At 34.1% G+C, this 55,130-nt stretch carries 42 protein-coding genes and 1 pseudogene (2 of these 43 running past the window's edge); 12 read left to right on the forward strand and 31 right to left on the reverse strand.

Annotated elements, in window-relative coordinates:
• The 8 genes from BST92_RS14495 to BST92_RS14540 all read right to left on the reverse strand — a co-directional run.
• A protein-coding gene (locus BST92_RS14495; protein ID WP_105072107.1) for a glycosyltransferase family 4 protein crosses the window boundary here: on the reverse strand, window positions 1-185 show its start. Its footprint begins 976 nt before the window's first position; only the first 185 of its 1,161 coding nucleotides appear in the window; it begins with the start codon at window positions 183-185; its stop codon lies beyond the left edge, outside the window.
• 11 nt (window positions 186-196) lie between these two features.
• The gene (locus tag BST92_RS14500) at window positions 197-1,477 is read right to left on the reverse strand and encodes a hypothetical protein (protein ID WP_146105171.1); all 1,281 of its coding nucleotides are present in this window, start codon (window positions 1,475-1,477) and stop codon (window positions 197-199) included.
• A gap of 64 nt (window positions 1,478-1,541) precedes the next feature.
• Window positions 1,542-2,663: a polysaccharide pyruvyl transferase family protein gene (locus BST92_RS14505; RefSeq protein WP_105072109.1), complete on the reverse strand. Its 1,122-nt coding sequence runs from the start codon at window positions 2,661-2,663 to the stop codon at window positions 1,542-1,544.
• Window positions 2,664-4,081: 1,418 nt separating this feature from the next.
• Complete coding sequence (wecC, locus tag BST92_RS14520) at window positions 4,082-5,293, reverse strand: UDP-N-acetyl-D-mannosamine dehydrogenase (protein ID WP_105072112.1); 1,212 nt, start codon at window positions 5,291-5,293, stop codon at window positions 4,082-4,084.
• A 4-nt stretch (window positions 5,294-5,297) separates the two neighbouring features.
• A complete protein-coding gene (gene wecB / locus BST92_RS14525) occupies window positions 5,298-6,425 on the reverse strand; it encodes a non-hydrolyzing UDP-N-acetylglucosamine 2-epimerase (protein WP_105072113.1) in 1,128 nt (375 codons plus the stop codon).
• 124 nt (window positions 6,426-6,549) lie between these two features.
• Window positions 6,550-7,950, reverse strand: coding sequence for a UDP-glucose 6-dehydrogenase (locus tag BST92_RS14530; protein ID WP_105072114.1), 1,401 nt, complete (start codon window positions 7,948-7,950; stop codon window positions 6,550-6,552).
• A 17-nt stretch (window positions 7,951-7,967) separates the two neighbouring features.
• Entirely contained in the window at window positions 7,968-9,245 is a 1,278-nt protein-coding gene (locus BST92_RS14535; RefSeq protein WP_105072115.1) for a nucleotide sugar dehydrogenase, read from the reverse strand.
• 50 nt (window positions 9,246-9,295) lie between these two features.
• Window positions 9,296-10,264 (reverse strand): SDR family oxidoreductase, encoded by a 969-nt coding sequence (locus tag BST92_RS14540; protein WP_105072116.1) that lies wholly within the window; start codon window positions 10,262-10,264, stop codon window positions 9,296-9,298.
• Between the two features lie 143 nt (window positions 10,265-10,407).
• On the opposite strand from BST92_RS14540, the gene BST92_RS14545 reads away from it, so the two are divergent.
• Entirely contained in the window at window positions 10,408-11,712 is a 1,305-nt protein-coding gene (locus tag BST92_RS14545; RefSeq protein WP_245910962.1) for an OmpA family protein, read from the forward strand.
• 390 nt (window positions 11,713-12,102) lie between these two features.
• On the opposite strand, the gene BST92_RS14550 is transcribed toward BST92_RS14545, so the two are convergent.
• The 5 genes from BST92_RS14550 to lpdA form a co-directional block, all read right to left on the reverse strand.
• Window positions 12,103-14,148 (reverse strand): protein-disulfide reductase DsbD family protein, encoded by a 2,046-nt coding sequence (locus BST92_RS14550; RefSeq protein ID WP_105072117.1) that lies wholly within the window; start codon window positions 14,146-14,148, stop codon window positions 12,103-12,105.
• A complete protein-coding gene (tilS, locus tag BST92_RS14555) occupies window positions 14,145-15,476 on the reverse strand; it encodes a tRNA lysidine(34) synthetase TilS (protein ID WP_105072118.1) in 1,332 nt (443 codons plus the stop codon). Before tilS ends, BST92_RS14550 begins: the two co-directional genes overlap by 4 nt.
• Window positions 15,477-15,485: 9 nt before the next feature.
• Entirely contained in the window at window positions 15,486-16,805 is a 1,320-nt protein-coding gene (locus BST92_RS14560) for an anthranilate synthase component I family protein (protein WP_105072119.1), read from the reverse strand.
• A 54-nt stretch (window positions 16,806-16,859) separates the two neighbouring features.
• Window positions 16,860-19,097 (reverse strand): TonB-dependent receptor, encoded by a 2,238-nt coding sequence (locus tag BST92_RS14565; protein ID WP_105072120.1) that lies wholly within the window; start codon window positions 19,095-19,097, stop codon window positions 16,860-16,862.
• A 126-nt stretch (window positions 19,098-19,223) separates the two neighbouring features.
• The gene (gene lpdA / locus BST92_RS14570; RefSeq protein WP_105072121.1) at window positions 19,224-20,627 is read right to left on the reverse strand and encodes a dihydrolipoyl dehydrogenase; all 1,404 of its coding nucleotides are present in this window, start codon (window positions 20,625-20,627) and stop codon (window positions 19,224-19,226) included.
• A 194-nt stretch (window positions 20,628-20,821) separates the two neighbouring features.
• Here lpdA and BST92_RS14575 point away from each other — a divergent pair, with 194 nt between their 5' ends.
• Both BST92_RS14575 and BST92_RS14580 read left to right on the forward strand, forming a co-directional pair.
• Window positions 20,822-21,316, forward strand: a complete 495-nt coding sequence (locus tag BST92_RS14575) for an RNA polymerase sigma factor (protein ID WP_042289292.1) — start codon at window positions 20,822-20,824, stop codon at window positions 21,314-21,316.
• Window positions 21,317-21,319: 3 nt separating this feature from the next.
• Entirely contained in the window at window positions 21,320-21,964 is a 645-nt protein-coding gene (locus BST92_RS14580) for a hypothetical protein (RefSeq protein WP_105072122.1), read from the forward strand.
• A gap of 233 nt (window positions 21,965-22,197) precedes the next feature.
• Here BST92_RS14580 and BST92_RS14585 read toward each other — a convergent pair whose 3' ends face one another.
• Both BST92_RS14585 and recG read right to left on the reverse strand, forming a co-directional pair.
• Window positions 22,198-22,779, reverse strand: coding sequence for a porin family protein (locus tag BST92_RS14585; protein ID WP_105072123.1), 582 nt, complete (start codon window positions 22,777-22,779; stop codon window positions 22,198-22,200).
• A gap of 65 nt (window positions 22,780-22,844) precedes the next feature.
• Window positions 22,845-24,950: an ATP-dependent DNA helicase RecG gene (recG, locus tag BST92_RS14590; protein WP_105072124.1), complete on the reverse strand. Its 2,106-nt coding sequence runs from the start codon at window positions 24,948-24,950 to the stop codon at window positions 22,845-22,847.
• 149 nt (window positions 24,951-25,099) lie between these two features.
• On the opposite strand from recG, the gene BST92_RS14595 reads away from it, so the two are divergent.
• A complete protein-coding gene (locus BST92_RS14595; RefSeq protein WP_105072125.1) occupies window positions 25,100-27,205 on the forward strand; it encodes a M1 family metallopeptidase in 2,106 nt (701 codons plus the stop codon).
• Here BST92_RS14595 and BST92_RS14600 read toward each other — a convergent pair.
• Window positions 27,202-27,720 carry a DUF7935 family protein gene (locus tag BST92_RS14600; RefSeq protein ID WP_211292510.1) on the reverse strand — a complete coding sequence of 173 codons (519 nt, stop codon included), beginning with the start codon at window positions 27,718-27,720 and terminating at the stop codon, window positions 27,202-27,204. The genes BST92_RS14595 and BST92_RS14600 overlap by 4 nt on opposite strands.
• A 167-nt stretch (window positions 27,721-27,887) precedes the next feature.
• Window positions 27,888-29,429: an FMN-binding glutamate synthase family protein gene (locus tag BST92_RS14605; RefSeq protein WP_105072127.1), complete on the reverse strand. Its 1,542-nt coding sequence runs from the start codon at window positions 29,427-29,429 to the stop codon at window positions 27,888-27,890.
• A gap of 202 nt (window positions 29,430-29,631) precedes the next feature.
• On the opposite strand from BST92_RS14605, the gene BST92_RS14610 reads away from it, so the two are divergent.
• From BST92_RS14610 to BST92_RS14625, 4 genes are all read left to right on the forward strand, one after another.
• Window positions 29,632-31,956, forward strand: coding sequence for an ATP-dependent helicase (locus BST92_RS14610; protein ID WP_105072128.1), 2,325 nt, complete (start codon window positions 29,632-29,634; stop codon window positions 31,954-31,956).
• Between the two features lie 83 nt (window positions 31,957-32,039).
• Window positions 32,040-32,636, forward strand: coding sequence for an LURP-one-related family protein (locus BST92_RS14615; protein WP_105072129.1), 597 nt, complete (start codon window positions 32,040-32,042; stop codon window positions 32,634-32,636).
• Window positions 32,637-32,727: 91 nt separating this feature from the next.
• On the forward strand, window positions 32,728-33,255 hold the full coding sequence (locus BST92_RS14620) for a class I SAM-dependent methyltransferase (protein ID WP_105072130.1): 528 nt from the start codon (window positions 32,728-32,730) through the stop codon (window positions 33,253-33,255).
• A 5-nt stretch (window positions 33,256-33,260) separates the two neighbouring features.
• Window positions 33,261-34,115 carry a glycosyltransferase family 2 protein gene (locus BST92_RS14625; protein WP_105072131.1) on the forward strand — a complete coding sequence of 285 codons (855 nt, stop codon included), beginning with the start codon at window positions 33,261-33,263 and terminating at the stop codon, window positions 34,113-34,115.
• Here BST92_RS14625 and BST92_RS14630 read toward each other — a convergent pair.
• Both BST92_RS14630 and pafA read right to left on the reverse strand, forming a co-directional pair.
• Window positions 34,112-34,603: a DUF6646 family protein gene (locus BST92_RS14630; protein ID WP_105072132.1), complete on the reverse strand. Its 492-nt coding sequence runs from the start codon at window positions 34,601-34,603 to the stop codon at window positions 34,112-34,114. The two genes, BST92_RS14625 and BST92_RS14630, sit on opposite strands and share 4 nt — an antisense overlap.
• 63 nt (window positions 34,604-34,666) lie before the next feature.
• Window positions 34,667-36,352, reverse strand: a complete 1,686-nt coding sequence (gene pafA / locus BST92_RS14635; RefSeq protein WP_170061763.1) for an alkaline phosphatase PafA — start codon at window positions 36,350-36,352, stop codon at window positions 34,667-34,669.
• 96 nt (window positions 36,353-36,448) lie between these two features.
• Between pafA and BST92_RS14640 the strand changes: the two genes are divergently transcribed.
• The 3 genes from BST92_RS14640 (at window position 36,449) to BST92_RS14650 (ending at window position 38,635) form a co-directional block, all read left to right on the forward strand.
• Window positions 36,449-37,189 (forward strand): MlaE family ABC transporter permease, encoded by a 741-nt coding sequence (locus BST92_RS14640; RefSeq protein ID WP_105072134.1) that lies wholly within the window; start codon window positions 36,449-36,451, stop codon window positions 37,187-37,189.
• Entirely contained in the window at window positions 37,186-37,950 is a 765-nt protein-coding gene (locus BST92_RS14645; protein WP_105072135.1) for an ABC transporter ATP-binding protein, read from the forward strand. Before BST92_RS14640 ends, BST92_RS14645 begins: the two co-directional genes overlap by 4 nt.
• Before the next feature lie 85 nt (window positions 37,951-38,035).
• Window positions 38,036-38,635: an MCP four helix bundle domain-containing protein gene (locus tag BST92_RS14650; protein ID WP_105072136.1), complete on the forward strand. Its 600-nt coding sequence runs from the start codon at window positions 38,036-38,038 to the stop codon at window positions 38,633-38,635.
• A 23-nt stretch (window positions 38,636-38,658) separates the two neighbouring features.
• Here the strand turns inward: BST92_RS14650 and BST92_RS14655 are convergent, their stop codons facing one another.
• From BST92_RS14655 to fahA, 12 genes and pseudogenes are all read right to left on the reverse strand, one after another.
• Window positions 38,659-40,131, reverse strand: a complete 1,473-nt coding sequence (locus BST92_RS14655; protein WP_105072137.1) for a DUF389 domain-containing protein — start codon at window positions 40,129-40,131, stop codon at window positions 38,659-38,661.
• Window positions 40,131-41,206 (reverse strand): annotated as a pseudogene (locus tag BST92_RS14660) (mannose-1-phosphate guanylyltransferase). Before BST92_RS14660 ends, BST92_RS14655 begins: the two are co-directional and overlap by 1 nt.
• 2 nt (window positions 41,207-41,208) lie before the next feature.
• Window positions 41,209-41,766: a SprT-like domain-containing protein gene (locus BST92_RS14665; protein ID WP_170061764.1), complete on the reverse strand. Its 558-nt coding sequence runs from the start codon at window positions 41,764-41,766 to the stop codon at window positions 41,209-41,211.
• 231 nt (window positions 41,767-41,997) lie between these two features.
• Entirely contained in the window at window positions 41,998-43,830 is a 1,833-nt protein-coding gene (yidC, locus tag BST92_RS14670; RefSeq protein ID WP_105072139.1) for a membrane protein insertase YidC, read from the reverse strand.
• 93 nt (window positions 43,831-43,923) lie between these two features.
• Window positions 43,924-45,531, reverse strand: a complete 1,608-nt coding sequence (locus tag BST92_RS14675; RefSeq protein WP_105072140.1) for a CTP synthase — start codon at window positions 45,529-45,531, stop codon at window positions 43,924-43,926.
• A gap of 160 nt (window positions 45,532-45,691) precedes the next feature.
• Window positions 45,692-46,216 carry a DUF922 domain-containing protein gene (locus BST92_RS14680; protein ID WP_105072141.1) on the reverse strand — a complete coding sequence of 175 codons (525 nt, stop codon included), beginning with the start codon at window positions 46,214-46,216 and terminating at the stop codon, window positions 45,692-45,694.
• Between the two features lie 2 nt (window positions 46,217-46,218).
• Entirely contained in the window at window positions 46,219-46,620 is a 402-nt protein-coding gene (locus BST92_RS14685; RefSeq protein WP_105072142.1) for an OsmC family protein, read from the reverse strand.
• Window positions 46,620-48,554 (reverse strand): amino acid ABC transporter substrate-binding protein, encoded by a 1,935-nt coding sequence (locus tag BST92_RS14690; RefSeq protein ID WP_105072143.1) that lies wholly within the window; start codon window positions 48,552-48,554, stop codon window positions 46,620-46,622. The genes BST92_RS14685 and BST92_RS14690 overlap by 1 nt, the downstream gene beginning before the upstream one ends.
• Window positions 48,555-48,560: 6 nt before the next feature.
• On the reverse strand, window positions 48,561-50,096 hold the full coding sequence (guaA, locus tag BST92_RS14695; RefSeq protein WP_105072144.1) for a glutamine-hydrolyzing GMP synthase: 1,536 nt from the start codon (window positions 50,094-50,096) through the stop codon (window positions 48,561-48,563).
• Between the two features lie 72 nt (window positions 50,097-50,168).
• Window positions 50,169-51,773, reverse strand: coding sequence for a bacillithiol biosynthesis cysteine-adding enzyme BshC (gene bshC / locus BST92_RS14700; RefSeq protein ID WP_105072145.1), 1,605 nt, complete (start codon window positions 51,771-51,773; stop codon window positions 50,169-50,171).
• Window positions 51,774-51,846: 73 nt separating this feature from the next.
• Window positions 51,847-53,034 carry a hypothetical protein gene (locus tag BST92_RS14705; RefSeq protein ID WP_105072146.1) on the reverse strand — a complete coding sequence of 396 codons (1,188 nt, stop codon included), beginning with the start codon at window positions 53,032-53,034 and terminating at the stop codon, window positions 51,847-51,849.
• The gene (gene fahA, locus BST92_RS14710) at window positions 53,035-54,327 is read right to left on the reverse strand and encodes a fumarylacetoacetase (RefSeq protein ID WP_105072147.1); all 1,293 of its coding nucleotides are present in this window, start codon (window positions 54,325-54,327) and stop codon (window positions 53,035-53,037) included.
• Between the two features lie 105 nt (window positions 54,328-54,432).
• Between fahA and glyA the strand changes: the two genes are divergently transcribed.
• Window positions 54,433-55,130, forward strand: partial view of a serine hydroxymethyltransferase gene (glyA, locus tag BST92_RS14715; protein ID WP_105072148.1) — the 5' portion only. The gene runs 580 nt beyond the window's last position; 698 of the gene's 1,278 nt are visible here — the first part of the coding sequence; its start codon is at window positions 54,433-54,435; its stop codon lies beyond the right edge, outside the window.

The following is a 55,130-nucleotide window of genomic DNA, read 5'->3' on the forward strand; positions in this document are numbered from 1 at the left end:
TCAAATCCAATAAGGTTTAAAAATGTAGAAATAACCTTAGCAACAAATGACTCTTTTTTTGATAATCCAAGGATAAAAGTATGATTCTTATTGCTAAGACTTGACTTCATTGTCGCTAAATGAGTCCCCACACCTCCACTTTCAAAGGTCGAATGACTTGTTAAAATTATAAGTTTAGATTTCATAGATGTGTGAATTAAATAATTCCAGAATTCATTAAATTATAAAAGACTAAAATTATTAAAATTATAATATGGAATGGTTTTAATTTGTAATATGCATAATCTTTAAATCGCGTCGCTGCTATAGCAGATAGAGGTATTAAAAATAATATTCGATGCCTAGGCACAAAACTTATAAATGAAATTGATAGCATAAAAACTAATGATATTATGATTAATGCAAAACTCTCCGGTGAATAATTAAAATATTTCTTTACATTAATGACTAACAAGGGAAGAAAAATACTTAAAACAAATAAATGAGATATTTGAAAAAAATTAGAAAAATCAAAGTATTCATTTAAATATTGTATTTGATATTTAAAGCTAACCCTTTTATTATCTATTACTAAACCCGAATATTTAACCGGTGTGATTATATTGACAGTAGGTAAGGCAATAACTTTAACTATCCAGCTTTGTTGCATAATTTTATAAGTTACTTGATCCTGTATTTCTTCATTCGATTCTACAAAATTAGTTCGCTTATCAAGAAAAGAAACGATATCTGCATTTGAATCATTTCCTTCAATATTGCCAAATCGACTGATGTATGGAACAATATATACGAAAGCACCAGAAAGAATGATAGCTAAAAAAGTTAAAATTGATATTTTTACTGATTTAATAAAAAGTGTAGAACCATTTAGTAATAACTCTCTATATCTAAATAAAAAACACGCAAAAGTTACAGAAAAAAATGTTGCACCCCTAAGAAAAAAAACGGGTATCATAATAATAAAAACAATTAAATATTTTTTGTTTAACAAGTAATTAATACCTAAAAAAACTAGATAAAATAGGATTAAATCACGATAAACATGCACAAAAGACCATTGTATAAGATAAAGTCCAATTAAAAAAGTAGAATATAATGATAGATTTATTCGTAGTTTAACCACCCTTTCAAAAACCTTGTGACTCAAATTAATTAGTAATGCATATAGAATCCAAGATGATAAGTATGCAACATAGAGAAAATCTTGGTCATTAAAATCAAAGATATCAGTGATAAACCTCAAGGTCTTTAAAAACGTCGGGAAAATATTTAAATAACTCAAATCCTGATTTTTACTTTCTCTCAGAAAAAGAGCATCATCACCATATGGTGATAAAAAATTATCATAATTAAAACTATAAGTTAACAAGTAAACAAAACCAATTCCGCTAATCAAAAGCAAGTTTGTTAAATTTAACTTATCATTTTTATAGAAATAACCTGCAGATAGGCATAAAACTAATATAAATATGATCATAAGTGGATTTTGCCCACCTACAAATAAATAAGAAGAGCACCATATTAAACATAGTAAGAAAACTTTAATCATTTGATTCAATATAGGTAACCATAGAGTCTATCATAATCTTATATCTATTAACAAAAAAGTCAGCAACTTTGATATCTGATACATCTATATTCTTAGCCTTTAAAGTAGAATTAATAAGATTTAAAACTATTTCTTCATTTTCACCTATTTCAATAGTCTTTAAATAAGGAGAGTCAAATTCCTTTGTAAACTGTTCAATTTTTGGGTCAATATTTAAGCCTATTGATGGTATGTTTAAGATTGAAGCAAAAACTAATCCATGATATCTCATAGAAATAACCATATTCATATTTGATATTTGACGAACAAATTGAAAAAAATGATTTTTCCTACTATCATAAATAATCTCGTCATCATAATTAACAAGTACCGATCGATATTGAAAATCAAGAACACTACAGAAATTTATTATGGTTATTTTATAGAATGGATTTAAAATATTAATATATTTTTGAATAGAATCTAATATTTCCTTATTTCTTTCAAAATCATGATACCAGTCCCTAACAACTATTCCGATATTTGGTTTAACATTATCTTTTAAAACCTCCTTATCCTTAATAATTTTATCAATGAATAATGGATTAAAACAAGGATCACATCCCAATATAGCGTCCTTATGATAAGTTAAACTTAATTTTTCTCTAAGTATAACCAAGGCATCATCTAAATATGATAAGTCAGGCATAATCTTAAATGGACCTAATCCAATTCCTAGATAAATTGATTTCCTAAACTTTAAATTAGCCTTTCCAAATCTCTTTTTAAACGTAAAGAGAAATTCTCTAGAATTATTAAATTGAAATTTAATTTTTCTTAAAAGCTCGTCTTTTACAGCATTACTACTATTAATTGTAAAATGCTGATTACCACCTCCATAAATCCTAAAATTAGCTGTTATATCTATTTTATCTGAACGATCGAAGTAAGTTACATTTGGAAAACTTTCTTTTGCTTCTTGTGGAATATTATCTTTGTTGTAACAAAATACAATAATTGTACTTCCAGAAAATCTTTCTGTCAACTCCAACAAGATACTTATCAACATGGCGTCATCACCCAAATTAGACCCGTAACCTCCAGTTAAAAGAAAGTCTGTAGAAACTTTACGCATTATATTTAAAGAATTTTGTGATGAATAAAAAATTAAAAAATAAGTAAAAAAGTAGTAAACTTAATTGTAAATACCAGTAATCGAGTAAAAAATGATTAAGAAACAGAAAGAAAACTGTTAATAAAACAGGTTTTGAAAGTACAATTTTAAATGGTAGAATTTTATTAAGAAGCAATCTAATTATTAGATAAATAATATTTATAATGAATGACAATAATAAAGAATAACAGAGTCTTAAAATTTCAGGTTGCAAATTGAAAATATAGAAATATCCTAATAATAGACAAACAGTCCATATTAGATTACTTTCCAAACTTATCCAAGTTTTATTACTCAATGTAATTATTCTAAAAAAACTAGTTTTAAAAATCATCACGAAGGTTATAATCATAAGAACATAATAAACTATTTCACTATGGTTACTATTATAATACTCCTCTCCGAGAAAATAAAACAAAAAAGATTTCAAAATTAGGCTTAAAATAAAAATTGAAAAAGCAATAATTATTGACAAATTAAAGTCGCTCCATTTATTCTTTTCTGTAAATTTAGACCTATTCAGTGCTGATATGATTGGATTACTAACTGTGCTAATTATAAAAACAATATAAATCTGGATTATTCCTAAAAATTGAAATAGCGCAAATTCTTCATAACCTATTTTGCTAAGACAAAAAGTTTCAACAATAAACCTAGTAGGTAAAAATATTAACTGACTCAACAATAACGGAAACGAATAGAGAAACACTTTTTTGGTAACAACTGAAGAAAACGATTTGACTTTAAAAGAAAAAAAATTGCTCTTACGATTGACCCAAAGAAGCGAGAAATAATTAAAAGCGTAGTAGATAAATAAGGAAAGAATGCCTCCTATTACACCGTAATAGCTAACTAAGTAAATTTGAATGGGTATTGAAAGAACTCCAGCAATGAAAGCACTTTTCGCGATATTTTTGAACCTTTCTCGACCTGAAAAAAAACCTACACTAATAGTATAAAAACACAAAATATTAATGGTAAGAAAAGTAATTTGACAGAGAAAGAAGAAATCTCAACAATTTCAGAATCTATAAAGCTAAGTAAATACGGAATATTAAATAGGACAATTAAAGCAACTAAACTTAGTATAAAAGATAAAAAAATAAAGATGTGTGTATTTTAATCAATTCACTTTTTACATCTGTCTTGGAACTAAAATAAATAGCAGCAACACTTAATGAAGACCCAGCAATAACTAAACTTAAATTTAGAATATTTCTATAATAGGTTAATTCAGAAAAATCTTCTTTAGATAATAATTTTACCGTTATTAATGTAAAGGCTAATATAGCAAGTCTAGAAACTATCAGTCCGAAAGCATTCCAACTTATGTTCTTAAACAAGTTAGAGACCAAAATTGTTTTCAATTTTAACGCCATCTATCTATTAAATACTCCACAAAAATCCAATATCAACTTATCAGAATCCTTTGGCAATTGTTTAAACTCATCATGAGCAACTAAATAAACTACTATATCAGCTTTCGCGAAAGCGGTTTTATAATCGGTTATTTTGAATACCTTATGATCATTAATGTTAGGTTCTACAATATAGTATTCCTCATCATTTGCATCTTGAAGTACTTTTTGCGCAATATACTTCGCTGGTGACTCTCGTAAATCATCAATATTAGGTTTAAAAGCCAGTCCCATGATGGCAATACTAGGCTTACGACCGTGCTTGAGTTGAAATTGTAACTTTGCGGTTTTCACCTTCTCTGCACACCAGAATGATTTATAATTGTTAATCTCACGGGCCTTCCCTATTATTTGTGATTCCATAGGGAAATCTGCTGTGATAAAATAAGGATCTACCGCTATACAATGTCCTCCTACACCACAACCTGGTTGTAAAATAGTAACTCGTGGATGTTTATTAGCCAGCTCAATCAGTTCCCAAACATTTATTCCCGCTTTATCACAAATGAGAGATAACTCATTTGCAAATGCAATTTGTACATCTCTTGAAGAGTTCTCCACTAGCTTACACATCTCTGCCGTTCTAGCGTTTGTAGGGTGTAAAGCGCCTTTTACATAATTGGAATAAAAAGAAATTGCTTTTTCAGTACTTGCAGCATTGACACCACCTATTACTCTATCATTATGCACTAGTTCATGCATAACGTTACCTGGTAAGACTCTTTCTGGACAGTAGGCTATAAAAAGTTTATCTTTAAGTTCAGGACGGTTTTCATAAATGAAATCCATCATTTTTTCCGTCGTCCCTACTGGAGAAGTAGATTCTATGATATACAAATCACCTTCTTTTAATAACGGAAGCACTGCTCTTGTTGCTGCTTCTACGAACGAAATATCAGGTTCATTTTTATCCTTAAAAGGAGTAGGAACAACGATTAAATAATTATTAGCCTCTACTGGCGTTGTTGCCGCTTGAAGATAGCCTTTATCCACTGCTATAGCAACAGCTTCATCCAAGGAAGGTTCAACTATATGAATTTCACCTCTATTTATGGTATCCACTACTTGTTGATTAATATCAACTCCATGAACATTTACTTCGTTTGAAGCTATCAATGCTGCGGTAGGAAGACCTATATAGCCCAACCCTATCATTACTACTTCTGGTTGCATGTTGTTACTTATGATTTTTAATAAATTCTACAATACGATGACAAGCTTTACCATCACCATATGGATTGTGTAATTTACTCATTTCAGTAAATCGATCTGAATTATTAAGCAAATTTAGTGTTTCAGAAACAATTAAATCTTTGTCAGTACCCACAAGAATAACTGTTCCCGCTTCAACAGCTTCAGGGCGCTCAGTCGTATCCCTCATTACTAAAACTGGCTTTCCTAAACTAGGAGCCTCTTCTTGAACGCCTCCACTATCTGTAATAATTAGTTTAGATCGATTCATAAGCCAAATAAAATCTTCATAAGCAAGTGGATTGATAAGCATAATGTTACTAATACCTGCTAAAATCCGTTTCACTGGTTCTTGTACTTTAGGATTTAAATGAACTGGATAAATAATTAAATGCTCAGGCTTTTCTAATGCGATTTCTTTTAAAGCCTCGCAAATACGGATAAAACCATCACCATGATTCTCTCTACGATGACCGGTAACGAGAAGTACTTCCTTATCACCTATATCATGATTTAGCTTTTTTATGAGATCACTAGGATCATTATTCACCTTATTCACACTCTCAAGCAAGGCATCAATTACCGTATTACCTGTGATCACAATTTGATGGGATGGTATATTTTCTTTAAGTAAATTACTTTCAGATGTTATAGTAGGAGCAAAATGAAAATCTGCAATTCTACCGGTAACCTGTCGATTAATTTCTTCAGGAAAAGGAGACCATTTATTATCTGTTCGCAATCCTGCTTCTACATGACATACTTTGGATTGATTATAAAATGCCGCTATACTTGTTGCCATTGTTGTAGAAGTATCTCCATGTACAAACACGTAATCTGGATTGAAATCTTCTAAAACAGGCTTCATACCTGTTACTATATCTGCTGTCAGCGAATAAAGATTTTGGCCTGGCTTCATTAAGTCCAGATCAAAATCAGGAGTAATGTCAAAAAATTGCAATACCTGATCCAACATTTCCCTATGTTGTGCCGTAACACAAACTTTTGTTTCAAAAGATTCTTTATGTTTCAAAAACTCTTTAACAAGAGGAGCCATTTTTATAGCCTCGGGTCTTGTCCCGAATACAATTAGAACTTTTTTTAGTACTGCCATTTCTAAATCTTTAATTTTTTAAACAAAAGCTGCAAAGATAAATAGATTAAATCATTTTAATGACTGCATTCTCATTTATAATCACCAAATAGTCACCTAATTAAAAGTTCTAAATATGGATATATTACCCTTTTCCTATTTTATAAAACTCAAAGCCAATTTCTCTCATTAATTCATCACTCAATAATCGTCTCCCATCAAACAAGAAAGCTGGCTTTAACATTGAATTATAAATTTTACTCCAGTCATAAGTCACAAATTCATCCCACTCTGTTAATATAGCCACCGCATGTGCATTTTCTACAGCATCGTAAGGTGAATTTGAAACTTCAACCAAATCTCTATTTTCTTCTGTACTTCTTGAACCTAAATAATCCAAATCAGAAAAAATTTGATCTTTTGTCACTTTAGGATCATATATGACTAGCTCTGCCTGTTCACTTAATAAGTAATCAGCCACATAAATTGCAGCAGACTCTCTGGTATCATTGGTGTCCTTCTTAAACGCCCATCCTAATATTGCAATACGCTTACCCGAAACAGTATTAAATAAGGTTTCGACTATTTTCTTAGCAAAACGTCTTTTCTGATAATCATTCATGATAATGACTTGCTCCCAATAATCTGCAACTTCGTTTAAACCATAAGATTTAGATATATATACTAAGTTTAAAATATCCTTTTGAAAACAAGAACCACCAAAGCCTACAGAAGCTTTTAAAAATTTTGAACCAATTCGACTATCAGAGCCGATTGCTCTGGCTACCTCATCCACATCTGCCTCTGTTACCTCACATAATTCTGACAAAGAATTAATACTACTTACTCGCTGCGCTAAAAATGCATTTGCAGTTAGCTTAGATAATTCAGAAGACCAAACATTAGTGGTCAGTATACGATCTTTTGGCACCCAATTAGCATACACATCAACTAATGCTTGTTGTGCTAACCTTCCATTTTCAGTCTCTTCACCACCGATTAGGACCCGATCTGGGTTTAATAAATCAGAAACAGCAGTCCCTTCAGCAAGAAATTCAGGATTAGATAAAATATCAAAATGAACTCCATTACCCGTATTGTCTAATATACGTTTTAAGGCCTCGGCTGTACGAACAGGCAACGTCGATTTTTCAACAATAATTTTATCTGATGTGGCCACAGTAGCTATTTGTCTAGCGCATAATTCTATGTATTTTAAATCTGCTGCCATTCCTTTTCCTACACCATATGTTTTAGTCGGAGTATTAACAGAAATGAATATCATATCTGCATCTTGTATAGCTTGATTTACATTTGTAGAAAAAAACAAATTTCTTCCTCTCGCTTCATTCACTAAAGATGCTAATCCCGGTTCATATATAGGAATGTAATCCGTATCAGGATTATTCCAAGCTTTAATTCGGTTATCATTAATATCCACAACATTAACATTAATATGCGGACATTTTGCAGCAATCATTGTCATTGTAGGTCCTCCTACATATCCTGCACCTATACAACAGATATTCTTAATTTCTTTCAACATTATTTATTTTAAAGTCTTTATAAAGTTTGATCAGCTTTAGTTCCTAAGACACCTTTAACATCATAAACCACAGTATTTTCATGAGATATAACATTTAAATCCATTTCTAAGAACTCATTGTGTGCTACCGCTAAAACAATGGCATCATATTTATCTCCATTTAAATTAATTAAATTTCTAATCCCATATTCATATTCCACAATATCTGGATTAGCTAAAGGATCATAGACCGTAGCATTTATGCTAAAATCAATAAGATTATTGTAGATATCAATCACTTTAGTATTACGCACATCAGGACAATTTTCTTTAAAAGTAAATCCTAAGATCAAGACCTTAGAATCTTTTAATATAATATCTTCAGAAATCATCAATTTCACTACTTGTGAAGCAACATAACTTCCCATACTATCATTGACACGCCTTCCGGCAAGTATAATTTCTGGATGATACCCAACAGCTTGCGCCTTTTGAGCTAAATAATATGGATCAACACCTATACAATGACCTCCTACTAAACCAGGAGTGAACGGCAAAAAATTCCATTTAGTTCTTGCAGCCGCTAACACATCATTAGTACTAATATTAAGTCTATTAAATATTTTAGCTAGTTCATTTACAAATGCTATATTAATATCTCTTTGAGAATTCTCTATAACTTTTGCTGCTTCAGCAACCTTAATAGAGGGCGCCATATGTGTTCCAGCAGTGATTACGCTCTTATACAAATTATCTACGTAAAGAGCTGCTTGAGAATTACTGCCTGAGGTCACCTTGAGTATTTTTTCGATAGTGTGTAATTTATCTCCGGGATTAATACGCTCTGGTGAATAACCTAAATAAAAATCCTCATTAAAAACAAGATTACTGACCTCTTCTAATATTGGCGCACATTCTTCTTCGGTAACTCCTGGATAGACAGTTGATTCATAAATCACAAAATCTCCTTTTTTAAGATACTTCCCTATTGTTTTACTGGCTTTCAATAAAGGAGCTAACATAGGTTTATTATGTTCATCTATGGGTGTTGGAACAGTGACTATATAAATATTAGAATCTAAAATATCATTCTCTAAAGAGGTGCAATAAAGTCCTCTACTAGCATCATTCGAATCTTTAAGAACCCTAGTTAACTCATCATTTGTTAACTCTAATGTACTATCGATTCCATTATTAATTTCATTAACTCTTGATGAATTGATATCAAAACCTATAACATTATATTTTGTAGCAAATAATCTAGCTAATGGTAAGCCCACGTAACCCAGACCTATAATAGTTATTTTTTTTTTCATTAAATTGATGACACTGATTTATCATGCTTTTGCGAAAGCGAAATTAACAATTATAAATGAGACCAATACCATTGTACAGCTTCATCTAATCCATCTTTTAAATTGAATTCAGGCTGATAATTTAAAATCTGCTTTGCTTTCTCAATTGTGGCTAGAGAATGTGGTACATCGCCTTCTCGTACCGAACCATAGATCACGTCAACATCCAAAATAGATTTATCATATCTAGACAAAGACTTTTTCAATAATTCAACTAACGTTTTAAGATTTGTACGTTCACCATAGGCTACATTAAATACAGAATTTACTGCTAGAGGATGATTAGTAAGCATAGCTTTTTCATTTGCTTGAATGACATTATCTATATAAGTAAAATCCCTAGAATAAGATCCATCACCATTAATTGTAGGTGATTGTTTATTCATTAATTGTTTTGTGAACAATGGTATAACAGCTGCATAAGCTCCATTAGGGTCTTGTTTACGACCAAACACATTGAAATATCTTAAACCTATCGTATCTAAACCGTAAGTCTTATAAAAAACATCAGCATATAATTCATTCACATATTTTGTAATCGCATAAGGTGACAATGGCTTCCCTATATGTTCTTCAACTTTAGGTATTGCTTTTGAGTCACCGTAAGTAGAGGAGCTCGCAGCATAAACCATTTTTTTAACTCCTGCCTCCTTACAGGCAACTAACATATTTAAAAAACCACCTACATTGACTTCATTTGAGGTAATAGGATCATTAATAGATCTAGGCACACTTCCCAACGCAGCTTGATGTAAAACGTAATCTCTATCAAAAACAGCTTTATGACAAATATTAATTTCACGAATATCACCCTTTAAAAAACTGAAGTTGGGTCTCAGCAAAAGGTTATTAATATTATCAAGAGAACCTGTTGCTAAGTTATCAAGACCTAAAACATCATGCCCTTTACTAACAAAATATTCACAAAGATTACTACCGATAAATCCAGCAGCACCAGTAATTAAAATTTTTAAAGACATAATTAAATAATACAATTTGAGGTCAAAGAAGACAAATGTAATAAGAAACCATAGATACATATGTATTTATAATTTATACACACATTTAAAATAAAAGTAAAACTTTTCATAAAAAGGTTAGGTTTAGTGTAATAATTATATATTTGCAGGTTGAAAGCAAGAATAAATCTTATGAAAAAATTATTACATTATCATTTGCTTTGTGTGGCCTGATAGGTTTTGCACAAACTGATACGGAAGAAGTAAAATCTGATTACAACAAATGGTCTATCGACGTGGGCGCTGGTGTAACTAAACCAGTACGTCCGGTTAGCTCTGGAGCATTTACTAACACTCCATCTCTATTCCAGGCAGATCTCGGCGTTAGATATATGGTCAACGATAAATTTGGTTTTAATGCAGATTTTGGTTACAACAATTTTTCTAGTGATGAGAATAGTCGTGATTTTGACTCTAGATACTATAGAGTAACCCTAGAAGGAGTAGTGAATGCAGGTCACATAGTAGGTTTACATAAATTACATGACAGACTAGGTCTTCTTTTGCATGGTGGTATGGGTGTTTCTAATTTAAAAGGAACTGATCCTGTTGAAACTGGTGACGACTGGATGTTGAATTTCCAAGCTGGTATTACGCCTCAAATCAGATTAAGCAATAGTGTAGCTTTATTTGGAGATTTATCTGTTTTAGGTCATGTAAGACAAGACATCACATTTGATGGTTTAAGTAGAGGTACTACTAGAGGATTTGATGGTATGTTAGTTAATGCTTCTGTAGGTTTGAATATCTATTTAGGTAATGGTGACGTTCACTCTGACTGGTACACTTATGATGTACAAGAGAAAATTGACAATCTTACTGCTGATGTTGAAAAAATGGCTACAGATTATGCTGACGATGACAAAGATGGTGTGCCAAACTACATTGATAGAGACAATACAACTGAAAGCGGTGTACGTGTTGATAATAAAGGTAGAGCAATTGACTTAAACAACAACAGTATTCCAGATGATATGGAAAGTGCTCTTGATGGTCGCTATGCTTCTAAAGCTGATTTAGCTAACATGAAGCCAGGTACTAGCGGAATGTCTGATAAAGGTATTATCAAGAAATTGATCAATGAAGGTTATGTAAACGTATACTTCCAGTTCAATAGTACTAAGCCTGCTCTTTATTCTCTAAGTGCTATCAATACTTTAGTAACTTACATGAAAGATAATCCAAGTGCTACTGCAACTTTAACAGGTTATGCAGATGAGTTAGGAAGTCCTGCTTACAATAAAAACTTATCTGAGCGTCGTGCTAAGATGGTACATGATGTACTTGTAGCTTCTGGAATCGATGCTTCTAGATTATCTCACAACGGTAATGGTGAAGACGCTTCTGTTGATAAGAATTCTTCTGAAGCTAGACAATTAGTAAGAAGAGTTACTTTCAGAGTTAACTAATTCTAACCATATTATTATTAAAAGGGTCGCAATTTGCGACCCTTTTTTTATGCCTGCATTTTAGATCTTAATACTTTGAAATAAGTGCAACTTATAAACCTATTACTGATCGTAGAACCTAATTTGTATTGTCACCTTACAGAACAGAACTCCAGTAGTTATACTTCTGATCCTATCATCGTTTTGGTAAACTGAAAATTTCTATTGGGTCATTATAGTATGATAATAATGAAGTTGTATAGCCTAGAATATGTATGGAGATATTAAAATTATTGCCTTAAGATTGTTGGTTGTCGTATTCTCTATAATGGCTAATGGCTAGTCAAATACATAAAAAAAAGCGGCTTGCAGCCGCTTTTTTTAATTCATTATAGAAATAAGCAAATTTGTCTATTTATATTGCTCAACTCCTTCTTTTAACCATTTTTCATATTCATCTACATCTGGAGTGTAGCCTATTTGCTCTACTCCTTTAAGGTCATTACCGTTCTCATCTACCAGTGCATAGTAAGGCTGTGCATTCACTTGATATCTACTAATCTGCAAATCACTCCATTTGTTTCCTACACTACGTATACGTTTCTGAGTAAATTCAGAGGTATACTGCTCTTCTTTTGGTAGCGCCTTTTTTTCATCAACATATAATGACACCAAAACTACATCATTTTTAAGAATGTTTAAGATTTGAGGCTCTGCCCATACTCTTTCTTCCATTTTACGACAATTAACACAAGCCCATCCCGTAAAATCTATTAATACGGGCTTATTAACCTCTTTTGCATAAGCTAGTCCTTCTTCATAATCATCGAACGCGATGATATCATGTACGGCAAAATGTGCATGCTCTGGCAATTCTATCGCAGCAGTAACTCCACCAGATTTTTTATATCCTACTCCATATGGCGATTCACTATACGTTGATGGTGGCGGGAATCCACTAATCAATTTTAAAGGCGCGCCCCAGATTCCAGGTAATAGATATAACGAAAAAACTAAGGAGCATAATCCTAATAACATACGACCTACAGAAATGTTTTGATCAGGTCCGTCGTGAGGTAATTTAATTTTACCAAATAAATAAAGTGCTAGCGCTCCAAATACAGCTACCCAGATTGCAATGAAAATTTCTCTTTCTATCCAGTGCCATTGCATCACTAAGTCTGCATTAGATAGGAATTTAAAAGCAAATGCTAATTCTAAGAAGCCTAAAAACACTTTAACCGTATTTAACCATCCACCTGACTTAGGCAGCGAATTCATCCAACTAGGGAAAATAGCGAATAAGGCAAACGGTATTCCCAACCCAAAACCAAACCCAGCCATTCCAGCCGTTAATGCAGTCGCTCCACCATCAGTAGAGAGCACACTACCTAGCACCGCTCCTATTACTGGTCCCGTACAAGAAAAAGAAACTAAAACAAGTGTTAGTGCCATAAAAAAGACACCTATTAATCCACCTACGTTTGATGCCTTATCTACTTTATTTATTAATGAATTAGGCATGGTGATTTCAAACGCACCAAAAAAGCTTATCGCAAAAATGATAAATACCACAAAGAAGAAGATGTTCAACCATGGGTTTGTACTAAACTCATTGAAAATATCAGGCGATACGGATTCAAACAAGTGGAAAGGAAGACTGAATAATACGTAAATTAATAAGATAAAGACACCATAAAGTACACCTTGTAATCTACCACCAGCTTGTTTTGTAAAGAATGATACCGTCATAGGTATCATAGGAAAAACGCAAGGTGTTGCTAAGGTTAATATACCTGCGACAAGACATCCAAAGAAAATAGTCCATAGACTCTTATTTTCCTCTTCGTCATCTTCATCATCTTCATCACTATCTACATCCTTCTTCTCGTGCTTATCTCCTTTTTTTTTTATAGTACTAGCCTTTGGTCCATCTGCTTTTATAGGTTCTGCACCTGCATCATAATATGCATTAATAACATCATCAGGGACCACACTTACACTATTATCTAACTTAAAAATTAAAGACTCTGGTGATGGTGGTAGACATTGCGTATCATCACATACCATAAAGTAAGCTTCTACAGCGATATATTCTGTTTCAGGATTTGTTAATCTAATTTTTTGCTCAAAACGTGCATAATTAGCAAATTGATATACATCCATTCCCCATATCTCGACATACTCAGCATAAGTACCCGTTTCTTTATTAATACCTACTAATTCAAAATCTTCAGTGCCAAAAAAGTTAAACTCTGTAGCCACAGGACCTTCATCTTTTTCACCTTTGGCCTGAGAATATACATGCCATCCAGGCTCAATATTAGCTTCTGTGATTAGAAGGTATTCTGTATCTGAAATCTTTTCGACGCTTGTAGTCCAGTCCGTTGGGTCTTCAACTTGGGCTGTAAGCTGTAGACTGATTAGAGCTGTTAAAGCTATAAAGAGCTTTCTCATATAATATAAGTTAATTTTAATAATCTGTTAGTTGAAGAAGTTACTTTACCATGTCTACTAGAACGTATTCCTACAACCCATAGTATTTCATCTTCCCATGTCAATACTACTATTTTTTCTTTAGCTATGAAAGAAACTTTGCTATCAGTTAGCACATCACTTACTAATTTACTACCCTTCATGCCCAAGGGCTTAATGCGATCACCTTTTCCCCAATTGCGCAGTCTTAATGGATAATTTACCATGTCAGCATCTAGATATAGAATATTTTTATCGCTATTTTGAGTTACAATATCTAAGGCATCGTCGACTACAAATTCTTCTATTTCCATACTTGAACCATAAAAATGATAGGTTTCATTATTATGATCAATAGATTGATTAATAGATACTAAAGATGTCTTTTTTTCAATAAAAACGGCTTCTCTATCCTTAAATAAGACATACTCATCTGTCACCATTCTTTTACCTGACTGTCCATCAACAACATTCATAACATCAATCATGTTATGAAATCCATAAGCTTTTACTACTTCATATAAATACGCTTGAGGATTAGTAAAGTTTTTGATCTGACTTACATTGATCTTTATTCCTGTAGGCGTGTTTTTAATCACGCTTTCGCGAAAGCGTAAAACAGCATCATCTACCATATCTTGAGATCCTTTTAAGTATTCTAAAGATTGTGCAAAATGTGTTTTTAATTGTGGTAGAACGTCATGCAATAATGGCAAAATTTGATTCCGTAATTGATTACGTTGATATTTATTACTACTGTTACTAGAATCTTCTCGCCATGCGAGCTGAGTATCAATAGCATAATTCTTAATCTGTTCTCTAGAGAAAGGTAATAAAGGTCTTATCACGCGGCCGTTCATTTGTGGAATGCCTTGCAAACCTTTTAAACCGGCACCACGATTGAGATTAATAAAAAAAGTTTCCATCTGGTCATCTAAATGATGTGCGGTGAGTAAGTAATGATAGTTATGATCTTTACATAAAACATCAAAAAAATCGTATCTCAATTCTCGAGCTGCCATTTGAGTAGAAATACCTCGTTTACTAGCATAATCTAGTGTATCAAATTGAGCCACATGACAATCAATTTTTAAACTGTCTGCTAGTTGTCTGACAAATTGTTCATCTTGATCACTTTCTGAGCTTCTAAGATTAAAGTTGCAGTGTGCTAATGCAATGCTATATCCTGTATCAAATAATAATTGTGTCAGCACCACACTGTCCAGACCACCACTTATAGCTATAAGTATACGTTTTTCTTTAAGCTTAGAAAAATGACGTTGTAGATGTTCTTGAAAAGCTGTGAGCATATCACAAATTTAATCAAAAGTAATTCCTTGATGGCTTAAAACCTCAATCATTGCCTTTGCTTTTAAAAGGCATTCTTGATATTCTTTTTCTGGCTGGGCAGCTGCTGTAATGGCACTACCTACACTAAAAGAAAGATACTTATTTTCAGTATTATATAATATACTGCGTATGACTACATTAAAGTCAAAATCTCCATCGGGTTTAATGTATCCTATAGCACCGCTATAAAGGCCTCTTTTAAATGATTCATTGTTCTCAATAATTTTCATGGCGCTTATCTTAGGCGCGCCAGTCATACTTCCCATAGGAAATGTAGCTTTTAAAATATCTATGAAGCTAAGGTCAGGTTTCACAGTAGCAGTGATCGTACTAATCATTTGATGAACCTGTTTAAAACTATAGATACCATATAGCTCATTAACTATCACACTGCCTTTTTGAGCGATTCTAGATAAATCATTACGTACTAAATCGACTATCATCACATTCTCAGATCTTTCTTTGGGATCATTAAAGAGTTTGCTTTTTAAAGTCTCATCTTCTATGAGGTGTAAAGAACGTTTTGCCGTTCCCTTAATGGGTTGAGAAATCAGTTGTGAGCCTTGCTTTTTCAAATAACGTTCTGGACTCGCACTCATTACGTGAAATGAATTTAAACGAGCATAGACCGCAAATGGTGGTTCACTTATTTCATTCAATTCTTTAAATGCTTTCAAACTATCTAGAGAAACATTTTCGGCATAGAACTCTGTACAAAAATTTGCCTCATATATATCTCCACGATGTATATGATCTAGAAATTTTTGAGCTTTATTTAAATAAACCGATTTAGAATCTTGGGCCAGTAATTTACCAGATCGCACTACTGTATTAGGTACCTGAATCTGATGAGCTATAATTTCATTCAATAATTTTTTAACATCTAATTCACTAGCGTGATAACTATGAATTAACAAACAATCTATTGCTATTTCAAAAATGACTTCAGGCACATAAAAATACAAATCTGGAAACTGTGCCCCATCTGTATTTTCACTTTTTAGATCTTCTAAATCATTTTTTAAATCATAACCTAGATAGCCAAATATCCAATCTTGGTATTCATTATGAAATTCTTCTAGTTTAGAGAATGCACCATTATATGTAGTAGACAAAGAGTCTATACAACCTACCGCTAATAAGGATTTATAGGTATCGTGCCCGGTACCACCATGATTACTTTCTAGGAACGTGAGGTATTTATCTTTACGATAAAAACTCAACAATTGATTTTTTATCGTTGTTACCTCGTCTAACTTATAGCGATATGTTGCCCGCGTTTTTCTCACGCGGTAAAAATAACTGGAAGTTATCTATGATACCACAATATTGACATCAATCTGTTAAAAAGAATAAACTAGTCTACCTTTGATGAAAAACGGTGTTCCTGGTGTAAAATGAATTTCTTCAACAGATGCTGTTTCGTTTTGTAATCTAGTTTCAGTTGCAAATTGCGTTTCATTCCATTCCACATCAAAAAGATTTTCTATTGTAAAACCTACATTTAAACGCTCGCTAAAATCGTAGTTTAAATTAAGCTCATTTACAAAATAACCTTGAGCAATGATGCTGTTATCCTCATTTGCAGCACGATCTGCGATGTAACGGTATCTTAATGAAGCATTCCAGCCTTTATAGTTTTTAAGACTTAAACCACCTGTACTGGTCCATTCTGGAGCTAATGGGATATAATCTTCACCTGAAGGTTCTTCAATGGCTCTAGCATGCGCATAATTAAGGTTTGAGTCTAGAAATAGGTAGTCTGTAAGTTGATAATTTAAACCTAAATCAAAGCCGTAACGTTCAGTCTTCCCACTGGGCTCTATAATCCCGGCGTCTCCTACATAAACAAATTCTTGTTCTAAATACAGGTACCATAACGCCGTATTAATAACTAGGCGATCAGAAGGTTTAAATACAGTCCCTAAATCAGATCCGTATGACTTAGGTAAAATTTCATCAGCTTCGTCTTGCAATACCACTCTTGTATCATTACTATGCAAGCCTATACCATTTTTAAGATAAAACTGCCAATTACTGTTAACCTGATAAGCAAAATTTAATTTAGGTAATAATGCCGTTGCATTTTGCGATAGTGTATCAAAGTTGTCGTCTAACCCATCGCGATATATAAACTTAAAATGCTCTAATCTTAATCCGGCATCTATATTTAAATTACCAGTCGTAAATTCTAAACCAGTCCATAAAGAAGAATTAGTCTCATTAATATCACCTAATTGTATTTGCTCTAAAGTTCTTCTTCTATTTAATGTTCTTGCTAGTGAACTTCCATCCGTTCTATCATTACGTAAACTAATACCACTATACCAGTTAAGCTTTTGATTTCCTATAAGGTACTCTTTATTATAGATCGCATTAATCCCTATCATATCTCTACTTTCTTGCTGTTTAATTTGATCTCCATTGATAGGATCTTCTAAGAAAAATGTAAAATTAGAAAACAATTCAAAGTCATAATGTGTATAATATGCCTGCGCTTTAAGTTGCTCTCTATCACTTAAATTAAAATTATAAGTGATATTTAAATTAGTCCTTGAAGTACTTCCTCCTTCTGTATCGTCTATAGCACCAAATCGTCCTATCGATCCATTATCCACTGCACGTTGTGGAATCTGGCCACTAGCATCCCATTCACTTGTGAAGTGAGATGCTGTTAGACTTAATTCATTTCCAGTTTCTGTTCTATGATTAAGTTTTGAAAAAATATTAAATCGATCAAAGTTTTGCGGACTATCAAATGGTCCGTCAAAGGTGATATACTCACTAGCCACATAAGCACTTGTGTTTGCATTATCTACTACATTGAACATCGTCAATAGTCTTTGATAGTTAAAATCTCCTATTTCAGTTTGTACGATGTTACGTTGTAAGAACTCTTTAGTATTTAAGTTTACATGACCAGCAGTTGCAAAATTACCTTTACTTGCATCATAACTTCCTTTACCATAATCTACAGAATTAATTGTTTCTGGAATTACAAAATGTAAATCTGCATATCCTTGTCCATGGGCATGTGATACCATGTTAACGGGCATACCATCCACTCCTATAGCGACATCAGTACCGTGATCGATATCAAAACCTCTTAGAAATAATTGTTCTGCTTTTCCTCCACCGGCATGTTGGCCTATAAATAAACCTGGTACCGTTTGTAAAATCTCTTGTGAAGAGTTTACTGGGTTGACTTGTAGATCTAGTAATGCCAGTGAATTAAATACATCCACATCATTACTAATTACAATAGCATCTAAATCAACTGAAGTGCTTTCCATAACAATTTGTAGTACTAGGTCTAGATCTTTGATGACTACTTCCTTAGACTCATAACCTACATGAGTTAATAACAGGATTTGATTAACATCAACATTTTCAATGCTGAAAAACCCTTGACTATTAGTGTGTGTATGATTTTCTGTTCCTTTTTGAAGAATATATAAATCTTTAATAGGACGTCCATTCTCGTCTGTCACATAACCTGTAATGGTGTGAGCAAAAGTGGTCAAACTGGTTAAAAATAATAAAACAACTAGAAGTGAATGAGTTAAAGAATTAATTTGCATGTATAAAGAATGGTTATTAGTTCATCCAATTACGAAAAAACCTTTCACGACAGTTTTAAAAATTATGTTAAAAAAAAGGCCGATTCAATTTATGAATCGGCCTTCTACAATATTTTTTATAATTAATTATACATGTAATGCTCTATCTGCCGTTGCGGCTAGTGCCGCTTCTTTTACAGCTTCGGCATATGTAGGATGCGCATGAGACATACGTGCAATATCTTCAGCACTTGCACGGAACTCCATCGCCGTTACAGCTTCTGCAATTAAGTCTGCTACACGGGCACCTATCATATGTACACCTAGTACCTCATCTGTCTTCTCGTCTGCTATAATTTTAATCATTCCATCAATATCTCCACTAGCTCTTGCTCTACCTAAAGCCCTGATAGGGAACTGACCTACTTTAATAGCTGTACCTGCTTCTTTTAATTCTTCTTCTGTTTTCCCTACACTAGCGACTTCTGGCCAGGTATAAATAACATTAGGAATTAAATTATAGTCTATATGCGGTTTCTGTCCTGCGATCGTTTCTGCAACAAAGACACCTTCTTCTTCTGCCTTGTGTGCTAGCATTGCTCCTTTAACCACATCTCCTATTGCATAAATATTAGATACGTTAGTCTGCAAGTGCTCATTAGTTTCCACCTGTCCACGCTCGTTAATTTTAACACCAGCGGCAGTGGCATTTAACTTATCAGTATAAGGTCTTCTACCTACAGATACAAGACAATAATCGCCAGTAAATGTAACTTCTTCGCCTTTTTTATTTTTTGCAGTAACGGTAACCTCATCTCCATTGCGCTCTACTTTATTAACGGCATGTGATAAATGGAATTTGATTTTCTGCTTTTTTAGAACTTTCATCAACTCTTTGGATAACATTTTATCCATTCCTGGTGTGATACGATCCATGTACTCGATAACAGTTACCTCTGCACCTAGTCTGCGATATACCTGTCCTAACTCTAGCCCTATAACTCCACCACCTATAACGATCATGTGCTTAGGGATTTCTTTAAGAGTGAGCGCTTCTGTAGAGGTAATTACTCTTTCCTTATCTATGGTTATAAACGGTAAGCTACCTGGTTTAGAACCTGTGGCGATAATTGTGTTTTTTGCTTCTATGGTTTGACTACCATCTGCACCGTCAATATTAATATGAGTCGCATCTTTAAAAGATCCCATCCCAGTATATACGTCTATGTTATTTTTCTTCATTAGAAAAGCAACACCATCACAAGTTTGATCCACTACTTGCTTTTTACGAGCAATCATTTTCTCAAAGTTGATTTTAATCTCTCCTGGAATTTCAATTCCATGATCTTCAAAATGCTTCATCGCATCATCATAGTGATGAGATGAATCAAGTAAAGCTTTTGAAGGAATACAACCTACGTTAAGACAGGTTCCTCCTAGTGTATTATATTTTTCAATAATTGCAGTTTTCATACCTAGTTGCGCGCAACGTATTGCTGCCACATATCCTCCAGGTCCTGATCCTATTATTGCTACATCGTATGTACTCATAATGAGAATTTAATGGTTTCAATTAAGATTCAAAGATAAGAAAGGCTGGATGGATAGTGTTTAATTTTGAGTATTAATTAGGGTACTTATTTGTACGCTTTCGCGAAAGCGTATATACAAAATCATTTATTTTACCTTCAATTTGTAACAATACACATCGATCAGTTACTTATACTATAACCTAATCAATAAACGTGAGTCAACAACTCGAATCAGAATTTATAAAACAGCTGGAAGAAAACCAGAATATAGTCCATAAGATTTGTAGACTGTATACCAATGATCAAGATGCACATAATGATCTTTTTCAAGAGGTAACCATACAGTTATGGAAGGCTTATCCAAAATTTAGAGGAGATGCAAAATTCTCTACATGGATGTATCGTGTAGCTCTTAATACAGCTATAACACTTTATCGTAAGTCTACTAGACGTGTCAAAACTACAGACTATGACAATGTACAGTTTAAAATAACTGATTTACAAGAAGATGATGAAACAGCAGAGCAGTTGACTCTTTTATATGGAGCTGTTAAACAGCTTAACGATATTGAAAAGGCACTCGTTTTTCTATACCTCGAGGATAAAAATTATAAAGAAATATCAGAGACACTTGGAATTAGTGAAGTGAATGCAAGAGTGAAAATGAACCGAGTGAAAACAAAATTAACTAACATTATAAATCCATAAACGATGGATCAATTAGATATACTTAAACAAAAATGGAATGCTCAAAATAAAGAGTACCCACAGGTCAGTGCTGATAATATCAAAAAAATGCTGGCTCAAAAATCTACCAGTATTGTAAAATGGTTATTAATAATTGCCATTATCGAGTTTGCGGTAATGTCTAGTATTAATTTCTTTTATTCATTTTTAGGCAGTCCAGATGAATTTACCAGAGAACTGATGAATTCTAATTTTATGTTGATATCGTGGATTGTCCATATTATAGCAATCATTTACTTTATCTATTTATTCTATAAGAATTATAAGAACATATCTGCCACACAACCTACACGTAGTTTGATGAAAAATATTATCAAAACTAGAAAAACCATGAAATGGTATATCTGGTATAATATTATAGGAGGATTTATTTCGGGAATGATTACAACGGTATACATGCTTAATAATCACCCATTAATTAATGAATTGATGGAAAGCGGTAAAATGGACGGACATGAAACCATGTTCTATGTTGTAACCTTCTTAATACTTACTGTTATATATATTATATTTTTAGGATTTATATACCTGATCTACATGCTTATCTATGGGATTTTACTCAAGCGTTTAAAGAATAACTATGAAGAGTTAAAACGTATGGAAGTATAAAATTGAATAGAATAAATAGATAGCCTATATCTTTCTTAAAATTATATTAGCATTACTATAGAATTGAAGTACAGTACTCATATCATTAATATTAGAGTACCTATGGTTGTACAACATCCTATTAAAAGCGATGAACAATATATCTGGCATAGAATTAACACCAGTTTGATATCCATAAAAAAAAGCCTGTTTCTTAAAAGAAACAGGCTTTTTTATTAGGATATTTTAATCTATTAGAACTTGTATCCTACTGAAAAGTGAGCTACACGAGTACGCTCATCATTTGAAAAGTCTACGTTATCAAATAAGTCTGTAACACCATGTGCATAAGTCGCTTTTATAAAAAGACCATTTTCAAAATCATATCCTAAACCTGCAGTTGCAGCAAATGAACTGTTTACCTTTCCTTCTATATCAACTCGATCTCCATCTTCTACAAAAGATTGTTTTGCATTCATCAAAAATCCTACTTGAGGACCTATGTGTAAACTGAAGTTATCAAATACATAGTACTTAAAATGTACTGGAACATTTATAAATCTTAAGTATACGGTACTGGTCGTATTGTTATTTTCAAAGTTCTCACCTTCTTCTGAAAAATAAGCCGCAGCCTCAAAAGACCATTTATCACTTTGTGGAAACTCTGCAATCGCACCTATGTGATATCCTGATCTATAATCATCCCATCCACCACCGGGATTGTTACCGACAGTAGATGCATTATATCCACCTATAATACCATATGAAAAATCTTGTGCTTGTGCTGCTGTGGTCACGAGAAAAAGTGCGACTAAAGAAATGTAAAATGACTTCATTGTTAAGTTTTTGGTTTGTTCAAAGATATAATAAATATGTAAAAACAATAATAGACAAATAAAACTTAGCTTATATACTTCCACAAACCTTTTTTGGACTGTAAAAATTGAAGTACTTTTTTAATACTTTCATGTTCTGGCAAAGCTAGTGTTGCGTCTTTTTGCAGTAATTCAATGGCTGTATTTCTGGCAACGGCTAGAATGTCATTATCCTTTACAATGTCGGCAACTCTTAAAGCTAAAACACCACTTTGCCTAGTCCCCATCATATCTCCAGGACCACGTAGTTTTAAATCTACCTCAGCAATTTCAAAACCATCTGTAGTAGCGACCATAGTTTCTATACGGGTTTTAGCTTCTGTACTGAGTTTATAACTAGTTATAAGTATACAGAAACTTTGGTCTGCACCACGTCCTACTCTACCGCGCAATTGATGCAATTGTGACAGTCCAAAACGCTCTGCACTTTCGATGACCATAACACTAGCATTGGGCACATTAACGCCTACTTCTATTACTGTAGTAGCTACCATGATTTGAGTCTCGCCCTTGACAAAACGTTCCATTTCATAATCCTTATCTTCTGGCTTCATACGGCCGTGGACAATACTGACTTGATATTGTGGTGCTGGAAATTCCCTGACCACACTTTCATATCCATCCATTAAATCTTTATAATCCAATGTTTCAGATTCTTCTATTAAAGGATAAACCATATAGACCTGACGACCTTTAGAAATCTCTTCTTTTAAAAACGAAAAGACACCTAGTCTATTCTTATCATATCTATGAACCGTTTTAATCTCTTTTCTACCTGGTGGTAATTCATCAATAACAGATATATCTAGATCACCATAAAGGCTCATTGCGAGTGTCCTAGGAATAGGTGTTGCAGTCATCACTAATACATGCGGTGGCAAATCATTTTTCTTCCACAACTTTGCTCTTTGAGCAACACCAAACCTGTGTTGTTCATCTACTATGGCAACTCCTAGATTTTTAAACCTTACTTTATCTTCAATTAAAGCATGTGTACCTATTAAAATGTTTAAAGTTCCATCTTCTAGATCTGAATGGATTATACGACGTGCTTTAGTTTTAACTGAACCTGTAAGTAAGGAAACTTTAAGACCTGTATTTTCTAATAATTCAGAAACCCCTTGATAATGTTGTTGTGCAAGTATCTCAGTAGGCGCCATAATACATGCTTGATATCCATTATCTATAGCGAGTAAACAAGTTAAAACCGCAACAATTGTTTTACCAGACCCTACATCTCCTTGCAACAATCGATTCATATGGGCACCAGTTCCCATATCTGCCCGTATTTCTTTGACAACTCTTTTTTGAGCACCTGTTAACTCAAATGGTAAATGATTGGAGTAAAAGTCGTTAAAATATTTCCCTACCTTTTCAAATGAGTATCCTTTTATGCGAGTTTTTCTAATCCTATTTTGCAAGAGCAACTCCATTTGTATAAAAAACAACTCTTCAAACTTCAATCTATAAATAGACTGTTGCAATAACGCAGCACTTTTGGGGAAATGTGCATTATACATGGCGGTATTTTTATCTACTAATTGATGTTGAGACCTGATCTGGTCTGAGAGTGTTTCGGTAAACGAATGTTGAACTTCACTAAAAAGTTGCTGCATCATGCGCACCATCATCTTATTAGTCACATTACGTTTAGTTAGTTGTTCTGTAGATGGATATATGGGCGTCATCGCACTTTGCTGGCGTGATCGATGATCTTTTAATAATTCAACATCGGGATGAGCGACATTATATTTTGATCCATATTTAGATACCTTACCATAAATCACATAGGGCACATTTAATTTCAAATTGTCTTTAAAATACTTTTGACCTTTAAACCAGACCAGCTCCATACTGCCAGTTCCATCTATAAAGGTAGCCACTAACCTACTGCTACGTCCATCACCCATCGTTTTAATATGAGTGACCTTGCCTATTATTTGGACATGGGCACTATCTGGGACCAGTTCATTAATTTTATAATATTTAGTCTTGTCTATATAACGATTAGGAAACAGATTTGCTAAATCGCCATATGTAGATATGCCCAACTCTGCTTTCAACAATTTAGCACGAGCAGGTCCTACTCCATTTAGATAATCTATAGGTGTATGTAGAAAATTAGTAGGCAAGCAATAATGGTTTTATACAAAAGTAACCTTCCTAAAGTAATGCTAAAAACCTTTTACCATTCAATAAGCTATATTAAGTACCGTTCTTAACTAGAATTTATCAATTTGCGTCTTTCAGCTTGGCGCGACTTTTGTATTTTGCTTTCCCTATGAGAACATTTATTTACTGGTCTATAGCCAGCCTTTTTTCTATATTTTCCATTGCTCAAAACAGTCCGTCACAGATAGACATTGTTGATTTTAAAAATGCCGCGGTAGATATTTACGTTAATGAAAATTCAGAGTTGATATCTGGTACAGTGACTTATCAAGTATCTATACTTAAAGACATTCCTTCCCTATTTATAGACGCAAAAAACATCACACGTTACGATGTTAAAATAGATGGCAAGCCTGTAAAGGCAGATTATAATAAGAAGCAAATAGTTGTGGAATCACGCTTTCGCGAAAGCGCAACACACGACATCTCAATAGAATTCTCAACCCAACCTAATACGGCATTATACCATATCGATAAAGATAACGACGGTAAATGGGATCAAATATGGACACAAGGTCAAGGGAAATATACGAGTAACTGGTTGCCTAGTATAGATGACATGAACGATAAAATGGTCTGGGATATCAGTATTACTGCTCCATCTCAATACCGAGCTATATCTAATGGAGTACTTCTAGAAACTACTGAGATAGATAAGAATATAAAGTGGCAATTCAACATGGATTTCCCAATGAGTAGTTACCTAGTAGCTATGGTGGTAGGCGACTATAAGGTAGAAAAGAAGATGACGGCTTCACAAAAGCAAATAGAATTGTATTATTACCCAGAAGATGCTCAAAAAGTAGAACCTACATATAGACATACCGTCAAAATGTTTGATTTTCTTGAACAAGAGATAGGTATTGAATATCCATGGAAAGTATATAAACAAATACCTGTCAAGGATTTTCTATATTCTGGTATGGAAAATACAACAGCCACCATTTACAGCGATCAATTTGTTGTTGATGATATAGCCTATAATGATGGCAGTTATATAACTGTTAATGCACATGAGATGGCACATCAGTGGTTTGGTGATTTAGTGACTGAAACCAGTGGTAAGCATCACTGGCTTCAAGAAGGTTTTGCTACTTACTACTCTATGCTGGCAGAGCGTGAGATATATGGAGAAGATCATTATTACATGACCTTATTTGAAAATGCCGAATCATTAATCGCTCAAACAAAAGCTGGTAAAGGAACTGCATTACTAGATGCACATGCTAGTAGTCTTACATTCTATCAACACGGTGCATGGGCGCTACATGCCTTAAGAGAAGAAATAGGTAATGCTGATTTTAAATTGAGTGTACGTACTTATTTAAAGCAATATGCTGGTGGTAATGTGACGACTGACGATTTTTTAAATGTTGTGAATTCAATTAGTGGTAAGAACATGACCGCTTTTAAAAATAGATGGCTTACTAATACCCAATTCCCAAGTGCTGAAGCGCTGCAATTATTACGTAAGAGTAATTTTATGGAACAATATTTTCAACTTGCAGCTCGTAGCATCTCTAGTTTTGATGAGGCATTTAATTCTTATAAAGAAACATTAAGTTCACCTCTAAATGAGTTACTGGTAGAAGAAATGATAAGTCAATTAATTCTACATAAAAAAAATGACAAAATCATTGAACTGTATAAGGAAGCCGCAGCATCAGGAAGTGTTAAAGTAAGACAGGCTATTGCATTAAGTTTACAAGAATACGATCCTGCACTAGATAAATTACTGAGTACAATGCTCAATGATCAGTCTTACTTAACTAGAGAAAGTGCTTTATTTCTATTATGGCAAGGTAACCCTATGGATCGACCACAAATTTTAAGAGATGCAAGAGAAAAATGGGATAGCATGAGCCCTTCTTTAGAAATGGCGTGGAATGCTCTAGCTCTTAATTCTAGTGATTTTAAGAATAATGAAAAATATGAATTTTTACAGGATATTTCTAAATATACAAGTCCTGAATATAATCCACAGACGCGCACAGCAGCATTTGATTACCTCATCAATCTTAATGCTATGGGTACTCAAAATTATCGAGATTTAATGAACGCATGTTTTCATCACAACTGGAGATTTTATAAAAACAGTCGCGATATTTTTGAAGCGCTTTATAAAAAAGATGAATCTAGGGTTTTGATAGACAGGATACTGTCTACAATGCCTGATGATGAACAGAAAAGAATAAGGGATTTATTTACAGTCTAGAAAAGGTCCTTTACCTCAGATCTTAAATAGCTTAATGCGGCAGCACTAGGTGCACGCTTATCCATTAACTCATTAACGATAGCTTGCCTCAAGTCTTCACCTGTATTGATTTTACTACTCATAGCAACCTGACGTATTTGTTGAATGGTCGTGTTTTTTGCCGCTCGTATAATATTCCAACACTCTTCACTCACATATATCTGTTGTGCGATATTGTGTTCAAACTCTTGATCAATAGCAGAAATTAAAGTTTGCTCATATTGCAATTTTGTCATAGAGCCTGCTAGTGTTCTAACAACTAGATTATTAGGCTTAATACGTTCTAGAAATAGTGTCATACGTTCATAAGAAGCCATTCTAGTAGGTAAGGTTTTACCTTGTGATTCTCTAACAGTAAGGAATCGACGACGACGTTCCTCATTTTTCATAAACGATGTTAAAAAATAAAAAGCTACAAAACCTACTACTAGCGCAGGTAAAACAGCTATAAAACCTAAAAGAATTTTATCATCCATAGTCATGTGTTTTTCTTATAACGTTATTAAATCAAAAGTAATGTATCAGATTAAAATAAACTGGTGATTTAATGAATTGTTAGGATTAGTAATTGCTAGTTACCTCACCTAATTTTATTGGTTATCATCTACTTAATATAAGACCAACGATTTATAAAATATCGATACTACTTACCGCCTAGATGTGGACAATTTTTTAATGATTGCATACTCTCAAATGGCACAGGTGTTTTTTGATATTTATAAGTATACTCTAATGTTTGTGTCATATTAGTATCACCTATACTTACATCTACATCGCGCATATCAAACTGACATGGATGTTCATATCCAGCAGCATGAGTAATCTCTAGCAATTCTTTATTAAACTTTTTAAAATAACTGGCTAGTCTTCCTGCTTTTTCAGGAACTACAATACCACGCTGCAACCATTTATTTTGTGTAGCAATTCCTGTCGGACAGGTGTTATTGTGACAGGCTTGTGCCTGAATACATCCTATAGATATCATTGCTTCTCGAGCTACATTGATAACATCTGCTCCCATAGAAAAAGCCATGGCAGCCTTTGCAGGAAAACCTAATTTACCCGATGCAATAAAGACTATATCTTCAGTCATGTTACGTTTTTGAAAAACCTGATAAAGGTCCTTAAAGCCATAAACCCAAGGTAGAGAAACGTGATCTGCAAAACTAGGTGGAGCAGCACCGGTACCACCTTCACCACCATCCACAGTTATAAAATCAGGTCCTTTACCGGTAGTCTTCATAATATCTGCCAGTTCTTCCCACTGTTCTAACTTACCTATAGCCGCTTTAATACCAGTAGGTAAACCAGTCTCTTGGGCAATTTGCTCCACAAAATCTACTAGACCTTGTATCCCTTCAAAAGCGCTATGTGTCGGTGGTGATAAAACATCTTCTCCCATCGGGACATTGCGTATCTCACTAATTTCTTTAGTAATTTTTGAACCTGGTAGCACACCTCCTTTTCCCGGTTTTGCACCTTGAGATAATTTCAACTCGATTGCTCTCACTTGAGGATGATCTTTCACCAGTTTCTTCAACATCTCCATAGAGAAGTTTCCCTCTTTATCTCTTACACCAAAGTATCCCGTACCGATATGGAAAACCACATCTGCACCACGTTTATGATATGGAGATAATCCACCTTCACCGGTATTGTGATAAGCATGGACTTGTTTTGCTCCATTATTCATCGCGTCTACCGCTTTTGCTGATAAGCTACCATAACTCATCGCACTAATGTTAATCACGCTTGCTGGACGGAAAGGCCTTTTTCTACCCTTTGCAGCACCTATCACTTTTGCACAAGGTAAAAATGTAGGCTCGTTATGAGAGATATGCTCTTTCTCTACCTTATAAGGCATCATCGCATTATTGATAAATATATATTGATGCGCATATATGTCTCTATCCGTACCAAATCCTTCATAATTATTTTCATTCTTTGCACTGGCATAAATCCAACCGCGCTCTATCCTATTGAATGGAAGTTCTTCACGATTATTTGCGACGATGTACTGACGTAGTTCTGGACCTACACTTTCTAACCAATAACGGAAATGTCCAACTACTGGAAAATTTCTAAGAATGATATGCTTCTTATTAAAAATATCATATAATGCTACTATTAAAACTACTATTAATAACCACCAGTACCACGCCAGGTTTAGAATAAAATCAATCATTTAAAAAATTTGAATGGTAAAAATACATAAATGTGATTTAGAATTTCGCTTTCGCGAAAGCGAAATAATTACAACACAATAACCTATTAAAAGCAATTTATATGAGCCCAGTTGATTTTAAAAATCGTTTATAAAAAATATGAATAATGGACAAAAAAACGACCTTCAACTCGTATCTTGTCTTCCCTAGAAAAAGAAAAAAGTGCAAGATTATATATCTCAATTAAATGACGCGCAACGTGAACCTGTGTTGCAAAAAGATGGTGCCATGATCGTTATAGCAGGTGCTGGATCAGGTAAAACTCGAGTGCTTACTCTACGTATTGCATACTTAATGCAACAAGGTGTAGATGCCTTTAATATTTTGGCATTAACCTTTACCAACAAAGCTGCGAGAGAGATGAAAAAACGTATCGCAGACATCGTAGGTCAAAGTGAAGCAAAAAATCTATGGATGGGTACCTTCCACTCTGTTTTTGCACGCTTACTGCGTATGGAGGCTGATAAATTAGGCTACCCATCAAATTTTACTATTTATGATTCTCAAGACTCGCAAAGATTAGTAAGTGCTATCATTAAAGAAATGGGACTGGATAAAGACGTCTATAAATACAAGCAAATCTCTTCTCGTATCTCATCCATGAAAAATAGTCTTATTACCGTAAGAGCCTATTTTAATGATCCAGACTTACAAGAGGCAGATGCAATGGCACGCAGACCACGTTTTGGAGATATTTATAAAGAATATGTAGAGCGTTGTTTCAAGGCAGGCGCAATGGATTTTGATGATTTGTTATTAAAGACAAATGAACTGTTAAACCGTTTTCCAGAAGTACTGGCAAAATATCAAAATCGTTTTCAATACATTCTAGTAGATGAGTATCAAGATACTAATCACTCGCAATATCTTATTGTAAAAGCACTGTCTGATAAATTTCAAAATATATGTGTGGTAGGCGATGATGCACAATCAATCTATGCATTCCGTGGTGCAAATATTAATAACATTCTGAATTTTCAGCGAGATTATGAAGGTGTAAAGGCCTATCGACTAGAACAGAATTATAGATCTACAAAAAACATTGTAGAGGCTGCAAACTCTATTATTGATAAAAACAAAACTAAGCTAGACAAAGTAGTTTGGACAGCAAATAATGATGGGCCTAAAATTATCGTACACCGTTTGATGAGTGATGCCGAAGAAGGTCGATATGTTGCTGGTTCTATTTTTGAAAATAAAATGCAAAAGCAACTGGGTAATGATCAGTTTGCTATTCTTTACAGGACTAATGCGCAATCTAGAGCGATGGAAGATGCGCTACGTAAAAGAGATATACCCTATAGAATTTATGGAGGATTGAGTTTTTACCAACGTAAAGAGGTTAAAGATGTACTAGCCTATTTAAGAGTTATTGTTAATCCTAAAGATGAAGAATCTCTAAAACGTATTATTAATTATCCAGCACGTGGTATAGGTGCTACAACAATGGATAAATTGATTGTCGCAGCAAAGCATTATGATCGTAGTATTTTTGAGGTTATAGAGCATATCGATCGCATTGATATAGGTATCGCTAGTAGTACAAAAACAAAGCTTAAAAACTTTGTAACCATGATTAAGAGCTTTCAGGCGCTTGAAGAGACGCAATCTGTATTTGAACTTACAGAATATGTGATTAAGAAAAGTGCTTTAATCAATGAGCTAAAAAAAGATGGTAGTCAAGAAGGTATCTCTAAAGTCGAGAATATTGAAGAGTTACTAAATGGAATGCGAGACTTTGTTGAAGGGCAAAAAGAGGTTGATGAAGCTAGAGGTTCTCTTGCAGAATTTCTAGAAGATGTAGCGCTGGCAACAGACTTAGATAATGACAAGGACACTGATGATCGTGTTTCACTAATGACCATTCACCTTGCAAAAGGACTGGAATTTCCATATGTATATATTGTAGGAATGGAAGAAGACTTGTTCCCTAGTGGAATGAGTATGAACACTCGAGAGGAACTTGAAGAAGAAAGACGCCTTTTTTATGTAGCACTTACTAGAGCAGAGCATCAAGCATATCTTACTTATACCTTAAGTAGATATCGATGGGGAAAGCTAGTCGATGCAGAACCTAGCCGATTTATTACTGAGATAGATGATCAGTATCTTGAGTACACTACTCCTATGGATGATTATAGGTATAAAAGTGCCTTGACAGACCACTTATGGGATGAACCAGATAAGTCCAAATTAAGACAACGTAAACCTGTATCTGGTAAGCCACCTAGTGTCAGTAGACCTAGTGAAGACCAGATTAGAAAACTGCGCAAGATAAGACCTAGCTCTAGCAGTAATAGTAAACTATCTGGTTTTGAAGGAAACTTAGAACCTGGAATGATGGTATCACATGGACGATTTGGTCGTGGAACCGTAGTAAATATAGAAGGTGCTGGCGGCGAGAAAAAAGCCGAAATTAATTTTCAAGTCGGTGGATTAAAAAAGTTGCTACTTCGATTTGCCAAATTGGACATTATTGACGAATAACCGATCTATATGAATTAACACAAATAGGTATTTTTAATAAGCTCTTACATATTAAACTTAACGACCAATTAAACCAACCCATAATGAATAACCTAGACTACCCTATAAAATTTAGCTTTAAGGTAACCACGCTTTCAAATGATTTTACAGCTCGCAATGCCCAAGGACAAACCATAGCCTATGTAAAGCAAAAAATGTTCAAGCTTAAAGAAGCTGTAAACGTTTATAGTGATGAAAGTAAAACAAGAGTTTTATTCACGATCGCTGCAAATAAATGGTTGGACTGGAGTGCCGCGTACAGCATGATTGATGCAAATAATAATGAAATAGGTAAAATCGCTCGCAAAGGATGGCGCAGCATGTGGAAAGCTGAATATAACATCATCGATCAAAACCAGCAATTGCAATATAACGTAAAGGAAGAAAGTGCTTTTACTCGATTTCTAGATAATTTGTTAGGTGAGATTCCAGTTTTAGGATTTTTCACAGGATACCTTTTTAATCCTACTTATAACGTGACCAATAGTAAAGGTGAAGTTGTTGTAAAGCTTAAAAAAATGCCTTCATTTTTAGGTAAAGAGTTTGAACTCACTAAACATGCAGATATAGATGAGGATGATAAAGAAAGAGTAATGTTAGGTCTAATGATGATGATTTTATTAGAACGTCGTAGAGGATAAGATTCCAGCAAATGATTTAATAACGCATCAATTACTCTTAAAAGTTCTTGATGCGTTACTTTTGAAATTAACATAAAGTTCTATCAGCCCAGTGTACGAAAAAAATTTTCCTCATAAACGATTTAATTTAACCTTAGAATTTTTAGAAAAATATGTTTCTAAAGATGCTTCTATTCTAGATCTAGGTGTAGTAAATCCCTTTTCTAAGATTATGAAAAAAGCTGGTTATACTGTACAGAATACTAGTGGTAAAGATCTTGACGATGATGTAAGTGAGATTGAAAATTTCAATGGTGATGTGGTAACCGCATTTGAAATATTTGAACATTTGGTGAGTCCTTATAGTTCATTGAAAGCAATTCCATGTAATAAAGCGGTGATAAGCGTTCCATTAAAATTATGGTTTGCCAGTGCTTATCGTAATAAAAATGACATTAGAGATCAACATTATCATGAGTTTGAACCATGGCAACTGGACTATGTGCTAGAAAAAGCTGGCTGGAAAGTTGTGGATAGTATTAAGTTTACTAATCCAGTAAAGAAACTAGGTATTAGACCATTACTGCGATATTTCACAAATCGTTATTATCTCGTTTACTGTGAAAAAATATCATCTTAGACATAATGAAAATTGCTGTCATCATTCCTACTTACAATGAAGAACGTTTTATAGCCAAAACGCTCGACAGCTTATTATCTCAAAATTTCAAAATTTCCAAAATTCTTATTGTCAACGATAATTCAACAGATAATACTTTAGAAATAGTAAATTCTTATTTGAAAGACAACGAGGTCATTAAAATGGTTACACATCAATCTAGTGATCAAAATATTCCTGGTTCTAAAGTCATTAATGCTTTTAACTTTGGACTTTCTCATATCAATCTTTCAGATTTTGACATCATCTGTAAGTTTGATGCTGATCTTATTTTTCCAATAGACTATATAGATAATATTGCAACACGCTTTCGCGAAAGCGATACCAACGGTATGGTTGCCGGTCACTGCTCTATAGAAAAAAATGCGAGCTGGGAACTCGAGAAAGGAACTAATAAAGACCATATACGTGGCGCCTTAAAGGCATATCGTACGGCATGTTTTCAAGAAATCGGCGGACTCAAATCGTCTATAGGTTGGGATACGATTGACGAGATGCTGGCGCGATATTACGGCTGGCAAGTTATTACTATTCCCGATTTACATGTCAAGCATCTTAAACCAACTGGAGCCTCCTATAATTCAAAGGCAAAATACCTGCAAGGTGAAGCTTTTTATAAAATGCGCTATGGATGGTGGCTTACTTTTATAACTGCTGCAAAAATGGCATGGAACAAGAAGCAATTCCAGCTCATTCCTGATTATTTAAACGGCTACAAAATAGCCCAAAAAAAGAACCTTGAACCTCTAGTAACAGAAGATCAAGGTCGATTTATAAGATCATACCGTTGGAAAGGTATTAAATCTAAAATAGGTTTCTAGAAGTTGAAAGACATTCCAAAGCTGATTGTAAACTGATTGTACAAATCTTCAGCTGGTGTTAAGTCTTCAGTTTTATAAGATGCAAACGGTACTGCAGCCTCAGTATATAAACCAAAACCATCAGTAAAGAAATAACGCGCACCTAAGTGACCACCAAAATTCTTAGTACTGAAACCTAATCCTGGATATATATCTAAATTAGGATCGACGTTTATTACATTTCCAATGTTTGCGTTAAATCGTAAACGTAGCATTGCTCTCTCATCAAAATCTACACTTACATCATCATCTATACCTAAAGCATATGCTGCTGTGATACCAAAAGAAATGTTCTCTCCTACTCCATAATCATAGGTGGCTTGCACACCTGTTGATCCAGATTGAAAGTCAGCTCCTACCTGGAATTTTTGATCTCCTTTACCTGTATAAACTTGGGCAGTTGCTGCTGTGGTAGCTATAAGAGCCAGTATAAGTAATATTTTTTTCATTTGTTATAGTTTAATAATTAGGATACAAATATAATTATAATGCCATCCTATTATTCACCAAAGTTATTTTAATACAGATAGTATTGGATTCCCTGTAGTTCCATTGGGAAAACTGATGCCCAAAAGATTAGAAATGGTAGGTGCTATGTCTATAATATGTGTACGCTGTGCACTAGTGCCTTTATTAATTCCTGCTCCATAAAATAGCAATGGCACATGAGTATCATAGCTTTGCGAGCTACCGTGTGTACTACCGGTTCGTGAATAGCTTATCACACCAGGTTCAAGTACATAAACGACATCACCACTGCGTTTGTGATGAAATCCGTTTTGTATTAATGCTCCTACTCCATCTGTAAAGTTTGAATTAGTTAAGGCTTCTCTTGTAAAAACTTTATCAACAGAAGGATAATTAGTTAATAATATACTTAAGTATCGCTGTACTTCTTCAGATTTTAATTGAGCTTTTTCTAATTCTTGATAATCTAAGAAGACCTGACTGTTTGATATTTTTTTTATAAGTAACTCATTCCCGTATGTAGACGTCAGTTTTTCTTTTAAAAACTTTTCTAAATCATCATTTTCAAAATATCCTGCAGCGATACCTTGTGATTGTAAGTAAGCTGGGTTGTTGACTGCACCATGGTCTGCGGTTAAAAAAATGGTGTAATTACCATCACCTACTTGATTATCTAAAGCATTAAGAAGTCGCTCTATTTCAAGATCTAATCTTAGATAGGTGTCTTCTAATTCTACAGCATTAACTCCATATTGATGACCTACATAATCTGTGCTAGAAAAACTGATCGCTAAAAAATCAGGTATATGATCTTTCCCCATTTGCTCGTTATGCAAGGCTGCGATGGCAAAATCTGCTACAAGACTATTCCCATATGGTGTAGCCTTCAATAGACTATAACCTCCATTTTTATCCTGTAATGCTGGCAAATCATAAGGAAAGGTCGCTGTTTCTTTACCTCGCGGCGCCTTTTCAAATTCGTTTAAATCGGTACCACTTGCAAGATATGAATCTAATGGGTATAACGTATTCCATTCTTTCATATAGGATTGCGACGGATTGCTAGAATTGTACTCCTTTACCCATTGTGGTAATTCATTCATATAAAAAGTAGATGAAATAAATGTACCTTCATCGCCACCACGATACCAATAAGCAGCATCTGCAGCATGACCTGCTGGTAGAATTGCTCCACGATCTTTTATAGAAATACCTATCACTTTAGATCGTCCTTGTGTATGTAATTCTAATTCATCTGTAACAGTTGTGGTTAATAATCTTCTAGGAGACATCTTACCTTCTGCATTTGTAGTTCCTACAGGCTCGACACTATCATCACTAGCATTATAAATAGATTTATTTTCAAATTTATCAAACCAGTTGTTTCCAATGATTCCATTATTCATAGGTGAAGTACCAGTGTAGATGGATGCATGACCTGGTGCAGTATATGTAGGAACATAGTTATAATGATTATTAGTCAGGTTAAAACCATGGTTCATTAATCTCTTAAAACCACCGTCACCGTATCTATTGTAAAAACGGGTAAGGTAATCGTAGCGCATTTGATCAACTACAATTCCAACTACTAGTTTAGGTTTTACTGTATTTGTGGTAGAAAACGGTTGGGTATTTTTACTATTATTAGTTAAGGTTTCCTGCTTTTGCGGAAGCGTACCACAACTAATCAATAAAAATGTAAAAAGTAATGCTGTCCAAAAAGATTTCATGTCAAAAATTTTGTGCAAAAATAAGGATAATGAAAAGCAGAAAGTTTAAGATTGCATTAAATCCCTTCATAGATTTTTTATCTACTTTTACCATTCATGAGATTTCTAAGACACATAGGTAAATATATGTTGATGTTAATAGGTGTATTTAAAAGACCTACAAAAACATCTGTACTAAGAGAGCTGATACTTAAAGAGATCGATGACCTAGTCATAGGCTCCATAGGTATTACAGCATTTATTTCTTTATTCATGGGCGCAGTAGTAGCACTGCAGACCGCCTTGAATTTAGATAATCCATTGATTCCTAAAAGTTTGATAGGATTTGCTACCAGACAATCTATCATTTTAGAGTTTGCTCCTACCTTTATTTCTGTTATTATGGCAGGTAAAGTAGGTTCTTATATTACCTCTAGTATAGGTACTATGAGAGTGACTGAACAGATTGATGCATTAGAGGTAATGGGTATCAATCCTCTTAACTATTTAATTTACCCTAAGATTATAGCATTACTTTTCTATCCTTTCTTGATCGCTATCATCATGTTTGTTGGAATCTTTGGTGGATTTCTTGCCAGCGTTTATGGTAATTTAGTGAGTTTAGAAGAATTTGTAATAGGATTGCAGGACACTTTTATACCATGGCATATAGCATATGCTTTTATCAAAACAATGGTTTTTGGTATTCTACTAGCCACTATTCCTAGTTATCATGGTTATTATATGGAAGGCGGTGCACTTGAAGTAGGTAAAGCTTCTACAACATCTTTTGTATGGACCTGTGTTGCAATTATTGTAGCTAATTATATACTTACACAAATACTTCTGACCACATGATAGAAATTAAAAACTTACATAAAGGATTTAATGGAGAAGCGGTCCTAAAAGGTATTGATGCTAGATTTGAGCAAGGTAAAACGAACATGATCATAGGTGCCAGTGGATCTGGTAAATCTGTATTCCTTAAAAATATGCTAGGGCTATTTGAACCTGATGAAGGAGAAATTATATACTCTGGTGAGTCACTATTAGATATGGATATAGATCGTAAAAGTGACTTGCGTAAAGAAATGGGTATGCTATTTCAACACAGTGCGCTCTTTGACTCTATGACAGTTGAAGAAAACATCATGTTTCCACTTAGAATGTTTTCTAGAATGAAACTTGCTGAACGTAGAGAACGAGCAAACGAAATTTTAGAACGTGTTAACCTAGTCAATCTAAATAAAAAAATGCCTAGTGAGATCTCTGGTGGACAACAAAAACGTGTTGCCCTAGGTAGAGCAATTGCAAACAATCCACAATACTTATTTTGTGATGAGCCCAATAGTGGATTAGATCCTAAAACGGCAACCGTAATCGATCAATTGATTCAAGAAATCACACACGAGCGTAACATTACGACCGTAATTATATCTCACGATATGAATTCAGTAATGGAAATAGGTGAAACTATTGTTTTCCTTAAAGACGGATTGATAGCTTGGGAAGGAAGTAACAAAGAGATTTTTAAAACAGATAATGAAGCGGTAACCGACTTTGTTTATAGTTCAGACTTATTTAAGAAAGTACGTATTGCGCAAAATGAAGGGTTTTAAGCTGTCAAATATTCGTTAATAATTACATAACATTATTATTTCAATACGGCTATTTTCATATTTTTAAGAAACTTAAAAGTATATTATGGTCAGTAACAAGATAAAGTGGTCGGTAGGTTTATTTCTAGTCATTGCGCTTATACTCGCGACTAATTTCATAGATCGCAATAACTTTAAGCGAGTACAAGATTCGGTTTCTACTATTTATGAAGATCGTCTGGTTGCTAAGGATTTGATTTATGACATTCAGTTAGAGATTCACGAGAAAGAATTGCTTATTGCTTTAAATAATACTACGGCTTATTTATCTCAAAAGAACAAGGCTCAAAATGAATTAAATGATTCTATGACGCAGTTTTCTACCACTAAACTAACTCTCGAAGAAGAAAAAGTTTTTAATAATCTAGAAACAGAGCTGGCTGCTCTATTCACATTAGAAAACGCTACTAATTTTACAGCTGTAAACGGTCAAGACAACAGTCGCTTACAACAGCAACTAGACTTGATCAATGAGACACTTCTCAAACTGTCAGATATTCAAATAAAAGAAGGCAATCGCCAGATGCACATCGGTAAAAAGGCGATGGCGTCCATGGAGCTTTTAACTCAAATGGAAGTATGGATTATGATTGTTCTCGCCATTATCATTCAAGTTATAATTCTTTATAATCCTAAAAAGAATTAAAATAATACAACTCTCATTGCCATTTAAGGATTAGAAACTTCAACGGTATCTGTAGTACTAACCACACTACGTTCCAACTCATTAATTTTAATCTTGTCGGTTTTAAGGCGGTATTGCAACCAGTTTGCCATGCGTGTTTTTATCGCACCGCGATCTTGCTGGGTTAAAGTCGTATCGTTAAAACGGATATTATACTCTGCAATCGTGTCTGTAAGTTGTGTGATAAAATCCTTATTCACAGATTCAGCATAGCTTATACTAGAGATTTGAGGATAGTTCAATCGTACCTCTTCACTAATGATGTCAAAGTTCTTACCTTGTTCATTCACACGCCTCAATTCATCCTCAAGGGCAGCAATTCGCACATCTTTATCTTGTATAAGTCTTAATTTATCAATTAATTCTTCCTGAACTATTTCAACGCCTTCATTATTAACATCAGGCATCGTACTACCTTGATAAAATCTAACATTGGCTTCTTCTAGATGTTCTTGTGAATTAAATTTTTTCTTCCATTCATCAACGATAGGTTGTGGAACTGGCGCACCTAACATGACTATATCTAGGGTTTGAGTATCCTTATTCCAGTCGTCGTTAGGTCTCATACCATCGTATTGAACAATTTCATTCATAAATTGATTCACGGCATTTTGTCTTAATTGGTCCTGTAATAACTGATAAAACAATACAATAGAAGGTAATAATACTAAAAACCCAATAAGTGAAGCTAATCTGGACACGCGTTTACGTTTGGCCTGATTGGCATATTTTACCATAGGAAACGCAAGAAGTTTACACACTAAATAAGTGGATAAAGCGATGAAAACTGCATTAATACAAAACAAGTATATCGCACCTCCAAAAACCTTTAATTGCCACGTCGCAATACCATAACCTGCCGTACATAATGGTGGCATCAACGCTGTAGCAATCGCTACACCAGCAATAGCATTAGATATTGTCCCTTTTTTAGCTTTGGCAACAATTAATGCTAATCCTCCAAAAATTGCAATAAGAACATCGAGTATTGTAGGATACGTACGAGCATCTAATTCGCTGGTAATCTCCTTCATTGGTGTGATTAAAAAGTACAATGAAGCTGTTAAAAGTGATAACCCCATCATTACACCTAGGTTAATCAACGACCTGCGCAACATGGTATCATCGTTAATCGCTGTACCTAATCCCATACCTACAATAGGTCCCATAAGTGGAGAGATTAACATGGCTCCTATTACAACTGCAGTTGAGTCTGCATTAAGTCCTATAGAAGCAATAAAAATAGAGAAGATTAGAATCCATGCATTATGACCTTGAAAAGAAATATCTTTTCTAACAGACTCAATGGTTTCATCTCTATCTGAGTCTTTTCTAATATCTAATAGCTCATGTAAAAATGCCATGATATTGTCCCAAATACCACTAATTTTTTGCTGATTAACTTCAAGACTGTTATCAATTTCAGTCTGTGAATTTTGTGATTCTTGTGATTCCATTACCCAATTTCTTTACCGTACTTATCTATAGCCGTATTACGGATTTCTTTAATTTCTTGCTCAGCATTTTTAGGGATAATCATTAATACATCATCTTGATCAACCACTATATAATCTTCTAGACCTTGTAAAATCACTTTTTTACCAGGCGCTGTTCTCACCATATTGCCATGTGATTCAATCGCTGTGACACTAGCATTGACAATGGCATTAGACGCTTCATTCTTATCAAGTTTATCATATAAGGAACCCAAGTACCTAAATCGTTCCAAGAGAATCTAGCCGGTAGGACATAAACCTCTTCAGAATTTTCCATAATGGCATAATCTACTGATATGTTCTCTGCCTTTGGATATTCACTCTCTAAAAACGACACTTCTTCTTCCGTATTTAGAACTTGCATGCCGTTGGTGAATAGTTGGGTCATGGTAGGTTGCGCTTTCGCGAAAGCGTTAACCACAGCATCTACACTCCATATAAATATTCCAGCATTCCATAAAAAATTTCCAGCATCTATAAATTGCTGTGCTGTTTCTAAATTAGGTTTCTCACGGAATTGATTTACTTTTTTTACATCTGTTGTCTCTTGATTATACTCAATATATCCATAACCAGTATTAGGTGATGTAGGTTGAATCCCTAGAGTCATCAATGCCTGTGGATGTTGCTTACAAAAGGCAAATGTGGTCGCTAGATCTTCATTAAAAAGATCTTCCTCGGCAATATAATGGTCGCTGGGCGCAACGATCATACTAGCGGCTGGATTCATTTTTTGAATTTTTAATGCCGCAAGTAAAATACATGGTGCTGTATTGCGCATGGCAGGCTCTGCAACGATATTCTCTGGTAACACCTCAGGTAATTGTTCTTTAACAAGATCTACATAAGCCTCATTAGTTAAAATAAGAATGTTATCTGCTGGTATTTGAGCTTGCAATCTGGTAAAGGTCATTTGTAATAATGACTTACCTAATCCTAGCATATCATGGAATTGCTTAGGAAATGACTGTTTACTTACTGGCCAGAATCGGGAACCGACTCCACCGGCCATTATAACTGCATATTTATTACTCATTCTTAACTTTTTAAAACTTCTACCTGAACATTGGGCTGGAAAAGATATACTTTACCACTCTCAATTTCTAAGCATTCATATCGCTTGCGCAGCTTTTTACCTTTCTGGAATTTGCGTCCATTATCAGTGGCAAAAATAGCGCCTTGCATTAACTCAAATATATAATTTTTATCAGTGGCAGCATCATACTTTTTAAGAGCTACACTTAAATGTGCATCAGTATCACTACTGGCTGTTGGATTTTTAAAATGTCTGGCCAGTAAAGGCAAAACGTCATTGGGAAAAATATCTGGTCTTAAAAATGGTAGCATTAAATGTTGAAAGGTATGCTTCCACTCTACTCCATGTGGTTTAATAGCTCTACCATACTTTTTGAAAGCAATTAAATGAGCTATCTCGTGAACTAATGTTACTAAAAAACGATACTGATTTAAGTTTGCGTTAATGGTAATGCGGTGAGATCCATCTGGTAGTGGTCTATAATCACCATGCCTAGTCTTACGTTCATTTACAATTTTAAGATGAACAGCATTCATCTCTAGCAATTGTGTTAAAGGCATTACAGCAAGTCGTGGTATGTACTTTTCTAAAACCGACACTAATAATTGAATACTTAAATGAATTACAATTTAGGCATGAAAAACAGGATAATAAAAAGAAATTGAGCTTAGTTATTAAGAAACTTTGTAAAAACATATAAAAGCAAAAATCCCATCTAGATTACTAGATGGGATTTTAAATATTTAATAATAGGTCATCAGTAATTATAACCGTAGATCTTATCTACCTAATTACTTCTTACCTTTCTTTTGCTCTTCTTGTTGTGCTTGCGCCTGCTCCATAATCTCGCTCATTTTAGAAGCAAAACGTCCTTTCTTTTTCTTAGGTGCTGCTTTTGCTTTTTCAATTTTAGCAAGTACTTTATCTTCTTTGATTACAAAGTTTTTAATTACTAGCATAATACCTATGGTAATTAAGTTAGAAACAAAGTAGTACAATGATAATCCACTGGCATAGTTATTAAAGAATACTAGCATGAACAATGGTGATAGATACATTATAAATTTCATGTTAGGCATACCAGGCTGCTGTGTGTTTTGCATGGTCTGACCGGTAGTCATTTGCATGTAAAAGAAAATTGCAATCGAAGCCAGAATAGGGAATAAACTAACATGGTCACCATAGAATGGTATGTTAAATGGTAGTTTAAAAATCTCATCATAACTTGATAAATCGTCTGCCCATAGAAAACTCTTTTGCCTTAAATCAAAGGCTGTTGGGAAAAACTCAAAGAGTGCAAAGAAAACAGGCATTTGTAATAGCCCTGGTAAACAACCCGATAGTGGACTGGCACCAGCCTCACTCTGAATACGCATCGTTTCTTGCTGCTTCTTCATCGCGTTGTCCTTGTACTTCTCGGCAATACGATTTAATTCTGGACGTAGAATTTTCATTTTTGCCTGAGTCATGTAGCTCTTATATAATACAGGAGATAAAATGATACGTACACATATCGTTAAAAGAATAATAGCTATTCCATAAGGTATACCGGCATTTTTAGTTAATAACGAGAATAATGGACGTATTACAAATTCATTGATCCATCCAAAAATTCCCCAACCTAAATCTACAACTTCATCTAGATTACGTTCATAATCATCTAAAATATCATAATCTGTCGGACCAAAATACCAGTCCATATTGTATGCTAGTTCACCACCAGTATATTCTAACTCAATTTGAGAGTTGAATTTTTTAGTATAAGTATCTTGCTCATCATCTTGAGAAGCGATATTCTCTGAGATTAACTTAGCCTTCTTAAATGGTGTATCTGTTAAAAGAATAGATGTAAAGAAGTGTTGTTTATAGGCGATATAAGAGACGTCTTCTTCTTCTTCATCAGCCTCAGCACCTTGGCCAGTATAGTCATCACTACCATCTCCATACTCAAACTTAATTTCTGTATAACGGTTCTCGTTATCCATACCTTTAGAGCGCTTATAAGCAAGCATTTCCCAGTTAAGTTGTGGAGCGTCTGCAGTATTAAATGTTTGAGATAAACCTTGAGAACGGATTGTAAAATCCATCATATAGTCACTAGGCTCTAATTCATATCTAAATTCCAGAAATTGAGAAGGACCTACGTTTGCTTTAAAAGATAATACTTTATTAGAACCATTCATAGACTGTGATGGTGTAAAACTCATATCTTTAGTATGCATTTTACGACCATCATTAGTTACAAAGACCAGATCTAGTTGGTGATCTTTCTCATTAGGTTTTGCCAGATAAACTGGTAAAGAGTCATAGGTTTTGTAGCTTTTCAATAACGCTTCTTGAATTAAAGCTCCTTTAGAATCAATTTTAAATTGAATTAAATCATTTTCAAAAGTGATTATTTCATTTGAGCCTGCTTGAAAAACACCGTTGCTAATAGGAGCCGTCGCCGGATCATTATTAGAGGTTAATTGTGGCGTGGTATCTTCTGTAGACGCAGTAGTCTCTGTTGTAGCATTTGGATCAGATTCTACTTCTGCTTGATTCTGACTGAACCAGTACATAAGGATAATGAAAATAAGTCCCATTCCTACTATTGACTTCCAGTCGATTGATTTTTGTTCCATAAAATTTCCCTCGCAAGGGTTGTACTGTGGTTCTATATAAGAACCGGTTGATTGATTTTTACACGCTTTCGCGAAAGCGCAATCTTTATAATCTTATTGCTTTCTCGCAGCTGCTGCCGCTACAAATGATTTGAATAAAGGATGTGGATTTGCCACTGTACTCTTATATTCTGGATGATATTGAACACCGATGAACCATGGGTGGTCTTCTATCTCTATAATCTCTACTAAACCTGTTTTAGGATTAACACCGGTAGATTTTAATCCAGCTTTTTCTAGTTGCTCCTTATATTCATTATTATACTCATAACGATGTCTGTGGCGTTCAGAAATCATGCCTGATCCATAAATATCTGACACATTGCCACCGTTTAACTCACAATCCCATGCACCTAGTCGCATGGTTCCACCCATATTAGTAATGTTTTTTTGCTCTTCCATTAGAGAAATAACAGGATTTGCGGTCTTTTCATCCATCTCTACAGAGTTAGCATCTTTAAGTCCTAAAACATTTCTACTATATTCTATAACAGCCATTTGCATTCCTAAACATATACCAAAGAAAGGCATTTTATTTACTCGAGCATAACGTACAGCTTCTATTTTACCTTCTATACCACGTTCTCCAAAACCTGGCGCCACTAATAATCCATCTAGATGCGACAACTTGGCGTCTATATTATCAACCTCAAGAAATTCACTATGAATAGACTCTATATTTACCTTTACCTCATTTGCTGCTCCTGCATGAATGAATGATTCTAATATGGATTTATAGGAGTCTTGAAGTTCTACATACTTACCTATCAGACCTATAGTTACTTCACTTTTAGGATTCTTATGACGTTGTACAAACTCATTCCAATTAGTTAGGTCTGGAGATTTTTGAACATCTAGATTTAATTCTTCTAGAACTACTTTATCTAGACCTTCGGCAAGCATTTTATTAGGCACATCATATATGGTTTCAACATCAATTGATTGTATGACTGCCTCACGACGCACGTTACAGAAACGCGCTAGTTTAGTCTTAATTTCTTCAGATAATTCATGCTCTGTACGGCATACTAATATATCTGCCTGCACACCACTTTCCATCAAAGTTTTTACACTGTGTTGAGTAGGTTTAGTTTTTAATTCTCCAGCGGCACTTAAATATGGAATCAATGTTAAGTGTATAACCATTGAGTTATGCTCTCCTAATTCCCAACTTAATTGTCTTACACTTTCTATATATGGTAATGACTCTATATCACCTACAGTACCACCTATTTCAGTAATTACAATATCATAATCACCGGATTTTCCAAGAATTTGAATGCGATGCTTTATTTCATCAGTGATGTGAGGAATCACTTGAACTGTCTTACCTAAAAATTCTCCTCGACGCTCTTTTTGAATGACGCTTTGGTAAATTCTACCAGTAGTGACATTATTAGCCTGCGAGGTATTCACATTTAAAAAACGCTCATAGTGACCTAAATCTAGATCAGTTTCTGCGCCGTCTTCTGTGACATAACACTCTCCATGTTCATAAGGATTAAGAGTTCCAGGATCAACATTAATATAAGGATCAAGCTTTTGTATTGTAACTCTAAAACCACGCGCTTGAAGCAGTTTTGCAAGAGATGCGGCTATTATTCCTTTACCTAAAGAAGAGGTAACTCCACCGGTTACAAAAATGTATTTAGCGTGTGCCATAAACGTGTTCTGAGCTTTTAAAATCAGCTGCAAAAGTAGTCATTTTATGTAGAATTAAAGAAAGGAAAAAGACGAGTATTTAAGGACTTTTAAATAGATATACACATAACAATTATTGTTTAACGATTGTTAAAAATAGAATTGAGAATTAGTGTTAAGCTTAACTGGTTTTGAAAAATGCTTGAGATATATAAGTTTCCCATTCTCTTTGTTTAGACAACAGTAGCCCGTGATTAGTCTCTTTATCATAACGGCCTTGCATAGTCTGTCGATTAGCCTCTATTCTTTTAAAAATATCTAGAATCTCCACTTTATAATTTTGAGTAGGTTGATAATCATTAAAAGCTTTCTTTAATAGTCGAGCGTGTAGCTCTGAAATATTCCAGTGTAACTGCTCGTGTCTTAACAATTGTTCATCATCTTCTAGCAAATCCTTCTTCCAACTGAGTTGTGGATAAAATTCACTGCGCACATCAAATTCAATGACTACTTGATCACGAAACCTCTTTGCAGAGTAAGCATAAGCTATACCAGAATTAACGCTAGCTGCATGATGTGCATCTACCGGTGGAGTTCCCATAAAATCATCCCAAGTTAAAACTGGTTTTTCTTGAAATGTAAACTTCTTCTCTGGTACTAACAAAATAGTCCACAAAACAGTTATGAGAAGAACTGACCAGCGCATGTTTAAGACCAGTTAAAAGTTATATTCTTAACAATATCTGGATGAAGACTTTCATGAACAGGACATGTATTTGCGATGCGCTCTAAGATAAGTTGCGCTCTTTTATCGCAGTTTCCTTTCATATCTAAAGTGACATCAATTTGAGAAATACGACGTGGATTTGCAGCCATAGTTTTTGTAACCTGAGCGACGCTTCCTTTTAAATCAATATCTAAATCTCTTGCTTTTATTCCCATCATAGTAATCATACAACTAGCAAGCCCAGTGGCTACCGTGTCTGTAGGTGAGAAAGCCTCGCCTTTACCATTATTATCAGTAGGCGCATCTGTTGTGAAAGTGTTATCACTTTTTAAGTGCTTACTCTCACATCTTAAATCTCCTATGTATGTCACAGTTGATGTCATCAATCTAATTCTTTAATGGTTAAATCTTCTTGATATTGTAATAAATAAACTGATTCATTATAATAACCAGCCATGAATTTTTTTGAATAATTAAATTTATTTTCTACTTGAGATGTACTACCATTATTCATCGCACTATCATATAGATTACCAGCACTTGCATTTCTTAATATAAGATCCATTGCAACATCAAATCCTCTAGTCGCATATGCATTAGGCGATATTTTATATTTACTATAATAACGTTTTGCAAAACTATTATCACTACCAGCATCTCTATTAATACTAGGATATGTGTATTTAAGTGATCCTAAACGCATGTGAGGTAAGTCAAATTCATCGTAATTTTCATACCCGAACATACTGATATTATGAGATTTTGCCTTAGCAGAATAGTGTGATATAGCATCTGTAATAAAACCTTCATTATCTACCGCAAGTATTATCCAGTTCTCTTTTTCAGAATCTAATGCATTCACATATGTTTGCTTATAAATATAGTTATCCTTGTTAGGCTTTAATTCTTTTGCATTAGGAAATAAAGCTAGATACTCGTTCTTTAACTCTGGCTTTTTAGCATCAGTCACTAATATGATGTTCTTACCTTCAGCATTAGCAACGAGATAATTCATAAGTTTCTGTTTTAATAAATCCTGATCAGGTCTCGCTTGAAAAAGGTTTTTATAAAGACGTACGTCAGTATTAGTTAATGGTGACACCACTGGTATACCATCACTTTTTAATTCTTTTGCAGCTTCAACGACATTTTTTGCTAATAATGGTCCAACAACAGCGGCATATCCATTAAAGTCATTTGACTTAATAATGGAATTTACTTTACTAGAACTTTTTTGAGTATCAAAAACATCAAATGACACCATAATTCCTAACGATTGTGCTGAATCTCTAGCTATAGTCATTCCACTATAAAAGTCTAAAGCGATGCGTGTTGCAGACTCCTTGCGCAATAGTTCATCATCTGAAGTATCATCACCTAATTTATTAAGGGATAGCGGTAGCATAACCGCAAATCGTTGTGGATTATAATTAGATATACTATCTAATAGATTTGCAAATCCAGTAACTTTAGAATTCATCACGTTTAATTGTCCAACGCTAAAATTAGGATTAGGGATTCTAATATTCATACCTAATTTTAGGCCTTCTTTAATCTGTGGGTTTAGGACGATAAGTGAATCTTCAGAAATACCTGTTAGATTTTCTAAAGAGTACATAGTCATTTTTGCAGGAACTTCATAATTTACAAACTTTTTAATGATAGAATCACCAGCATTAAAATTTGTATTAGAATTTTCTTCAACAACTTGTTTTACAATTGGCACATTAATGATCATTCCAGGATGGAGATCCTTCAAATCTGGATTAAGCTCTTCTAATACAGGTACTTTTATTCCATATTTAGTAGCTATACCAAATTTTGTATCCTTAGGTAGTACTCGATATTCACCATCACTCAGCACTTGATCAACAACAGCTTCTTCTACTGGTTGTACAGCAACTGGCATCTCTATTTCTTCAAAGACAGGTATCTGTATGCGATCACCTTTTCTTAACCCTTGAGAATAGAGTTCTTTATTTGCTTCTTTGATATCAAGCTCTGTGACTTCATATTTTTTTGCTATACCATATAAAGTTTCTTTACGACGTACTTTATGTTTTTTGTACTCTACGATTTTACGCTGTGTTAAAACCTTAGAACTGGTAGGAATAAGCAATATCGAACCTTCTTTTAATCCTGATTTGATGTCTGGATTAAGTTGAGTTAATTCTGTGGCATTGATTTTATATTTTCCTACGATACTAAAAACGGTCTCACCTTTTTGAACGACATGCTGTTTATAGTTTTGTAAAGTGGTTGCATTCGCTTTCGCGAAAGCGAAAAAAACAAAGACTATTAAGATTATATTTTTCATACTATATTATTCCCATTCTATGGTTGCTGGCGGCTTTGAACTGATGTCATACACCACTCTATTAACGCCTTTTACTTTATTTATTATCTCATTACTGGTTGCTTGTAAAAACTCATAAGGTAGATTGACCCAATCTGCTGTCATACCATCTGTACTTTCTACCGCTCGCAATGCAACGCATTTTTCATAAGTACGTTCATCTCCCATTACTCCAACGCTATTTACTGGCAGTAAAATAGCACCTGCTTGCCATACTTTATCATATAAATCCCATTTCTTGAGGTTATTTATAAATACAGCATCTACTTCTTGTAAGATAGCAACTTTTTCTGGAGTGATGTCCCCTAAAATTCTAATTGCTAATCCTGGTCCAGGAAATGGATGTCTGCCTAAAAGATCTGCAGCCATACCCATCGACGCTCCTACTCTTCTTACTTCATCTTTAAATAATGCTCTAAGCGGCTCTACTATCTTTAATTTCATAAAGTCTGGTAGGCCACCTACATTATGATGCGATTTAATAGTTGCACTAGGTCCACCGGTTGCACTTACACTTTCTATCACGTCTGGATATATGGTACCTTGTGCTAACCAGGTTACATTTTGCACCTCTTTTGCTTCATCATCAAATACTTCAATAAAAACACGACCTATTGCTTTGCGCTTTAACTCTGGATCATCTAATCCCGCAAGTGCATCCATAAACCGTGCCGAAGCGTCAACACCTTTTACATTCAAGCCCATACCTTCATACTGCTGTAGAACCTGTGTATACTCGTCCTTACGTAGCAAGCCATTATTTACAAAAATACAGTATAGGTTTTCACCTATTGCTTTATGTAATAACATCGCCGCGACTGATGAATCTACTCCACCACTTAAACCTAAGACTACTTTATCACCACCAACTTTTTCCTGAAGAGCCTCTACGGTTTCTTCTACAAAGGCATTAGGTGTCCAATCGGGATTTACATTTGCTATTTTAATCAAAAAGTTTTCCAGTAACTGTTTTCCATCTGTTGAGTGATAAACCTCTGGATGGAACTGGATTGCATAGGTATCTTCTCCTTTAATTTTATAGGCGGCATTTTCAACATCATGTGTACTGGCAAGTAACTCACCATTAGTAGGTAATTTTTTGATAGTATCACTATGACTCATCCATACCTGACTACCAGATGAGATCCCGTCTAAAAAAGTTTCATTTGATTTTACATAGGATAAATTTGCCCGACCATATTCTCTAGTACTAGAAGCACCTACTTCACCACCATGGAAGTGTGCAAGATATTGTGCGCCATAACAAACACCAAGTAAAGGTTTTTTACCTCTTACTTCATTGAGATCGATGTGAAATGCGTTTTCTGAACGCACAGACATGGGACTACCAGATAGTATGACTGCTTTATAATCGTCTAGATTAGATGGAACTTTATTGAATGGATGTATTTCGGAATAGATGTTCAACTCTCGAACTCTGCGCGCAATAAGCTGTGTGTACTGCGATCCAAAATCTAATATTAAAACCTTATCATGTTGCATGCGCAAATTTACTTTTTTATGAGTGAAAGTAAATCTGTAAACGAGACTTTTGTTAACGTGTTTTAAAGATAATTAAGAATCAAGTATAATAACAGAAAATCTAAAATCTAATGGATCAAGGTTATCTCTTAGTATTTTTATCAAATTTGCTCCATATTCTACATAAAGACTTGAGAAGTTTTCTTGACGTTCTTGTAAACTAGAGTTAGGGAATAAATGCTGTTGAACAGTAGATGCTCTTTCTAAATAATCCTTTAGTTTACGTTTTTGAGCTTTTAAAAGTCTTTTCTCTAGGTGCTCTAATCCTTTTATCTGTTTACGTTCCTGCGCTGCTACAGCTCCAAAAAATGAATGATCTGTTTGCTGCGCTATGATATAGAGTTCTTTAAATTGATTTTTAAGATGCTCTTTTTGAGTTGAAAAATCAATTTCAATTTCGCTCAACTGTCGGGTTAACTTCTCTTCTAGCTGATAATCTTTAAGAAACAAATCCTTAATTTCTAAATCTAGCTTCTGTATTTTATCATATTCCTTATTAGACATTATTAGTGCAGAGTTGCGCATTAATAATATAGGAAATGTAATATCTTGAGAGTTGAAATATTGTTTGAGCTCTAACCAATAAGCCATTTCTCCACCACCACCTATGTAACAAAGATTAGGTAAAATAGTCTCTTGATATAATGGGCGCATGATTACATTAGGAGAGAAACGCTCAGGAAACTTTTCTAGTTCTGTCAAGACTTCTTTTTCCGAAAAAGAAATTTCAGTTTCAAGCACCTTAAATTGATTATTTTCAAAAACAATACGCTCTCTTAAATCATCTTTAAGGTAAAATAAGTTAATCTCACGAGGTGATACCTGTACTTTATAATCTACTGGCCATTGTTGTATGCTATTTGAAACGTGATGGTAACTAGTTTGATGTAGCAGTTCATCCTTAAAGTGTGGTAACATTAATCTTTTAAGCTCACGGTCGTCACCATCAATAATGACTAAACCGTCTGAACCAAATAATTGATGTGCAAGAAAACGTGTAGCATTAGCGAGATTATCATGTTCTATGTAGGCAGTTTGAAAGAGCTCAACTATTTCTTGAGCATTAATGCTAGAACCTAATTGACTTTTAAAAATTTTTAAAACATCTTTTAAACCATTTGTATTCAATCTACCTACACCACCCTTTGCCTCTTTATTCCACAATACTTTCTTACCATGAAATTTAAAATACTGAATTTCTTCAAAATCATGATCTTCAGTCGCCATCCAATATACAGGAACAAAGTTATAGGATGGATATGCAACTTTTAATTGTTTGCACAGATTTATAACAGATATAATTTTATATATAAAGTATAGCGGTCCAGTAAATAGATTAAGTTGATGACCCGTTGTTATAGTAAACGTTTTTTCATCTTTTAATAAATTGATATTATTCAAAGAATCTTGCGCGCTGTTCAGTTCACTATATTGATTTAATAATGATTGAACAAGAATATGTCTAGCCTTAGGTTTAAGATTGAATTCTACTTGCTTTTCTTTAATTTGATCTTGAAAACTTTCTAACCGTGGAAATCTATGGTACAAATTTCTTAACACGTCTTTCTCTACCAGATAATCTTCCATTAAAGAAGAAAAGTATTTTGCGTCTGGATAGGTAAGTTTATTTAAAATCATAGATTCAAATATAGAACTAGAGATGTGAAATAGTTCTTAAAACAAGATAGTTTGGATGATTTTTTTTATAGAATTACCTCTTTAACTTTAAACCCGTAAGAACTTCTTTGATACGTAATTTTAAATCTTCTCCTGCATCGTAAATCATCTGCTCATTAGTTGGAAACGGTATCGCTTGAGCATTAAGAGTTTGTAAATAATCTTCATCTATTGCACGCTTATCACCATTTACACGACCATAGATATAATTAAATATAAAGGTGCTTGATACGGGAAAACGATCCACTAATTGTCCCGTATTTCTATTACTTACAATAATATTTGCATCTATGGTTACTTCTTTTTGTTGAATGCTTTGAAATATTGTTGCTTTTACCAGACTGTACTTGTCTTTTTTGATATCATCACCTAGACTATCTTTTTTAACATTACCACGCTCATCTAACTCATATTCAAAACCATCTATGACTTGTTTTTCTCTTTGAAGTTCTTTTTGTAAAACTTGCTCAGGTGATATAATTATATTTCTAAAATTAATGTCTAGACTGTAATCATAAAAAATATTGTCATTATTCCTATTATGATATACAGTCCACTTATCATTTAGTCCATATGTTGAAAAATTAAGCAACTCCTCATCTAATCTTTTTGGTATAGCTAATTGAGTATCATTTTTCAAAGAGACAATAATATAGTCAGTTCCTTTTTCTAATGCTTTTTCTAATAATTGTGAAGTATCTTTATAATCAGGATTAATATTATTGAGGTAAATCAAATCATCATAAATAACACGTGCTTGTAAAGTATTTGCGACGTTAAGGGAACTTCTAGCACTTTCTAATAAATGATTTGAAAGTGTTGTTCTTGCCTCGATAACTTGCTTAGAATAATCAATCATCGGAAAACTTGCCAACTTACCCGTATCAAAGATTTTCAAAGGTAATAAAGGTCTAATTTTTGATTGCCTCGACTGCATATTCAGTAAGGTTTCATAAATTGATTCTAGTACCGCAGGATTAGGATCAGATTGTAATCTATTAAGTACAATTTGATCTTCTGATACCGCTTTCGCGAAAGCGTCTTCTAATAAAACAACATACTCTTGTTTACATTTTGCATTCTTATCACTGGCTAAATTGCTAATTGCAATATCAATTGCTCGATCAAAATTTCCTGTGTTAATAGCAGTTTCAGCCTTTTTAACGCTGCTACAACTACACAAAGTGACAGATACTAATAATAAGAAGTAAAGAGTCCTCATCTAGTGCTTAGATTTAGGTTCGTATACTGGTAATAATTGATTAGAAACTTCACCAAAACCAATGCGAACAGGTCCATTTTTACAATAGCCTCTCATGGTTACTGTGTCAAAATCATTGATAAATTTGCGCTCTGTACCATCGTTTAATTTCACAGGTCGTTCACCTCTCCAACTTAACTCAAGCATTGAACCATAAGAATCTGGTTTGGGACCAGAAATGGTTCCACTTCCCATCATATCTCCACTGTTCACCCTACATCCATTTATGGTATGATGAGCTAATTGTTGAGACATATTCCAGTATAAATGTTTAAAATTAGATTTACATATGGTAGTAGGTTTTCCTTGTTGTGGGGTTATATCAACCTCTAGATGAATGTCATATGTTTTATTATTATCAGATTTCAAATAATCTAAAACAGGTTTCTCCATTGCTGGACCACTAGTTCTAAATGGCTCTAACGCATCAAGAGTAACTATCCATGGAGAAATAGAACTTGCAAAGTTTTTTGCCAAAAAAGGACCTAATGGCACATATTCCCATTTCTGAATATCTCTTGCACTCCAGTCATTAAATACCACCATTCCAAAAATATAATCCTCTGCCTCTTCTACACTTATCGGTTGCCCCATATTGTTAGCATCAGTAGTTATGAATGCCATTTCTAATTCAAAATCTACTAATTTTGAAGGTCCAAAAACTGGCAGATCACTACCGGCAGGAATTGTTTGCCCTTGAGGTCTATGTATGGGTATTCCTGAAGGTATAATGGTACTTGATCGTCCATGATAAGCAACAGGCATATGTAACCAATTAGGAAGCAAAGCATTATCTGGATCTCTAAACATAGTCCCTACATTAGTAGCGTGCTCTTTACTACTATAAAAGTCTGTATAATCTCCAATTAATACAGGAAGTTGCATTTCAACTTCATCCATATTGAATATGATTCGGTTTCTATGCTCTTTATTATCTCTAAGAATTGGGTTTTCAGAATCAAAAATATCACCGATGCGATTACGCACAAGTCTCCACGTTTTTTTTCCATCTGATATAAAATCATTTAAAGTGTCTTGCATGAACATATCATCGGTAAGTGGGACACCGTCAAAATAACCCATTTCTTGTAACGCACCTAAATCAATGGCCCAATCACCTATTCTAGTACCAATGGTTATGACGTTATCTCTAGTTAAAAACACACCAAACGGAATGTTCTGAATTGGAAAATGAGAATCGCTGCTATAGCCTATCCATGATTTTCTATTTGGGTCGTTAGTTTGAAGTGGCATATTATATTTTTATATCCTGTTAAAAAAACTATCCAAATATATCATATTCGTAACGTTTGCAAAGAGCAATGATTTATTTTTGTTTTAATCTTAACGATAAAAATTATGAGTAACAACGATAACGAGATTTTTGATTTAATTCAGGAAGAACAAGAAAGACAAATAACTGGATTGGAATTAATCGCTAGTGAAAATTATGTAAGTAATGATGTCCTTGCAGCAGCAGGCTCTATACTTACTAATAAATATGCTGAAGGTTACCCAGGCAAAAGATATTATGGTGGTTGCGAAATTGTTGATGAAATTGAGACCATAGCAATTGAACGTGCTAAGGAACTTTTTAACGCAGAATATGTAAATGTTCAACCACATTCTGGAAGTCAAGCCAATACTGCTGTTTTTCATGCATGTTTAAAACCAGGAGAAAAGATTTTAGGATTTGATTTATCTCATGGAGGTCATTTAACACATGGCTCACCAGTTAATTTCTCGGGAAAACTTTATAAAACATCATTCTATGGCGTAGAAAAAGAAACTGGTTTATTAAATTATGATGAAATTCAGAAGATAGCAGAAAAAGAAAGACCGAAATTAATAATAGCTGGTGCATCTGCTTATAGTAGAGAAATAGATTATAAGAGATTCCGCGAAATAGCAGATAGCATTGGTGCAATATTGTTAGCTGACATAGCTCATCCTGCTGGATTAATAGCCAAAGGCATATTACAAGATGCAGTTGCTCATGCCCACATCTGTACTAGTACAACTCATAAAACTTTAAGAGGCCCTAGAGGAGGAATCAT

This window comes from Nonlabens arenilitoris (assembly GCF_002954765.1).
GTDB classification, from domain to species: Bacteria; Bacteroidota; Bacteroidia; order Flavobacteriales; family Flavobacteriaceae; genus Nonlabens; species Nonlabens arenilitoris.

Coding starts and splice junctions, on each gene's coding strand:
- BST92_RS14600 (WP_211292510.1), bottom strand. CDS start 27,720: ATGGATGATAAAATTCTTTTAGGTTTTATAGCTGTTTTACCTGCGCTA.
- BST92_RS14675 (WP_105072140.1), bottom strand. CDS start 45,531: ATGGCACACGCTAAATACATTTTTGTAACCGGTGGAGTTACCTCTTCT.
- BST92_RS14690 (WP_105072143.1), bottom strand. CDS start 48,554: ATGAAAAATATAATCTTAATAGTCTTTGTTTTTTTCGCTTTCGCGAAA.
- bshC (WP_105072145.1), bottom strand. CDS start 51,773: ATGATTTTAAATAAACTTACCTATCCAGACGCAAAATACTTTTCTTCT.
- BST92_RS14650 (WP_105072136.1), top strand. CDS start 38,036: ATGGTCAGTAACAAGATAAAGTGGTCGGTAGGTTTATTTCTAGTCATT.
- BST92_RS14645 (WP_105072135.1), top strand. CDS start 37,186: ATGATAGAAATTAAAAACTTACATAAAGGATTTAATGGAGAAGCGGTC.
- BST92_RS14640 (WP_105072134.1), top strand. CDS start 36,449: ATGAGATTTCTAAGACACATAGGTAAATATATGTTGATGTTAATAGGT.
- fahA (WP_105072147.1), bottom strand. CDS start 54,327: ATGCCACTTCAAACTAACGACCCAAATAGAAAATCATGGATAGGCTAT.
- BST92_RS14540 (WP_105072116.1), bottom strand. CDS start 10,264: ATGTCTTTAAAAATTTTAATTACTGGTGCTGCTGGATTTATCGGTAGT.
- BST92_RS14615 (WP_105072129.1), top strand. CDS start 32,040: ATGAATAACCTAGACTACCCTATAAAATTTAGCTTTAAGGTAACCACG.
- BST92_RS14595 (WP_105072125.1), top strand. CDS start 25,100: ATGAGAACATTTATTTACTGGTCTATAGCCAGCCTTTTTTCTATATTT.
- BST92_RS14705 (WP_105072146.1), bottom strand. CDS start 53,034: ATGAGGACTCTTTACTTCTTATTATTAGTATCTGTCACTTTGTGTAGT.
- BST92_RS14655 (WP_105072137.1), bottom strand. CDS start 40,131: ATGGAATCACAAGAATCACAAAATTCACAGACTGAAATTGATAACAGT.
- BST92_RS14565 (WP_105072120.1), bottom strand. CDS start 19,097: ATGCAAATTAATTCTTTAACTCATTCACTTCTAGTTGTTTTATTATTT.
- BST92_RS14500 (WP_146105171.1), bottom strand. CDS start 1,477: ATGATCATATTTATATTAGTTTTATGCCTATCTGCAGGTTATTTCTAT.
- lpdA (WP_105072121.1), bottom strand. CDS start 20,627: ATGAGTACATACGATGTAGCAATAATAGGATCAGGACCTGGAGGATAT.
- wecB (WP_105072113.1), bottom strand. CDS start 6,425: ATGGCAGTACTAAAAAAAGTTCTAATTGTATTCGGGACAAGACCCGAG.
- wecC (WP_105072112.1), bottom strand. CDS start 5,293: ATGCAACCAGAAGTAGTAATGATAGGGTTGGGCTATATAGGTCTTCCT.
- BST92_RS14665 (WP_170061764.1), bottom strand. CDS start 41,766: ATGCCTTTAACACAATTGCTAGAGATGAATGCTGTTCATCTTAAAATT.
- tilS (WP_105072118.1), bottom strand. CDS start 15,476: ATGCTCACAGCTTTTCAAGAACATCTACAACGTCATTTTTCTAAGCTT.
- BST92_RS14630 (WP_105072132.1), bottom strand. CDS start 34,603: ATGAAAAAAATATTACTTATACTGGCTCTTATAGCTACCACAGCAGCA.
- BST92_RS14550 (WP_105072117.1), bottom strand. CDS start 14,148: ATGAGAAAGCTCTTTATAGCTTTAACAGCTCTAATCAGTCTACAGCTT.
- BST92_RS14585 (WP_105072123.1), bottom strand. CDS start 22,779: ATGAAGTCATTTTACATTTCTTTAGTCGCACTTTTTCTCGTGACCACA.
- BST92_RS14680 (WP_105072141.1), bottom strand. CDS start 46,216: ATGCGCTGGTCAGTTCTTCTCATAACTGTTTTGTGGACTATTTTGTTA.
- BST92_RS14535 (WP_105072115.1), bottom strand. CDS start 9,245: ATGAAAAAAAAAATAACTATTATAGGTCTGGGTTACGTGGGCTTACCA.
- BST92_RS14505 (WP_105072109.1), bottom strand. CDS start 2,663: ATGCGTAAAGTTTCTACAGACTTTCTTTTAACTGGAGGTTACGGGTCT.
- BST92_RS14685 (WP_105072142.1), bottom strand. CDS start 46,620: ATGACATCAACTGTGACATACATAGGAGATTTAAGATGTGAGAGTAAG.
- BST92_RS14580 (WP_105072122.1), top strand. CDS start 21,320: ATGGATCAATTAGATATACTTAAACAAAAATGGAATGCTCAAAATAAA.
- guaA (WP_105072144.1), bottom strand. CDS start 50,096: ATGCAACATGATAAGGTTTTAATATTAGATTTTGGATCGCAGTACACA.
- pafA (WP_170061763.1), bottom strand. CDS start 36,352: ATGAAATCTTTTTGGACAGCATTACTTTTTACATTTTTATTGATTAGT.
- BST92_RS14625 (WP_105072131.1), top strand. CDS start 33,261: ATGAAAATTGCTGTCATCATTCCTACTTACAATGAAGAACGTTTTATA.
- BST92_RS14530 (WP_105072114.1), bottom strand. CDS start 7,950: ATGTTGAAAGAAATTAAGAATATCTGTTGTATAGGTGCAGGATATGTA.
- yidC (WP_105072139.1), bottom strand. CDS start 43,830: ATGGAACAAAAATCAATCGACTGGAAGTCAATAGTAGGAATGGGACTT.
- BST92_RS14605 (WP_105072127.1), bottom strand. CDS start 29,429: ATGATTGATTTTATTCTAAACCTGGCGTGGTACTGGTGGTTATTAATA.